This window comes from Streptomyces mexicanus, from assembly GCF_902506575.1.
In the GTDB taxonomy this organism is placed as follows: domain Bacteria; phylum Actinomycetota; class Actinomycetes; order Streptomycetales; family Streptomycetaceae; genus Streptomyces; species Streptomyces mexicanus.
In genome coordinates this window covers 1,108,378-1,156,404 of sequence record NZ_LR732544.1, presented here as the reverse complement: position 1 = coordinate 1,156,404, position 48,027 = coordinate 1,108,378, and the positions used below count along the sequence as shown (strand labels likewise).

The window sequence follows — 48,027 nt, the reverse complement described above, 5'->3', positions numbered from 1 at the left end:
ATGTCAGGGCCTTCGAGAACGGGCCGGGCGGCGGGGGGTGACCGTGAGCGGTCCGCGGCACCTGCTACCGTGGATGGCGCAATTACGACGTCCTTTAAGGTCCGTCCCGTGAGGCGGAGAAGGAGGTCCCTTTCGTATGGACACGCACGCGCAGGCGGAGGCATCCGCCGCCCGGCCCGTTCTCGAAGGCCCTGACATCGCGCGGGTGCTCACCCGCATCGCCCACGAGATCGTCGAGCGCGCCAAGGGCGCCGACGACGTGGTGCTCCTCGGCATCCCCACCCGCGGCGTGTTCCTCGCCCAGCGGCTGGCCGCCAAGCTGGAGCAGATCACCGAGCGCAGGATCCCCTGCGGCTCCCTCGACATCACCATGTACCGCGACGACCTGCGCATGCACCCGCCGCGTGCGCTGGCGCGCACCGAGATCCCCGGGGACGGCATCGACGGCAGGCTCGTCGTCCTGGTCGACGACGTGCTCTTCTCCGGCCGTACCATCCGCGCCGCCCTCGACGCCCTGAACGACATCGGGCGCCCGCGCGCGGTGCAGCTCGCGGTCCTGGTCGACCGCGGCCACCGCGAACTGCCGATCCGCGCCGACTACGTCGGCAAGAACCTCCCCACGTCGCTGCGGGAGACGGTCAAGGTCCAGCTCGCCGAGGAGGACGGCCGCGACACCGTGCTGCTCGGCGCCAAGCCGGCCGCCCAGGGCGGGCACCAGCACTAGCGCACGCGCGCGCGTACGGCCCGCCGTACGCCCCCGCGCAGGCCCGCCGTGCCCTCGCCTGCCCGGAATCTCCCTTTCCTGAACTGCCTTACGGAGCCTGACAGATGCAGCGTCATCTCATCTCGGCCGCCGACCTCACCCGCGACGACGCCGTCCTGATCCTCGACACCGCCGAGGAGATGGCCCGGGTCGCCGACCGGCCGATCAAGAAGCTGCCGACCCTGCGCGGCCGCACCGTCGTGAACCTCTTCTTCGAGGACTCCACCCGCACCCGGATCTCCTTCGAGGCCGCCGAGAAGCGCCTGTCCGCGGACGTCATCAACTTCAGCGCCAAGGGGTCCAGCGTCTCCAAGGGCGAGTCCCTGAAGGACACCGCCCAGACCCTGGAGGCCATGGGCGTCGACGCCGTCGTCATCCGGCACAGCGCCTCGGGGGCGCCCTACCGGCTGGCGACCTCCGGCTGGATCGACGCCGTCGTCATCAACGCCGGCGACGGCACCCACCAGCACCCCACCCAGTCCCTGCTGGACGCCTTCACCCTGCGCCGCCGGCTGATCGGCCCCGACGCCGGACTCGGCCAGGACCTGTCCGGCAAGCGCGTCACCATCGTCGGCGACGTCCTGCACAGCCGCGTCGCCCGCTCCAACGTCGACCTGCTGCACACCCTCGGCGCCGAGGTCACCCTGGTCGCCCCGCCCACCCTGCTGCCGGTCGGCGTCGAGACCTGGCCCTGCGAGGTGTCCTACGACCTGGACGCGGCCCTGCCCAAGTGCGACGCGGTGATGATGCTCCGCGTCCAGCGCGAGCGCATGAACGCCGCCTTCTTCCCCACCGAGCGCGAGTACTCCCGCCGCTACGGCCTGGACGCCGACCGCATGGCCAAGCTGCCCGAGCACGCCATCGTCATGCACCCCGGCCCGATGGTCCGCGGCATGGAGATCACCGCCGAGGTCGCCGACTCCGGCCGCTGCACCGCCGTCGAGCAGGTCGCCAACGGCGTGTCCATCCGGATGGCCGTCCTGTACCTGCTGCTGGGCGGCAACGAGCCCGCCGTCACCCACTCTCGTACCGAGGAGAAGTAAGAGAAGATGAGCAAGATCCTGATCCGTGGTGCGAAGGTGCTCGGCGGCGAGCCGCAGGACGTGCTCATCGACGGCGAGACCATCGCCGAGGTGGGCACGGGCCTGAGCGCCGAGGGCGCCGAGGTCGTGGAGGCCGGCGGCAAGGTGCTGCTGCCGGGCCTGGTGGACCTGCACACCCACCTGCGCGAGCCGGGCCGCGAGGACTCCGAGACGGTCCTGACCGGCACCCGCGCGGCGGCCTCGGGCGGCTACACCGCCGTCTTCGCCATGGCCAACACCTTCCCCGTCGCCGACACCGCCGGCGTCGTCGAGCAGGTCTGGCGGCTCGGCCGCGAGCACGGCTACTGCGACGTGCGGCCCATCGGGGCCGTCACCGTCGGCCTTCAGGGCCGCAAGCTCGCCGAGCTGGGCGCCATGCACGAGTCGGCGGCCGGCGTGACCGTCTTCTCCGACGACGGCAAGTGCGTGGACGACGCGGTGATCATGCGCCGGGCGCTGGAGTACGTGAAGGCCTTCGGCGGCGTCGTCGCCCAGCACGCCCAGGAGCCCCGCCTCACCGAGGGCGCCCAGATGAACGAGGGCGTCGTCTCCGCCGAGCTGGGCCTGGGCGGCTGGCCGGCCGTCGCCGAGGAGTCGATCATCGCCCGGGACGTGCTGCTCGCCGACCACGTCGGCTCCCGCGTGCACATCTGCCACCTGTCCACCGCCGGATCCGTCGAGATCGTCCGGTGGGCCAAGTCCCGCGGCATCCAGGTCACCGCCGAGGTCACCCCGCACCACCTGCTGCTCACCGACGAGCTGGTGCGCACCTACAACCCGGTCTACAAGGTCAACCCGCCGCTGCGCACCGAGCGGGACGTGCACGCCCTGCGCGAGGCGCTCGCCGACGGCACGATCGACATCGTCGCCACCGACCACGCCCCGCACCCGCACGAGGACAAGGACTGCGAGTGGGCCGCGGCCGCCATGGGCATGGTCGGCCTGGAGACCGCGTTGTCGGTCGTGCAGGAGACCATGGTCGACACGGGCCTGCTGGACTGGGCCGGCGTCGCCGACCGCATGTCCTTCAAGCCCGCGCAGATCGGACAGGCCACCGGGCACGGCCGTCCCGTCTCGGCAGGTGAGCCCGCCAACCTCACCCTCGTCGACACGGCATACCGTGGCCCGGTGGACCCCGCGGGCTTCGCCTCGCGCAGCCGCAACACCCCGTACGAGGGACGCGAGCTGCCGGGCCGTGTCACCCACACGTGGCTGCGGGGCAAGGCCACCCTCGTCGACGGGAAGCTCACGTGACACCTGCACCCCAGCTCGCGGCCCGGCTCGCGACCTCACTCGCCGCCGAGGAGAAGTCGGCGACCGTCACCGACTGGAGCGCCCGCATCGGCTGGCTCGTGGGCCTGGCGCTCTTCGTCGCCCTCGTCTACTGGCTGATGCGCGAGGGCTGGAAGTGGCGCGGCACCCTCCAGAGCGACCTGCCGGAGCTGCCCGAGGCCCCGCAGGAGCCCGGCGCGGCGAAACTGACCATGACCGGCCGCTACCACGGCTCCACCACCGCGGGCCAGTGGCTGGACCGCATCGTGGCGCACGGCCTGGGCACCCGGAGCCGGGCCGAGCTGACCCTGACGGACGCGGGAGTGGACGTCGTACGCCCCGGCGCGAGCGACTTCTTCGTCCCCGCGGACCGGCTGCGCGGCGCCCGGCTCGACAAGGGCATCGCCGGCAAGGTCCTCACCGAGGGCGGCCTGCTGATCGTCACCTGGGAGCACGGCGGCAAGCTGCTCGACTCCGGGTTCCGCTCCGACCGGGCGGCCGAGCACACCGACTGGGTCGAGGCCCTCAACTCCATGATCACAACACAGCGCGACACGCACACCAAGGAAGGCGCCGAACGATGACCACCTCCACCAGGGGAACTGCACGGGTTCCCGCCGTACTCGTCCTGGAGGACGGCCGGATCTTCCGGGGCCGCGCCTACGGGGCCGTGGGGGAGACGTTCGGCGAGGCCGTGTTCTCCACCGGCATGACCGGCTACCAGGAGACCCTCACCGACCCCTCCTACCACCGCCAGGTCGTCGTCATGACGGCCCCGCACGTCGGCAACACCGGCGTCAACGACGAGGACCCCGAGTCCCGGCGCATCTGGGTGGCCGGCTACGTCGTGCGCGACCCCGCGCGCGTGCCCTCCAGCTGGCGCGCCAAGCGCACCCTCGACGAGGAACTGGCCGCCCAGGGCGTCGTCGGCATCAGCGGCATCGACACCCGCGCCCTGACCCGCCATCTGCGCGAGCGCGGCGCCATGCGCGTCGGCATCTTCTCCGGGGACGCCGTCCAGGACGACGCCACGCTGCTGGCGCGCGTCAAGGAGGCCCCCGAGATGCTCGGTGCGGACCTGTCCGCCGAGGTCGCCACCCAGGAGGCCTACGTCGTCCCCGCGATCGGCGAGAAGAAGTTCACCGTCGCCGCCGTCGACCTCGGCATCAAGGGCATGACCCCGCACCGCATGGCCGAGCGCGGCATCGAGGTGCACGTCCTGCCCGCCACCGCCACCCTGGAGGACGTCTACGCGGTCGGCCCCGACGGCGTGTTCTTCTCCAACGGCCCGGGCGACCCGGCCACCGCCGACCACCCGGTCTCCGTGATGCGGGGCGTCCTGGAGCGCGGCACGCCGCTGTTCGGCATCTGCTTCGGCAACCAGATCCTGGGCCGCGCGCTCGGCTTCGGCACCTACAAGCTGAAGTACGGCCACCGCGGCATCAACCAGCCCGTGCAGGACCGTACGACCGGCAAGGTCGAGGTCACCGCGCACAACCACGGCTTCGCCGTGGACGCCCCGACCGACAAGGTCTCCGACACCCCCTTCGGCCGTGTCGAGGTCTCCCACGTCTGCCTGAACGACAACGTGGTGGAGGGCCTCCAGCTTCTCGACAAGCCGGCCTTCAGCGTCCAGTACCACCCCGAAGCGGCCGCCGGCCCGCACGACGCCGCCTACCTGTTCGACCGCTTCGTTTCCCTGATGGAGGGCCAGCGTGCCTAAGCGCACCGATATCCAGTCCGTCCTGGTCATCGGCTCCGGCCCGATCGTCATCGGCCAGGCCGCCGAGTTCGACTACTCCGGCACCCAGGCGTGCCGGGTGCTGAAGTCCGAGGGCCTTCGGGTCATCCTCGTGAACTCCAACCCGGCGACGATCATGACCGACCCCGAGATCGCCGACGCCACCTACGTCGAGCCGATCACCCCCGAGTTCGTCGAGAAGATCATCGCCAAGGAGCGCCCCGACGCCCTCCTGCCGACGCTGGGCGGCCAGACGGCCCTGAACACGGCCATCAAGCTGCACGAGAACGGCGTGCTGGAGAAGTACGGCGTCGAGCTGATCGGCGCGAAGGTGGAGGCGATCCACAAGGGCGAGGACCGCGACCAGTTCAAGGAGGTCGTGGAGGCCGTCCGCAGGAAGATCGGACACGGCGAGTCCGCCCGCTCGGTCATCTGCCACTCCATGGACGACGTCCTCAAGGGCGTGGAGACCCTCGGCGGCTACCCGGTCGTCGTCCGCCCCTCCTTCACCATGGGCGGCGCCGGCTCCGGCTTCGCGCACGACGAGGAGGAACTGCGCCGCATCGCGGGCACCGGCCTCGCGCTCTCCCCGACCACCGAGGTGCTCCTGGAGGAGTCCATCCTCGGCTGGAAGGAGTACGAGCTGGAGCTGATGCGCGACAAGAACGACAACGTCGTGGTCGTCTGCTCCATCGAGAACTTCGACCCGATGGGCGTGCACACCGGTGACTCGATCACCGTCGCCCCCGCGATGACGCTCACCGACCGCGAGTACCAGATCCTGCGGGACATGGGCATCGCCATCATCCGCGAGGTCGGCGTCGACACCGGCGGCTGCAACATCCAGTTCGCGATCAACCCGGCCGACGGCCGTGTGATCGTCATCGAGATGAACCCGCGCGTCTCGCGCTCCTCCGCGCTGGCCTCCAAGGCGACCGGTTTTCCGATCGCGAAGATCGCCGCCAAGCTCGCCGTGGGCTACACCCTGGACGAGATCCCCAACGACATCACCCAGGAGACCCCGGCCTCCTTCGAGCCGACCCTGGACTACGTCGTCGTCAAGGCGCCGCGGTTCGCCTTCGAGAAGTTCCCGCAGGCCGACTCCACGCTGACCACCACCATGAAGTCGGTCGGTGAGGCCATGGCCATCGGCCGCAACTTCACCGAGGCCTTCCAGAAGGCGCTGCGCTCGCTGGAGAAGAAGAACAGCCAGTTCACCTTCGTCGGCGACCCCGGCGACAAGCAGGCACTGCTGGAGGCGTCCGTCCGTCCCACCGACGGCCGGATCAACACGGTCATGCAGGCCATCCGCGCGGGCGCCACCCCCGAGGAGATCTTCCAGTACACGAAGATCGACCCGTGGTTCGTGGACCAGCTCTTCCTGATCAAGGAGATCGCCGACGAGCTGGCCGAGGCGCCCGAGCTGACCGCCGACCTGCTCGCCGAGGCCAAGCGGCACGGCTTCTCCGACCAGCAGATCGCGGAGATCCGCGGCCTGCGCGAGGACGTCGTGCGCGAGGTGCGGCACGCGCTGGGCATCCGCCCGGTCTACAAGACGGTGGACACCTGCGCCGCCGAGTTCGCCGCGAAGACGCCGTACTTCTACTCCTCCTACGACGAGGAGAGCGAGGTCGCGCCGCGCGAGAAGCCGGCCGTGATCATCCTGGGCTCCGGCCCGAACCGCATCGGGCAGGGCATCGAGTTCGACTACTCCTGCGTGCACGCCTCCTTCGCGCTGAGCGAGGCCGGCTACGAGACGGTGATGGTCAACTGCAACCCGGAGACCGTCTCCACCGACTACGACACCTCCGACCGGCTGTACTTCGAGCCGCTCACCCTGGAGGACGTGCTGGAGGTCGTCCACGCCGAGCGGCAGGCCGGCCCCGTCGCGGGCGTGGTCGTGCAGCTGGGCGGCCAGACCCCGCTGGGCCTGGCCCAGGCCCTGAAGGACAACGGCGTGCCGATCGTGGGCACCTCCCCGGAGGCCATCCACGCCGCCGAGGACCGCGGCGCCTTCGGTCGGGTCCTCGCGGAGGCGGGCCTGCCCGCCCCCAAGCACGGCACGGCCACCACCTTCGCCGAGGCCAAGGCCATCGCCGACGAGATCGGCTACCCGGTCCTCGTCCGGCCGTCCTATGTGCTCGGCGGGCGCGGCATGGAGATCGTGTACGACGAGGCGCGCCTGGAGGCGTACATCGCCGAGTCGACCGAGATCAGCCCCACCCGGCCGGTGCTGGTCGACCGGTTCCTCGACGACGCGATCGAGATCGACGTCGACGCCCTCTACGACGGCGAGGAGCTCTACCTCGGCGGCGTGATGGAGCACATCGAGGAGGCCGGCATCCACTCCGGCGACTCCGCCTGCGCCCTGCCCCCGATCACGCTCGGCGGGTTCGACATCAAGCGGCTGCGCGCCTCCACCGAGGCCATCGCCAAGGGTGTCGGCGTGCGCGGTCTGATCAACATCCAGTTCGCGCTGGCCGGTGACATCCTCTACGTCCTGGAAGCCAACCCGCGCGCCTCCCGCACCGTGCCCTTCACCTCCAAGGCGACCGCGGTGCCGCTGGCGAAGGCCGCCGCCCGGATCTCCCTGGGCGCCACCATCGCCGAGCTGCGCGCGGAGGGCCTGCTGCCGAAGAACGGCGACGGCGGCACCATCCCGCTGGACGCGCCGATCTCCGTCAAGGAGGCCGTCATGCCGTGGAGCCGCTTCCGCGACATCCACGGCCGCGGCGTGGACACCGTCCTCGGCCCGGAGATGCGCTCCACCGGCGAGGTCATGGGCATCGACTCCGTCTTCGGCACCGCCTACGCCAAGTCGCAGGCCGGCGCCTACGGCCCGCTGCCCACCAAGGGCCGGGCGTTCATCTCGGTCGCCAACCGCGACAAGCGCTCGATGATCTTCCCGGCCCGTGAGCTGGTCGCCCACGGCTTCGAACTGCTCGCCACCTCCGGCACCGCCGAAGTCCTCAAGCGCAACGGCATCCACGCCACCGTGGTGCGCAAGCAGTCCGAGGGCACCGGCCCGAACGGCGAGAAGACCATCGTCCAGCTCATCCACGACGGCGAGGTCGACCTCATCGTCAACACCCCCTACGGCACCGGCAGCCGCCTCGACGGCTACGAGATCCGTACGGCGGCCGTGGCACGCTCCGTGCCCTGCCTGACCACGGTCCAGGCGCTCGCCGCCGCGGTCCAGGGCATCGACGCCCTCAACCGGGGCGAGGTGGGGGTCCGCTCCCTGCAGGAACACGCCGAGTTCCTGACCGCGGCCCGCGACTAGCAGCGACGAGGGGGACACCGGAAACGGTGTCCCCCTCGTCATGAGGACCCCCTGTCGTGAGGGGCCCATGGGACATGGGACATGGCCCCATGAGGTCTCCACGAGGACCCCGAGGACTTATCCCGAGATGTACAAGCTCTTCTTCCGCCTGGTCTTCCGGCGGATGGACCCGGAGCAGGCCCACCACCTCGCCTTCCGCTGGATCCGTCTCGCCGTCCGCATCCCCGTCCTGCGCACCTTCCTCGCCGCCGTCCTCGCGCCCCGCTACAAGGAACTGCGCACCGAGGCCCTGGGGCTGCGCATGCACGGCCCCTTCGGGCTGGCCGCCGGCTTCGACAAGAACGCCGTCGCGATCGACGGCATGTCCATGTTGGGCTTCGACCACGTCGAGATCGGCACCGTCACCGGTGAGCCGCAGCCCGGCAACCCCACCAAGCGTCTGTTCCGGCTCGTCGCGGACCGGGCCCTGATCAACCGCATGGGCTTCAACAACGACGGCTCGCTGGCCGTCGCCGCCCGCCTGGCCTCCCGCACGCAGGTGTTCAAGACGGTCGTCGGCGTCAACATCGGCAAGACCAAGGTCGTCCCGGAGGAGGAGGCCGTCGCCGACTATGTGAAGTCCGCCGAGCGCCTCGCGCCCCACGCCGACTACCTCGTCGTCAACGTCTCCTCCCCGAACACCCCCGGCCTGCGCAACCTGCAGGCCACCGAGGCGCTGCGCCCGCTGCTGACCGCCGTGCGCGAGGCCGCCGACCGGGTCGTGCCCGCCCGCCGCGTGCCGCTGTTGGTCAAGATCGCGCCCGACCTCGCCGACGAGGACGTGGACGCGGTCGCCGACCTGGCCGTGGAACTGGGCTTGGACGGCATCATCGCCACCAACACCACCATCGCGCGCGAGGGCCTGGGGCTGCGCTCGCAGCCCGCCCTGGTGAAGGAGACCGGTGGCCTGTCCGGCGCGCCGCTCAAGGCACGCTCCCTGGAGGTGCTGCGCCGCCTGTACGCGCGCGTGGGCGACCGCATCACCCTGATCGGCGTGGGCGGCATCGAGAACGCCGAGGACGCCTGGCAGCGCATCCTGGCGGGCGCCACGCTGGTCCAGGGCTACAGCGCCTTCATCTACGAGGGCCCCTTCTGGGCCCGCGCGATCCACAAGGGGCTCGCCGCGCGGCTGCGCACCAGCCCGTACGCCACGCTCGCCGACGCGGTCGGCGCCGACGTGAGGAACCACGCATGAGCCCTCTGGAGCCCTTCGGCACCCGCCTGCGCCACGCCATGGACGAGCGCGGCCCGCTGTGCGTCGGCATCGACCCGCACGCCTCCCTGCTCGCCGAGTGGGGCCTGAACGACGACGTCACCGGCCTGGAGCGGTTCAGCCGCACGGTGGTGGAGGCGGTGGCCGACCGGGTCGCCGTCCTCAAGCCGCAGAGCGCCTTCTTCGAGCGGTTCGGCTCGCGGGGCGTGGCCGTGCTGGAGCGGACGGTGCGCGAGGCGCGGGCGGCGGGCGCGCTGGTCGTCATGGATGCCAAGCGCGGTGACATCGGCTCGACCATGGCCGCCTACGCCGAGTCGTTCCTGCACAAGGACGCGCCGCTGTTCTCGGACGCGCTGACCGTCTCGCCGTACCTGGGCTACGGCTCGCTGAAGCCGGCGGTGGAGCTGGCCCGGGACAACGGCGCGGGCCTGTTCGTGCTGGCGCTGACGTCCAACCCGGAGGGCGCCGAGGTGCAGCACGCCCTGCGGCCCGACGGCCGCAGCGTCGGGGCGACCGTGCTCGCGCACCTCGCCGCCGAGAACGCCGGGCAGCGCCCGCTCGGCTCCTTCGGCGCCGTGGTGGGCGCCACGCTCGGCGACCTGTCGTCCTACGACCTGGACATCAACGGGCCGCTCCTCGCGCCCGGGATCGGCGCCCAGGGCGCGAGCGCCGCGGACCTTCCGGCGGTGTTCGGCGGCGCGGTGCGCAACGTCGTGCCGAACGTCAGCCGGGGTGTTCTTCGTCACGGTCCCGACATCGCCGCGCTGCGGGAGTCTGCACGCCGGTTCGCGGACGAGATCCGCGCCGCCGTGGGGTCCGGCTGAGCCTTGCGCGGGCGGTCCGGGGCGCTTCGGAGTCTGGATACATTCTCAAATACAGGGCAATATGTCCTAAATGTCCGGCCCTGACTGAGGCTGACCAGGACTTTTCCGCTGTTCTCGCTGACTCCGACGCCCTTGACCGCTAGTCTCCGTCGAGTGGGGCCGCCTCCCACGCCCCGCAGGCAGTGGGGGAGAACGGGCGAGCGTGTTGCTCGTGGCTCCCCAGGTGTGGGACGGCTAGGTTCCTCACCGGTCCGTATCCGACAGTTCGACATCCGAGGTGACGTAGGCGTGGCTCTTCCGCCCCTTACCCCTGAACAGCGCGCAGCCGCGCTCGAAAAGGCCGCCGCGGCTCGCCGGGAGCGGGCCGAGGTCAAGAATCGACTCAAGCACTCCGGCGCCTCCCTGCACGAGGTCATCAAGCAGGGCCAGGAGAACGACGTCATCGGCAAGATGAAGGTGTCCGCCCTTCTTGAGTCCCTGCCGGGCGTGGGCAAGGTCCGCGCCAAGCAGATCATGGAGCGACTCGGCATCTCCGAGAGCCGTCGCGTGCGCGGCCTCGGCTCCAACCAGATCGCCTCCCTGGAGCGCGAGTTCGGCAGCACCGGTTCCTGAACCCCAGGTGCCCGGGACGTGGAGTCCCGGGCACCCCGGGATTGCTGGAATAATCGCTGCATGGCTGTAACACCCCGGGGGACGTCCCCCGTGCCCCCGGACGCACGTCCGCGGCTGACCGTGCTCTCCGGCCCCTCCGGGGTCGGCAAGAGCACGGTCGTCGCCCATATGCGCAAGGAACACCCCGAGGTCTGGCTCTCGGTGTCGGCGACGACCCGCAAGCCCCGTCCCGGCGAGGAGCACGGCGTCCACTACTTCTTCGTCACCGACGAGGAGATGGACAAGATGATCGCCAACGGCGAGCTGCTGGAGTGGGCCGAGTTCGCCGGCAACCGCTACGGCACGCCGCGTGCCGCGGTCCTGGAGCATCTGGAGGCCGGCGTACCGGTCCTGCTGGAGATCGACCTCCAGGGCGCCCGGCAGGTGCGCGAGTCCATGCCGGAAGGGCAGCTGGTCTTCCTCGCTCCGCCGTCCTGGGAGGAGCTGGTGCGCCGGCTCACCGGCCGGGGGACCGAGCCGCCCGAGGTGATCGAACGCCGGCTGCAGGCGGCCCGCACCGAGCTGGCGGCCGAACCCGAGTTCGACCGCACCCTGGTCAACACCTCCGTCGAGGACGTGGCGCGTGAGCTGCTAGCCTTGATGGGTGTTGTGTGATCGTGACGGTCGCCGTGACGGCCGCACCGACCACACCGACTGATTCTTTCCCATCCATCGGAAGGTAGAGCGTGTCCTCTTCCATCTCCGCGCCCGAGGGCATCATCAACCCGCCGATCGACGAGCTTCTCGAGGCCACCGACTCGAAGTACAGCCTCGTGATCTACGCGGCCAAGCGTGCCCGTCAGATCAACGCGTACTACTCGCAGCTCGGCGAGGGCCTCCTGGAGTACGTCGGTCCGCTCGTCGACACCCACGTCCACGAGAAGCCGCTCTCCATCGCCCTGCGCGAGATCAACGCGGGTCTGCTGACGTCCGAGGCCGTCGAGGGCCCCGGTCAGTGAGTCGGTAGGGACGCGTCGGCGCGCCGCGAGGCGTGCGCGACCCGCCCCCTGATTCGTCGTACCAACAGACCGCAGCAGGTTTTTCCACAGGCCCGGCACCACGACTGCCGGGCCTGTGGTGTGTCATAGAAGGCGTGCGCCGCACCGGGCGCACCGGGGCCGAATCCGGGAGAGACGGTGGACAAGCCGAAGGTCGTTCTGGGAGTCAGCGGCGGCATCGCCGCGTACAAGGCGTGCGAGCTGCTGCGCCGGCTGACCGAGTCCGGGCACGACGTGCGCGTCGTCCCCACGGCCTCCGCGCTGCACTTCGTCGGCGCCGCCACCTGGTCCGCCCTGTCCGGCCACCCCGTCGCCACCGAGGTCTGGGACGACGTCCACGAGGTGCTGCACGTCCGCATCGGCCAGCACGCCGACCTGGTCGTCGTGGCCCCCGCCACGGCCGACATGCTCGCCAAGGCGGCCCACGGCCTCGCCGACGACCTGCTCACCAACACCCTGCTCACCGCGCGCTGCCCGGTGGTCTTCGCTCCGGCCATGCACACCGAGATGTGGGAGCACCCGGCCACCCAGGAGAACGTGGCGACGCTGCGCCGCCGCGGCGCCGTCGTCATCGAACCGGCCGTCGGCCGCCTCACCGGCGTCGACACCGGCAAGGGACGCCTGCCCGACCCGGTGGAGATCTTCGAGGTCTGCCGCCGCGTCCTGGCCAGGGGCGTGCGCGAACCCGACCTCGCCGGCCGGCACGTCGTGATCAGCGCCGGCGGCACCCGCGAACCCCTCGACCCCGTCCGCTTCCTCGGAAACCGCTCCTCCGGCAAGCAGGGCTACGCCCTGGCGCGCACCGCGGCAGCCCGCGGCGCCCGCGTCACGCTGGTCGCCGCGAACACCTCCGGCCTGGCCGACCCGGCCGGCGTGGACGTCGTCCCCGTCGGTACGGCCGTCCAGCTGCGCGAGGCCGTGCTGAAGGCGGCCGCCGACGCCGACGCGGTGGTCATGGCCGCCGCCGTCGCCGACTTCCGCCCCGCGGCCTACGCCCCCGGGAAGATCAAGAAGAAGGACGACCAGGACCCCGACCCCATCGCCCTGGTGCGCAATCCGGACATCCTCGCGGAGATATCGGCCGACCGGGCGAGGCCCGGACAGGTGATCGTCGGCTTCGCCGCCGAGACCGACGACGTCCTCGCCAACGGCCGCAAGAAGCTCGCCCGCAAGGGCTGCGACCTGCTGGTGGTCAACGAGGTCGGGGAGCGCAAAACCTTTGGCTCGGAGGAGAACGAGGCCGTGGTCCTGGCCGCCGACGGCAGCGAGATCCCCGTGCCGCACGGGCCGAAGGAGGCGCTGGCCGACACCGTCTGGGACCTGGTCGCCGCCCGGCTGAGCTGACGTCGCGACGTGTCGGGCGTTCACTCGGGCGGCGCGTCCCGGAGGTGTTCAGCTAGCCGGGCATCGGGCAGAATGCCCGTGCCGCAGGTCACAGCGCTCCCGAGAGGCGAGACAGGTGGGCCGGCGGCCGAGCGCGACCGATAAACTGTCCTAGGACGGCGCCGGGTGCAGCCCCGTGCCGTCCGCCAATGATCAGCCAGCAGCCGCTGCAACCCCAGGGAGCGTTGTGTCCCGTCGCCTGTTCACCTCGGAGTCCGTGACCGAGGGTCACCCCGACAAGATCGCTGACCAGATCAGCGACACCATTCTCGACGCGCTTCTGCGCGAGGACCCCACCTCGCGGGTCGCCGTGGAGACGCTGATCACCACCGGCCTGGTGCACGTGGCCGGCGAGGTGACGACCAAGGCCTACGCGGACATCGCGACCCTGGTCCGCAGCAAGATCCTCGAGATCGGCTACGACTCCTCCAAGAAGGGCTTCGACGGCGCCTCCTGCGGTGTGTCGGTGTCCATCGGCGCGCAGTCCCCGGACATCGCGCAGGGTGTGGACGCGGCCTACGAGGCCCGGGTCGAGGGCGACGACGACGAGCTGGACCGGCAGGGCGCCGGCGACCAGGGCCTGATGTTCGGCTACGCCTCGGACGAGACGCCCACCCTCATGCCGCTGCCGATCTTCCTGGCGCACCGGCTGTCCAAGCGCCTGTCGGACGTGCGCAAGAACGGCACGATCCCCTACCTGCGCCCGGACGGCAAGACCCAGGTCACCATCGAGTACGACGGCGACAAGGCGGTCCGCCTGGACACGGTCGTCGTCTCCTCGCAGCACGCCAGCGACATCGACCTGGAGTCGCTGCTGGCCCCCGACATCCGCGAGTTCGTCGTCGAGCCCGAGCTGAAGGCCCTCCTCGACGAGGGCATCAAGCTGGACACCGAGGACTACCGTCTGCTGGTCAACCCCACCGGCCGGTTCGAGATCGGCGGCCCGATGGGCGACGCGGGCCTGACCGGCCGCAAGATCATCATCGACACCTACGGCGGCATGGCCCGCCACGGCGGCGGCGCCTTCTCCGGCAAGGACCCCTCCAAGGTGGACCGCTCGGCCGCCTACGCGATGCGCTGGGTCGCCAAGAACGTCGTCGCCGCGGGCCTGGCCTCCCGCTGCGAGGTCCAGGTCGCCTACGCCATCGGCAAGGCCGAGCCGGTCGGCCTGTTCGTGGAGACCTTCGGCACGGCCAAGGTCGACCACGAGAAGATCGAGCAGGCCATCGAGGAGGTCTTCGACCTCCGCCCGGCCGCCATCATCCGCGACCTCGACCTGCTCCGCCCGATCTACGCCCAGACCGCCGCCTACGGCCACTTCGGCCGCGAGCTGCCCGACTTCACCTGGGAACGCACCGACCGCGTGGACGCACTGCGCAAGGCGGCGGGGCTGTAAAGCTCACGTAGCACTCCGCAGTGGGCCCGGCTTCCGGTCTTCGGAGGCCGGGCCTCGGCGTGTCGGATTCCGGTCGGCCGGGGTCGGTCGGCTCCGGCCCCGCGAGCGGCCGACCTCAGGCGGCCCGCCCCGGAGGTCCTCCCCTCCTCGGTGCTGCCGTGCCCCAGGACAGCAGGTGCCGCGGGCCCCGGCCCAGGAGCGCGGGACCCGGCCGTCGGCACGAGCCGACTGTCAGTGCCGTTTGGTAAGAATGCAAGCGTGAGCAGCAAGGACGGGGTGCCCCGGGTGGACGGGGACGGGCGTAGCGGGTCCAGGAGCCCCCGCCGCCCGCCGCGGGCTCCTGGACCCGCTACGCCCAGGGGGCCGCCTTCATCGAGGCGCTGGCCGCCGGTGGCTCCCCGCGCGCTGTGTGGAACGCGCTGCCCGGACCCGAGTGGAGCGAGGAACTGGCCCGCGCCGTCGCCGCGACCCTCGCCTCCGGCCGCGGCGCGCTCGTCGTCGTACCCGACGGCCGGGCCGCCGCCCGGGTCGACGCCGCGCTCACCGCCCAGCTCGGCGAGGGACGGCACGCCCTGCTCCCCGCGGACGCCGGCCCCGAGAAGCGGTACCGGCAGTGGCTCGCGGTGCGCCGGGGCTCCGTACGGGCCGTCGTCGGCACCCGGGCCGCCATGTTCGCACCGGTGCGCGACCTGGGCCTGGTCGCCCTCTGGGACGACGGCGACGACAGCCTCGGCGAGCAGCACGCGCCGCAGCCGCACGCCCGCGAGGTGCTGCTGCTGCGCGCCGCCCAGGACAAGTGCGCGTTCCTGCTCGGCAGCCGCAGCTGCACCGTGGAGGCCGCGCAGCTCGTCGACAGCGGCTGGGCCCGGCCCCTGGCGGCGCACCGGGACCAGGTCCGCCGGACGGCCCCCCTGGTGCGCACCGTCGGCGACGCCGATCTCGCACGGGACGAGGCCGCCCGGGCGGCCCGGCTGCCCTCGCTCGCCTGGCAGGTGGCCCGCGACGGGCTGCGGCACGGGCCCGTGCTCGTCCAGGTGCCCCGCCGCGGGTACGTCCCGCGGATGGCGTGCGCCCAGTGCCGGGCACCGGCCCGCTGCCGCCACTGCGCCGGCCCCCTGCAGGGGCAGGACGCCTCGGTGCTGCGCTGCGGCTGGTGCGGCCGGGAGGAGTCCGCCTGGCACTGCCCGGAGTGCGGCGCGTTCCGGCTGCGCGCCCAGGTCGTCGGCGCCCGGCGCACGGCCGAGGAGCTGGGGCGGGCCCTCCCCGCCGTACCGGTGCGCACCTCCGGACGCGAACACGTCCTGGACACGGTGCCGGCCGCGCCCGCGCTCGTGGTGAGCACGCCCGGCGCCGAGCCGGTCGCGGAGGGCGGGTATGCGGCGGCCCTGCTCCTGGACGGCTGGGCCATGCTGAGCCGGCCCGACCTGCGGGCGGGCGAGGACGCGCTGCGCCGGTGGATCGCGGCCGCCGCGCTGGTGCGGCCGCAGTCGGCGGGCGGCACGGTCGTCGTCGTGGCCGAGCCGACGCTGCGGCCCGTGCAGGCCCTGGTCCGCTGGGACCCGGTCGGGCACGCGGTGCGCGAACTCGCCGAGCGGGCCGAACTCGGGTTCCCGCCGGTGTCCCGGATGGCGGCCGTCGCCGGCCCGCCCGAGGCGGTCGCGCAGTTCCTGCACGCCGTCGAACTGCCCGCGCAGGCCGAGGTCCTGGGCCCCGTGCCGCTGCCGGTCACCCCGCCCGGGCGGCCCCGGCGGCCGGGGGCGCCCCCGCCCGGCGAGCACTGGGAGCGCGCGCTGATCCGCGTGCCGCCCGGCCGCGGGGCGGCGCTCGCCGCCGCGCTGAAGGCCGCGCAGGCGGCACGGATGGCGCGGGGGAGCGGCGAGCCGGTGTGGGTGCGGATCGATCCGCCGGACATCGGGTGACCGCCGCCGGGGAATCCGTCCCGTAGCCCGTAGCCCGTAGCCCGTAGCCCGTAGCCCGGAGTCCGTCGTTCGCCGTCCACGGCCCGCCACCTGCCTCCGCCCGCAGACGTCGGCGCCCTTCCGGTCCGGCCGGAAGGGCGCCGGGTGGTGGGGGCGCGCGCGGGACGACGGCCTACGGACGGGTGGCACCTGATCGTGCGGGCGAGCGGCAGGGGAGCAGGCGAGGGGGCCGTGCTGGACGGTGACCGGACCCGGTGTCGGTGCCGGGGGTCAGCCGTTGCGCGGACCGGGGAAGGGCGTCGGCCGCGGGTCGTCGCGCAGCACCGGGCTGCCCGCCGTCGGCTGCGTCGGCATGGAGCGGGCCGCGGGCACCACCGGCAGGCCGCCGCCGACGTTGACCGTCCGGGTGCCCGAGGGCTCCGGGCCGCGCTCGGCCTCCGCGGCCGCCTGCGCGGCAGCGCGCCGTGCACCGTAGCGGCGGTGCACCGCTTGTTTGGTGACCCCGAGCGCGGAGCCCACGGCGTCCCAGGAGAAGCCGAGCGAGCGGTCGAAGTCCACGGCGGCCGTGACCAGGGTCTCGACACTGTCCCGCAGCTCCTGCGCGAGGCGGACCGTCGGGGCGGGGGCGCGTCCGTAGACGACGAAGCCCGTGGAGGGGCCGGAGCGGCGCGGGCGGTAGACGTTGCCCAGCTGGGCGGTGAGCGTGCGCAAAGCGTCCACCTGCCGGCGGACCCGCTCGATGTCCCGCACCAGCAAGTGCAGGCTGGCCCGGGCCTGGGCGTCGTGGGTTGCGTGGTCGGCCATGAACAAGCCTCTCGAACCGGCGTTGAAAGGAAGCGGACCGCGCGAGCGGCCCACGGTGGTCAACTCTGTCTTGACCAACGCCTTTTCGCGCCACGGGTCACGGTGTGGGGCGTAAGCGCATGTGCGTACGCCCCCGCCGGCCGGGCGTGCGCTGCGTCCCGAGGGGCGGGGCATGCGTCCCCGAGAGACGGACGTGGGCTGCCGTCCGCGACCCGGGCGCGCGCCTCTGCCCCGGGGCGGCGGCCACCGCCGCTCCGTCCGCACGTCCCGGAGGGCGGCTCAGGAGCCCGCGTGGATCGGCTGCCGCCGCCCGCCGTTCAAGGTCATAGACTGGTGGGCCGCCCGCGTACCCGTCCCCGACCGAGAGGCCCGCACCCGCCCATGAAGCTCGTCTTCGCCGGTACCCCCGAGGTCGCCGTTCCCGCCCTGGACGCCCTGCTCGCCTCCGGGCGGCACGAGGTCGCCGCCGTCGTCACGCGCCCCGACGCGCCGGCCGGGCGCGGACGCAGGCTGGTCGCCAGCCCGGTCGCCGAGCGGGCCGAGGAGGCCGGCATCGAGGTGCTCAAGCCGGGCCGGCCGCGCGACCCCGAGTTCGTGGAGCGGCTGACCCGGATCGCGCCCGACTGCTGCCCCGTCGTCGCCTACGGCGCCCTGCTGCCCCGTACCGTCCTGGACATCCCCCGGCACGGCTGGGTCAACCTGCACTTCTCCCTGCTGCCCGCCTGGCGCGGCGCCGCGCCCGTGCAGCACAGCATCATGGCGGGCGACGAGATCACCGGCGCCTCGACCTTCCTCATCGAGGAGGGCCTGGACTCCGGGCCCGTCTACGGCACGATCACCGAGCCGATCCGGCCCACCGACACCAGCGGCGACCTGCTCACCCGGCTCGCCCTGGCCGGCGCCGGGCTGCTCGCCGCGACCATGGACGGCATCGAGGACGGCACCCTGAAGGCCGTGCCGCAGCCGGCCGAGGGCGTCACCCTGGCGCCGAAGATCACCGTCGAGGACGCCCGGGTCGACTGGCACGCCCCCGCGCTGCGCGTCGACCGCGTCGTGCGCGGCTGCACGCCCGCACCCGGCGCCTGGACCACGTTCCGCGGCGAGCGGCTGAAGCTGATCCAGGTCGTGCCCGTCCCCGAGCGCACGGACCTCGCCCCGGGCGCGCTCGCCGCGGGCAAGAACAACGTGTACGTGGGCACCGGTTCGTACGCCGTCGAGCTGCTGTGGGTGCAGGCGCAGGGCAAGAAGCCGATGCGGGCGGCGGACTGGGCCCGCGGAGCGCGCATCGCGCAGGGCGAGACCCTCGGCGGCTGACCGGCGCGTCGGCCGGGGAGCGGGGCGACGTAGGCTGGGGGCGACGCAGGCCGGTGTGCGGCGGGCGGCCGCGCGCAGGCGCGCGGGCGGGGCGCCCGGTGGGCCGCCCCCGGCGTGACCGCCACGTCCGCCACACCTCTGACGACGGCACACGGGCGTCACGACGCACCGGACCGGCGCACCCGTCCCCGACCCCACCGGAACGGCACGCCCGCCCGCGCCACCGACCCCGGGGGACGCGCGCGAACGCCCCCTCGGCGCACCGGGCGAACCGTCCCCCGCCGGACGCCCGGCGCACCGCCCGCGCACCCGACCGGCGCACGGCAACCCGACCGGCGCACCCACACACCCGGAGCACCTTTTCGTGAGCGACACCCCCCGTCGGCCCCGCAGGCCCGCCAAGCCCTACCGCCGGCCCCAGAAGGACCCCGTCCGCATCCTCGCCTTCGAGGCGCTGCGCGCCGTGGACGAGCGGGACGCCTACGCCAACCTCGTCCTGCCGCCGCTGCTGCGCAAGGCGCGCGAGAAGGAGGGGCCCGAGAAGTTCGACGCGCGGGACGCCGCGCTCGCCACCGAGCTGGTGTACGGCACGCTGCGCCGCCAGGGGACCTACGACGCGATCCTCGCCGCCTGCGTGGACCGTCCGCTGCGGGAGGTGGACCCGCCCGTCCTGGACGTGCTCAGCCTGGGCGTCCACCAGCTGCTCGGCACCCGCATCCCCAGCCACGCCGCCGTCTCCGCCACCGTGGAACTGGCGCGGGTCGTGCTCGGCGACGGGCGGGCCAAGTTCGTCAACGCCGTGCTGCGCAAGGTGGCCCGGGACGACCTCGACGGCTGGCTGGAGCAGGTCGCCCCGCCCTACGACGAGGACCCCGAGGACCACCTCGCCGTCGTCCACTCCCACCCGCGCTGGGTCGTCTCCGCCCTGTGGGACTCCCTGGGCGGCGGGCGCGCCGGCATCGAGGAACTGCTCGAGGCCGACAACGAGCGCCCCGAGGTCACGCTGGTCGCCCGGCCCGGACGCGCGGCCCCCGAGGAACTGCTGCGCGAGGAGGCCGCGGTGCCCGGCCGCTGGTCGCCGTACGCCGTGCGGCTCACCGAGGGCGGCGAGCCGGGCGCCGTGGAGGCCGTACGGGAGGGCCGTGCCGGCGTTCAGGACGAGGGCAGCCAGCTCGTCGCGCTCGCCCTGGCGAACGCACCCCTGGACGGCCCCGACGAACGCTGGCTCGACGGATGCGCCGGGCCGGGCGGCAAGGCGGCCCTGCTCGCCGCGCTCGCCGCCGAGCGCGGAGCCGTGCTGCTCGCCTCGGAGAAGCAGCCGCACCGCGCCGGGCTGGTCGCCAAGGCGCTCGCCGGGAACCCCGGCCCCTACCAGGTCGTCGCCGCCGACGGCACGCGCCCGGCCTGGCAACCCGGCAGCTTCGACCGGGTGCTCGTCGACGTGCCGTGCACCGGGCTCGGCGCCCTGCGCCGGCGCCCCGAGGCCCGGTGGCGCCGCCGCCCGGAGGACCTGGACGGCTTCGCGCCGCTCCAGCGCGGCCTGCTGCGCACGGCGCTGGAGTCGGTCCGCGTCGGCGGCGTCGTCGGCTACGCCACCTGCTCGCCGCACCTCGCCGAGACCCGCGCGGTCGTCTCCGACGTGCTCAAGCAGGTGCCCGCGGCCGAACCGATCGACGCCCGCCCGCTCCTCCCGGGCGTGCCGGCGCTCGGTGACGGCCCCGACGTGCAGCTGTGGCCGCACCTGCACGGGACGGACGCGATGTACCTGGCGTTGATCCGCAGGACCGGCTGAGACCCGGCGGGAGCACGGCGCGTGCGCGTGGCGCGTACGCACGTCCGCGTCCAGGGGCGCCCGGCCCCGCGCTCGCCGACGAGGGCCACCCCTCACTCGCCGGTGAAGGCGACCCCGCGGTCGCGGGCAAAGGCGGCGAAGAGGGCGAAGACGTCGAAGACGGCGAAGACCACGGCGGGCCCGTCGCCCGCAGGCCTCCCGCGCACCGCCGGACCGCGTTCCGGCCGGGCACGGCGGCATGGCAGGCTTGGGAGCATGGCCGTGCAGATCAACCCCCGCCTCCCGTCCGCGGGCTTCGCCCGCCTCGCCGAGGAGGCGAAGGCGGTCGAAGGCGCCGACTGGCTCCACGTCGACGTGATGGACAACCACTTCGTCCCCAACCTCACGCTCGGCGTGCCCGTCGTGGAGTCCCTGGCCCGGGCCACGGACACCCCGCTGGACTGCCACCTCATGATCGAGGACCCCGACCGCTGGGCCCCGCAGTACGTCGAGGCGGGCGCCTCCTCGGTCACCTTCCACGTCGAGGCCGCCGCCGCCCCGGTCCGGCTGGCCCGCGAGATCCGCGCCAGGGGCGCGAGGGCCTCCATGGCGCTCAAGCCCGCCACGCCCATCGAGCCCTACGAGGACCTGCTCCCGGAGCTGGACATGGTCCTGATCATGACGGTCGAGCCCGGCTTCGGCGGCCAGGCGTTCCTCGACATCATGCTGCCCAAGATCCGCCGCACCCGGGAGCTGATCGGCAAGCACGGCCTGAACCTGTGGCTCCAGGTCGACGGCGGCGTCTCCGCCTCCACCATCGAGCGCTGCGCCGAGGCCGGCGCGGACGTCTTCGTCGCCGGCTCGGCCGTCTACGGGGCGGACGACCCGGCCGAGGCGGTCCGCGCGCTGCGTCAGAGCGCCGAGACGGCCACCGCCCAGGCGTCCTGGGCCTGCACCCATTAGGGTCCGCCCGGCGGACCCTGGGCATCAGCTACGTGAACGGCTCCCTTCAGGGCTGATCGAGTGCGCCGGATCTGCAAGGATGAACGGCGAATCCAGAGTGTGAACAGCAGTGCAGGGAGGAGAGCGCCGTGTCGGGTATGTCAGCGGGCCGGTCAGCAGTGCGGATGGGACCCGCTGAGCTGGTTCAGGCGGCGGCCATGGCCCGCCGTTTCTACCTCGAGGGCAAGTCCAAGATCCAGATCGCCGAGGAGTTCGGGGTCAGCCGGTTCAAGGTGGCCCGGGTCCTGGAGACCGCTCTCGAACGGGACCTCGTACGCATCGAGATCCGTGTGCCGGCCGAGCTGGACGCCGAGCGCTCCGACGCGCTGCGCGCCCGCTACGGCCTCAGGCACGCCGTCGTCGTCGAGTCCCCGGCCGACGCCGAGGAGACCCCCGACCCGGAGAACCTCGGCGAAGTCGCCGCCGACCTGCTCGGCGAACTCGTGAACGAAGGGGACGTGCTCGGGCTGGCCTGGGGCCGGTCCACCATCCACATGGCGGCGGCGCTCGACCGGCTGCCGCCGTGCACGGTCGTGCAGCTGACGGGCGTGTACGACGCCGGGACGGCCGAGCGCGGCTCGGTGGAGGCGGTCCGCCGCGCCGCCCAGGTCTCCGGCGGCGACGCGCACCCCATCTACGCGCCCATGCTGCTGCCGGACGCGGCCACCGCCGCGGCACTGCGCAACCAGACCGGGATCGCCCGCGCCTTCGAGTACTTCGACAAGGTCACGGTGGCCTGCGTGTCCATCGGCTCCTGGGAGCCGGGCATCTCCACCGTGCACGACATGCTCAGCGACGACGAGCGCGCCCACTACGCCTCGCTGGGCGTGGCGGCCGAGATGTCCGCGCACCTCTTCGACGCCGAGGGCCGCCGCATCGGGCGGGACCTGGGGGAGCGGTGCATCACGGTCAAGGCCGACCAGCTGCGCCGTATCCCGGAGGTGGTGGCGATCGCGGGCGGGCAGCGCAAGGCGCCGGCGATCGACGCGGTGCTGCGCTCCGGCCTGGTCACCAGCCTGGTCACGGACACCTCGGCCGCCGACTACCTGATGACGGCCGGACCCATTCCGAAGCCCGCGCTGAACCGGGCGGACCCCGACGGGTGCTGACCGGTCCCGACGGACCCCGGCAGGGGGGCGCCCGCACCCGGGGCGCCCCCGAGGCACGAGCGGAGGCGGTGCCGAGATGAGCGAGGAAGACCTCGCGGACAGGCTCCTGGTGACCCTGGACCTCGACGGTGTCACGGACAAGGCCGCCCTCATGGACCGCGCCGCCCGCGCGCTGCGGCTGCCCGACTGGTTCGGCCGCAACTGGGACGCGCTCGCCGACTGCCTCGGCGACCGCACGGTGTGGCCCGCGGCGGCCGCCGAGCGCGGACTGCTGCTCGTCGTACGGGGCTGGCGGGGGTACGCCGAGGCCGACCCCGAGGAGTGGCGGATCGCCCAGGAGGTGTTCGCCCAGGCCGCGGAGCGCACCCGGGCCATCGCCGTCGCCCTGCTCCTTGGAGGTTCCTCCTAGACACCGGCTGACCAGCCTGGACGTTGCGACAGGGCATGCGGCGCCGTCCGGCATGGGACAATGAAGTACGTGCTCTTTCCCCCTGGCTGTCCTGTCGGGGGGCCACCTTTGATCGACTGGGATGTGCAGCACGTGCGTTTCCTCAACGACCTCCAGCCCCCGTACGACCTGACGTACGACGACGTCTTCATGGTGCCGAGCCGCAGCGCGGTCGGCTCGCGTCAGGGCGTGGACCTCAGCTCCCCGGACGGCACGGGCACCACCATCCCGATCGTCGTCGCCAACATGACCGCCATCGCCGGCCGCCGCATGGCCGAGACCGTGGCCCGCCGCGGCGGCCTCGTGGTCATCCCCCAGGACATCCCGATCGACGTCGTCACCGACGTCATCTCCTGGGTCAAGAGCCGTCACCTCGTGCTGGACACCCCGATCGTGCTGGCCCCGCACCAGACGGTCGCCGACGCCCTCTCCCTGCTGCCCAAGCGCGCGCACAACGCCGGCGTGGTCGTCGACGGCGACCGCCGGCCCCTGGGCGTCGTCACCGACCAGGACCTGACCGGCGTGGACCGCTTCACCCAGCTCGAAGTGGTCATGTCCAAGGACCTGCTGCTGCTCGACGCGGACATCGACCCGCGCGAGGCCTTCAACACCCTCGACGCCGCCAACCGACGTTACGCGCCCGCCGTCGACAAGGACGGCCGCCTGGCCGGCATCCTCACCCGCAAGGGCGCCCTGCGCGCCACCCTGTACACCCCGGCCACCGACGCCGCCGGCAAGCTGCGCGTCGCCGCCGCCGTGGGCATCAACGGCGACGTGGCCGGCAAGGCCGAGCAGCTGCTGGACGCGGGCGTGGACACGCTCGTCATCGACACCGCGCACGGCCACCAGGAGTCGATGATCGGCGCCATCAAGCTGGTCCGCGACCTCGACCCGCAGGTGCCGATCGTCGCCGGCAACATCGTCTCCGCCGAGGGTGTGAGGGATCTCATCGAGGCGGGCGCGGACATCATCAAGGTCGGTGTCGGCCCCGGCGCCATGTGCACCACCCGCATGATGACCGGCGTGGGCCGGCCGCAGTTCTCCGCCGTGCTGGAGTGCGCCGCCGAGGCGAAGAAGTACGGCAAGCACGTGTGGGCCGACGGTGGCGTCCGTCACCCCCGCGACGTGGCCATGGCCCTCGCGGCGGGCGCGTCCAACGTGATGATCGGCTCCTGGTTCGCGGGCACCTACGAGTCGCCGGGCGACCTCCAGCAGGACGCCAACGGCCGCCTGTACAAGGAGTCCTTCGGCATGGCCTCCGCGCGTGCCGTGCGCAACCGCACCTCGGAGGAGTCGTCGTACGACCGCGCCCGCAAGGCGCTGTTCGAGGAGGGCATCTCCACCTCCCGCATGTTCCTCGACCCGGCCCGCCCGGGCGTGGAGGACCTGATCGACTCGATCATCGCGGGCGTCCGCTCCTCGTGCACCTACGCCGGTGCCGCCACCCTGGAGGAGTTCGCCGACAAGGCCATCGTCGGCATCCAGAGCGCGGCCGGGTACGCCGAGGGCAAGCCGCTGCACGCCAGCTGGACCTGATCCCGGCCCCTGTTCCCGTTCGTACGGCCCCTGTCCGCCCGTCCCCCGGGAGGACAGGGGCCGTACGCATGCCCGCACACCGGGACACATCGCCCGTGCACCGTGCAATGGTCTGAACCTCCCGCGCAACGAAGATCCGCGCAGCCCGCCAGAACGCAATGATCGTGCGGCAGCACGCAAGGTTGCTGCGTTACGCTCGTGAAGCACGGCCTCGTAAGGTCTGCGCAGTACACGGCGTGGCGGGGACCCCGCTCGGTGGTCCCCGGGGACGGGGTGCCACCGGTCCCCGCCGCCCCCACCACCCCAGCGACAAGGAGCCGCGCGTGCTCGACCAGGGCGCACCCCCGCAGCACAGCAGAACCACCGTCCCCCTCTCCGCCGGGGCGCGCCTGATGCGTCGCAAGCCCGTGGAACGCCTGGTCGCCGAGGGTGGCCAGGGCGAAGGCGGCTCACTGCGCCGCTCCCTGGGTCTGTGGCAGCTCACCATGATCAGCATCGGCGCCACCCTGGGCACCGGCATCTTCGTGGTGCTCGGCGAGGCCGTCCCCAAGGCCGGTCCCGCCGTCACGCTGTCGTTCGTGATAGCCGGCCTGACGGCCCTGTTCTCGGCCCTGTCCTACGCCGAGCTGGCCGGCACCATCCCGGTCTCCGGCTCCTCCTACTCGTACGCATACGCAACGATGGGCGAGCTGATCGCCTGGGTGTGCGGCTGGTGCCTGATCCTGGAGTACGGCGTGTCGGTGGCCGCCGTGGCCGTCGGCTGGGGCGAGTACCTCAACGAACTGCTGAAGGGCACCATCGGCGTCACCCTCCCGACCGCGCTGTCGGCGCCGCCCGGCGACGGCGGCGTGTTCAACCTGCCGGCGCTGATCGTCGTGCTGCTGGCGATGGTCTTCCTGCTGGGCGGCGCCAAGGAGTCCGCCCGCGCCAACACGATCATGGTCTGTGTGAAGATCGCCGCGCTGGTGATGTTCTGCGCGATCGGCGTGCAGGGCTTCCGCTCCGGCAACTACTCCCACTTCATGCCGCTGGGCATGAGCGGTGTCAGCGCGGCGGGCGCGACGCTGTTCTTCTCCTACATCGGCTTCGACGCCGCCTCCACCGCCGGCGAGGAGGCGAAGGACGCGCAGCGCGACCTGCCCCGCGCGATCATGCTGTCGCTGGTGATCGTCACCGCCCTGTACGTGCTCGTCGCCGCCGTCGCCGTGGGTGCCAAGCCCTGGCGGCAGTTCAACGACTCCGAGGCGGCCCTCGCCCAGATCATGCGCGAGGTCACCGGTCAGAGCTTCTGGGGCACCCTGCTGGCCTTCTGCGCGGTCATCGCCATCGCCAGCGTCGTGCTGACCGTGCTGTACGGCCAGACCCGCATCCTGTTCGCGATGTCCCGCGACGGCCTCGTGCCCAAGGTGTTCTCCAAGGTCCACCCGAAGAGCGGGGCGCCCCGCGCCAACACGCTGATCGTCTCCCTGTTCTGCGGTGTGCTGGCCGCCGCGATCCCGCTGGGCCAGCTCGCCGACGCCACCAGCATCGGCACCCTGTTCGCGTTCGCGCTGGTCAACGTGGCCGTCGTGGTGCTGCGCCGGACCCGCCCGACGATGCACCGCACCTTCCGGGTGCCGCTGTCGCCCGTCCTGCCCGCGCTGGGCTTCTTCTTCTGCATCTGGATGATGGGCAGCCTGTCCACGGTCACCTGGGTGGTCTTCGGGGTCTGGATGGCCGTCGGGCTCGTGTTCTACTTCGTATACGGCTACCGCCGTTCCCGTCTCGCGGCTCCGCCGAGCCCCGCGACGGCGCAGAAGTAGTACCCGCCCGAGCCCGAAGAAGTGACCCACACCCCGTGCTGAACGATCTCGACGAACGCATCGTGCACGCCCTCGCCGAGGACGCCCGCCGCTCCTACGCGGACATCGGGCAGCTCGTCGGCCTCTCCGCGCCCGCCGTGAAGCGGCGCGTGGACCGGCTGCGCGCCACCGGAGCCATCACCGGTTTCACCGTCCGCGTGGACCCCACCGCGCTCGGCTGGGCGACCGAGGGGTACGTCGAGATCTACTGCCGGCGCAACACCTCGCCGGAGACCATCCAGCGGGGCCTGGAGCGCTACCAGGAGGTCGTGTCCGCGTCCACCGTCACCGGTGACGCGGACGCGATCGCCCAGGTCTTCGCCGCGGACATGCGCCACTTCGAACGCGTCCTGGAACGCATCGCCGGCGAGCCGTTCGTGGAGCGGACGAAGTCCGTCCTGGTCCTCTCCCCACTGCTGCGCCGCTTCTCCTCGGGCTCGCCGACCTAGGGCACGAGCCCTGCCTGCCGCACAGTGCCCCTGCGCCCCCTGGAGGGGGCCGGGGGCACACTTGTGTCCCCGGACCCGACCACCCGCCGCCGCACCGGCCCCCCCCCCCCCGTCCGTCCGCGCTCCCCACCGCTCCCCGAACCCCTCCGTTCTTTCGTGCAAGGAGTCCGCACCCCATGACGTCCACGGTGCCCAACGCCGTCGAGCACGCAGACGAGCAGCAGCCGCCGATCACCATGTTCGGCCCGGACTTCCCGTACGCGTACGACGACTTCCTCGCCCACCCGGCGGGCCTCGGCCAGGTACCCGCCACCGAGCACGGCACCGAGGTGGCGATCATCGGCGGTGGCCTGTCGGGCATCGTGGCCGCCTACGAGCTGATGAAGATGGGCCTCAAGCCCGTCGTCTACGAGGCGGACCGGATCGGCGGGCGGCTGCGCACCGTCGGCTTCGAGGGCTGCGACGACGCGCTGACCGCGGAGATGGGCGCGATGCGCTTCCCGCCGTCCTCCACCGCCCTGCAGCACTACATCGACCTGGTCGGCCTGGAGACCAAGCCGTTCCCCAACCCGCTGGCCGAGGCCACCCCCTCCACCGTCGTCGATCTCAAGGGCGAGTCGCACTACGCGAAGACCATCGACGACCTGCCGCAGGTCTACCGGGACGTCGCCGAGGCCTGGAACCGGTGCCTGGAGGAGGGCGCCGACTTCTCCGACATGAACCGGGCCATCCGGCACCGGGACGTCCAGCGCATCCGCGAGATCTGGTCCAAGCTGGTCGAGAAGCTCGACAACCAGACCTTCTACGGGTTCCTCTGCGACTCCGAGGCGTTCAAGTCCTTCCGGCACCGCGAGATCTTCGGCCAGGTCGGTTTCGGCACCGGCGGCTGGGACACCGACTTCCCCAACTCCATCCTGGAGATCCTGCGCGTCGTCTACACCGAGGCCGACGACCACCACCGCGGCATCGTCGGCGGCTCCCAGCAGCTGCCGCTGCGCCTGTGGGAGCGCGAGCCGGAGAAGATCGTCCACTGGCCGTACGGCACCTCGCTGAAGTCCCTGCACGTCAACGGCGAGCCGCGCCCGGCCGTGACCCGCCTGCACCGCAGCGCGGGCAACCGGATCACCGTCACCGACGCCAACGGCGACATCCGCACCTACCGGGCGGCCGTGTTCACCGCCCAGTCCTGGATGCTGCTGTCCAAGATCCAGTGCGACGACGAGCTGTTCCCGATCGACCACTGGACCGCGATCGAGCGGACCCACTACATGGAGTCCTCCAAGCTCTTCGTGCCCGTGGACCGGCCGTTCTGGCTGGACAAGGACGAGGAGACCGGCCGGGACGTGATGTCGATGACGCTCACCGACCGGATGACCCGCGGCACCTACCTGCTCGACAACGGGCCGGACAGGCCCGCCGTCATCTGCCTGTCCTACACCTGGTGCGACGACAGCCTGAAGTGGCTGCCGCTGTCCGCGAACGAGCGGATGGAGGTCATGCTGAAGTCGCTGTCGGAGATCTATCCGAAGGTCGACATCAGGAAGCACATCATCGGCAACCCGGTGACGGTCTCCTGGGAGAACGAGCCCTACTTCATGGGCGCGTTCAAGGCCAACCTGCCCGGCCACTACCGCTACCAGCGGCGCCTGTTCACCCACTTCATGCAGGAGCGCCTGCCCGAGGACAAGCGCGGCATCTTCCTGGCCGGCGACGACATCTCCTGGACGGCCGGCTGGGCCGAGGGCGCCGTTCAGACCGCGCTGAACGCGGTCTGGGGCGTCATGCACCACTTCGGTGGCCGGACCGACCCCTCCAACCCCGGCCCGGGCGACGTCTACGACGAGATCGCGCCCGTCGAGCTGCCCGAGGACTGAGCCGAAGACCCGGTGCGGGCGGTCAGAGCCCGGCCGCCCGCGCCTTCTCGTACACCTCCGCGGCGACGTCCTTCAGCTCCTCGGCGTCCCGGACGCTGCTCTGCAGGTCGATCAGGATCTCCTCCATGCCGATGGCCGCGTGGGCGAGCAGGTCCTCGACGATCTGGTCGGCGCTGCCGTGGAAGGGCTGACGGCCCTCTCCCTGGTGGCCCTTGGCCGTGTAACGCGTGTTCGCTCGGAGCACCGTCTGGATCGGCTGCTGCCGTCCGCGCTCGGCGGCCAGGTCCCGCAGCGCGTCCCACTGGGAGGCGATCTGCTCCACGCCCATGCCGACGGGCAGCCAGCCGTCGGCGTGCTCCACGAGCCGTTCGCGCGCCTTGCGGGAGCCGGCGGCCAGCAGGATCGGGATGGGCCGGGCCGGCTTGGGGCCGATCGCGGCCGAGTCGATCTCCGTGATCCGCCCGTGGTAGCGCACGGGGTCCGGGCCCCAGACCGCCCGGCACACGTCGATCACCTCGTCGAGCACCTGCCCGCGCTCCTTGATCGGCCGGATGCCGCTGGCCGCGTACTCGTCCAGGGACCAGCCGGTGCCGAAGCCGGCGATCACCCGGCCGCCGCTGGCCGCGTCCAGCGAGGCGAGGGTCTTGGCGAGCTGGAACGGCAGGTGCAGCGGCGCCACCAGCACACTGCTGCCCAGCCGGACCCGTTCGGTGGCCGCGGCGGCCAGGGCGAGCGTGACCAGCGGGTCGGCCACGTGCCGGTAGGAGTCCGGCCAGGGCAAGCCCTCGATGCCGTACAGCCCCTGGGTGGCGGGCTCGGGGAACAGGGCCCGCTCGTACACCCACACGCTGTCGTAGCCGATGCGCTCCGCGGTGCGGGCCACCTCGGGCACGTCCCTGCCCAGGTCGTACTGGTGGTTCTGGGGGAGGCCGAGGCCCAGCCGGGTCGCCATGGTGTCCTCCTTCGTGATCAACCGTGTCCACCGAGCAACGTACAGTGATCGCGTCGGAGTTCCCCGCAGTACGCGGTGTCGTGGCTGAATCGCGCGGGTGTTCCCCGGACGCCCGGATGCCTGGACGCCCGCACGGTCGGACCCGGACGCCCGGACCGGCGGACGCTCCGTGAGGGCCGGACCGGGCCGGCGGCGGCGCGTTTCCCCGGTCGGCCGGGCGGGGGCGGGTTCCCTGCCGGTACGGCCGGGTCCGCCCGTCCGGTCAGTCCGGCAGCGGGGTCAGCATCATGCGCCCGGCGAAGCCGACCGCCGCGTCCAGCCGCTGGGTGAACTCCTCGGCCACCTCGGGCAGCCGGCGCAGCGCCCACAGCGCCCGGGCGGCCGACCAGGCGGCCTCGCGGGCCTGCTCCAGGCTCCACGCGCCCAGCAGATGGGTGAGCGGGTCGGCGATCTGCAGCAGGTCGGGGCCGGGCATCAGGTCCTCGCGGACCCGTTCCTCCAGGGCGACGAGCAGGTCGCCGACGCGCTCGAAGTCGCTCTCCAGATCGGCCGGTTCGCACTCCAGCGTGCGGCACGCGTCCACGACGGCGAGCGCCAGGTCGTGGCCGATGTGCGCGTTCACCCCGGCGAGCGCGAACTGCAGCGGACGGATCCCCGGATGCCGGCGGAACTGGATCAGCGGCCGCCAGCAGGCGGGCACGCGCCGCCCGTCGGCCGCCGCGTCCACGGCGGTCAGGTACCGCTCGGCGAACCGCACGTCCAGGGTCGCGGTGGCCGGCGGATCGGTGAACCGCCCCGCCGTCAGACGCCGCGCCACCTCCTCGGTGACGGCGAGGTAGACCCGGTTGAACACCGCGATCCCGTCCCGCTCCGGCAGTGCGGCGGCCAGGTCGCGCATCCGGGCGACCACCGCGTCCACTGTGTCCGGGCGACGGGTGAGTTGTGCCGATTGCCCCATGCGGGCAGGGTCCCAGCCCCGGCCCGCGACCGGCGCCGACCGGCCTCGCACTTCCCCAGAACGGGGGAATGTGCGCGTGTCGCGGAGCGGGTGGGGCGGGCGCCGGGGTTACGGCGGTTACGGCCGGGGCTACGACTGGGCCTGCTGGAGGCAGGGTCTACGACTCGGCCCGCTGGGGATCGCGGCTAGGACTCGGCCCGCTGGGGGCCGGCCTGGCCGGCCGCGTCGTACGACGAGGTGCCCTCGTCCAGCAGCGGCTGCTGCTGCTTCAGGTGCGCGGGCGCGAAGGCGCGCAGCGCGTGGTAGCCGGTGATCACGACGAGGGTGCCCAGCGCGATGCCGCTGAGCGAGAAGGTGCCGGTGAACTTCAGGCTGACGTTGCCGACGCCGATGATGATGCCCGCCGCGGCCGGCACCAGGTTCAGCGGGTTGCGCAGGTCGACCTTGGCGTTGATCCAGATCTGCGCGCCGAGCAGGCCGATCATGCCGTACAGGATGACGGTGATGCCGCCGAGGACCCCGCCGGGGATCGCCGCCACGACGGCGCCGAACTTCGGGCAGACGCCGAACAGCAGCGCGAAGCAGGCGGCCGCCCAGTACGCGGCGGTGGAGTAGACCCGGGTGGCGGCCATCACGCCGATGTTCTCGGAGTACGTGGTGTTGGGCGGGCCGCCCACGGCCGTGGACAGCATGGAGGCCACGCCGTCCGCCGAGATCGCGGTGCCCAGCTTGTCGTCGAGCGGGTCGCCGGTCATCTCGCCGACCGCCTTGACGTGCCCGGCGTTCTCCGCGACCAGCGCGATCACCACGGGCAGCGCCACGAGGATCGCCGACCAGTGGAAGGAGGGCCCGTGGAAGGACGGCAGTCCGATCCAGTCGGCCTTGGAGACGCCGGACAGGTCCAGGCGCCAGTGGTCGGTGAGCTTGCCGCTGCCGTCCACCGAGTGGATCTTGCCGAAGACCCGGTCGAAGACCCAGGAGATGCCGTAGCCGAAGACCAGGCCCAGGAAGATCGCGATACGGGACCAGAAGCCGCGCAGGCAGACCACGGCCAGCCCGGTGAACAGCATCACCAGCAGGGCCGTCCACTGGTCCTGCGGCCAGTAGGTGGAGGCGGTCACCGGGGCGAGGTTGAAGCCGATCAGCATCACCACCGCGCCGGTGACGATCGGCGGCATCGCGGCGTGGATGATCCGCGCCCCGAAGCGCTGCACGGCGAGACCGACGAGGAACAGCACCACGCCGACGGCGAAGACCGCGCCGGTCACGGTGGCGCTCGTGCCGCCCTGCGCCCGGATGACCGCCGCGACCCCCACGAAGGACAGCGAGCACCCCAGGTAGCTCGGCACCCGGCCGCGGGTGGCCAGCAGGAACAGCACGGTCGCGACGCCCGACATCATGATCGCGAGGTTGGGGTCGAGACCCATGAGCACCGGGGCCACGAAGGAGGCGCCGAACATGGCCACGACGTGCTGGGCGCCGAGCCCGACCGTGCGGGGCCAGGAGAGCCGTTCGTCGGGCCGTACCACCGCACCGGGCGCGGGCGTGCGCCCGTCACCGTGCAGTTTCCAGCGCACGCCGAGGTCCATGGTGGGGTTTCGCTTTCTGTGGTTCGGAAGACTGTCCGAAAACCATTGTCGGGGGTCTTCGGCAGTGCTCCGTCCGGCCGCATGCTGAGCGGCTGCTTAGGATGGCCGCGTACCACCCTCCCACCAGCACGTCCAGGAGCCTTTGTGACCACCGAAGCACCCGTCGCCCCCGCCCTGTCGTACGGCCGGCTGATCCCCGTCACCGTCCACTTCGACGACCTGGACGCGCTCGGGCTGCTGCACAACGCGCGGTACCCGCTGCTCGTGGAGCGGGCCTGGTCCCGGCTGTGGCAGGAGCGCGGCCTGCGCTACGAGGGCGACTGGGCGGCGGCCGGGGACGCCTGCAACGCGGTCAAGGAGCTGCGGATCACCTACGAGGCGCCGGTCACCCGGCCCGGGGAGTACGCCGTCCACCTGTGGCTGGAACGGCTCGGTACCACCGGGCTGACGTACGGATTCCGCTTCTGCTCCGCCGACGGCGCGCTGACGTACGCGCACGGCACCCGCGTCCTGGTCCGGCTGGACGCCGACACCCTGCGCCCCGCGCCGTGGAGCGAGGAGTTCAGGGCCGCGGGTCGGGAACTGCTGCGGAGCGCGGACTGACCCGCGGCCGGCCCCGGTCACCGGCCCGCAGCACCCCGGCGAACGCGGCCAGACCGCACGCCAGCAGCGTCACCAGGCCGAACGACACCACCAGGCCGGCGGCCTGGGCGAGCCCGCCGATCGCGCCCGGTGCGATCAGCCCCGAGGTGTAGGTGATGGTCGCCACACCCGCGATGGCCTGGCTCGGGTTCGGGCCGCTGCGCCCGGCCGCCGCGAAGCACAGCGGGACGACGACGGCGATCCCGAGGCCCATCAGCGCGAATCCGCCCATCGCCACCGCGGGATGGCCCGCCACCACCACGAGCAGCCCGCCGAGGACGGCCAGGACACCGCTCGCCCGTACCGTGCGCACCGAGCCGAACCGGTCCACCACGCGGTCGCCCGCGATCCGGGCCACCGCCATGGTGAGCGTGAACCCCGTGGTGCAGGCCGCCGCGAGCCCGGCCGACGTCTCCAGCCGGTCGCGCAGGTACACCGCCGACCAGTCCAGGCTCGCGCCCTCCGCGAACACCGCGCAGAACCCGATCGCGCCGATCAGCAGCGCCGACTTCGGCGGCAGCGCGAACCGCGGCGGCGGCTCCTCGTCCGCGCCCGGTTGCAGATCCAGCACCCAGGTGCAGGCGAGCAGGCCCAGCACGGTCAGGACACCGGCCGCCAGGGCGTGGTGCAGACGGGCGTCCGAGCCGAGGTGTGCGGCGAGCGTGCCGGCCGCCGAGCCGACGAGGGCCCCCGCGCTCCACATGCCGTGCAGACCGGACATGATCGAGCGGCCCAGCCGGTTCTCCACCTCCACGCCCAGGGCGTTCATCGCCACGTCCGCCATGCCCGCCGAGGCGCCGTAGACGAACAGGGCCAGGCACAGGGTGAGCAGGTTGGGGCAGAGGGAGGGCAGGGCCAGGGAGAGCGTCCACAGGGCTAGCAGACCGCGCAGGGCCGTGCGGGCGCCGAAGCGGTGGCTGACGCCGCCGGCGAGCGGCATCGCCACGGACGCGCCGAGCGCGGGGAAGGCCAGCGCGAGGCCGAGCTGCCCGGCGCCGACCGAGGCGTGGTCCTGGATCCACGGCACCCGTGTGGCGAACGACCCGGTCACAGCGCCGTGCACGGCGAAGACGGCGGCCACGGCGTACCGGGCGCGCCGCACCTCGCGCTGCTGATGGACCACTGCGCTCATTCTCCGCCCCTCCCGGCTGCGTCCCGTCTGCTGCGCGGCGACGCGGCCCGTCCGGTCGAAACCGTGCGGGTGCCCACGCCGTCACCCGCCGTAAACTATCAGGAACCCTGCCTGATAGATAGGGCACCTGGTCGCCACGGCGCGGCCCCGCAGATCTGGGAGGATTCCCGGCATGCCCGCATCCCCGAGCACCGCCCGGGCCATCAACGACCGGCTCGCCCTGCGCCTGCTGCAGCAGCGAGGACCGCTCACGGCCGGGCAACTCAAACAGTTCACCGGCCTGTCCCGGCCGACGGTCGCCGACCTGGTCGAACGCCTGACGGCGGCCGGCCTGATCACCGTGGTCGGGGAGTCGGGAGAACAGCGGCGCGGCCCCAACGCGCGCCTGTACGGCATCGTCGCCGACCGCGCCCACCTCGCCGCCCTCGACGTGCGCACCGACAGCGTCTCCGTGGCCGTGGCCGACCTGCTCGGCCGGGAGCTGGCCCGGGCCTGCGCGCCGATCGGCACCGACACCGGGACCGGTCCCGCCGTCGAGCAGGCCGTCGCTCTGGTGGAGAAGGCGGTGGGGCAGGCCGGAGCCGAGCGGCTGCACACCGTCGGGGTCGGCGCGCCCGGCCTGATCGACCCGGGCAGCGGCGAGCTGCGGGACTCCACCGGGCTGCCCGCGTGGCACCGCCGGCTGGTGACCGCGCTGCAGGAACGGCTGCCCGGCGCCCGGGTGATCGTGGAGAACGAGACCAACCTCGCCGCGCTCGCCGAGCAGCGCGACGGGGCGGCGCGGGAGCACGACACCTTCGTCCTGCTGTGGCTCGGCCGGGGCACGGGTGCGGCCGTGGTCCTGGACGGCGCTCTGCGCCGGGGCGCCTCCGGCGGGGCCGGCGAGATCGGCTTCCTGCCGGTCCCGGGCACCGGGGGACTGCCGTCCGCCACGGGCTGCGACGGCGGCTTCCACCACCTGGCCGCGGCGGCCGCGGTCGTGCGCCTGGCGGCCGACCACGGGCTGGGCGAACCGGGGCCGGGCGAACGGCGACCGGGCGAGCCGTCGGCCGGCGGCGCCGCGGACGCCGCCGCCCTCGTACGCCGCGCGGTGGACCTCGCGACGGCGCGCCCGGCGGACGCTCCCGCGGCGGGCGCGGCGCGTATCCCGGGGGCGGGCGGGGCAGAGGAATCCGGGCCGCAAGCCGCGGGCCGCGGGCCGGAGTCGGCTGAGGCGACCCACGAGGCGAGGGAGCCCCTGGCGGCCGATGCGGCGAAAGAGCCCATGGCGGCCGACGCGACCGACGTGCCTGTCGTGACGTACTCGGCGGAGCAACCTGTGGCGGCGGACGCGACGGACGGCGTCGCTCGCGCGGGGCGCTTCCTGGACGCGCTCGCGGACCGGATCGCCCTCGGTGTCGCCTCCGTCGCGGCCGTCCTGGACCCCGGGTGCGTGGTCCTGGGCGGGGAGATCGGGCAGGCGGGCGGGGACGTGCTCGCGGCCCGGGTGGAACAGCGGGTGGCGCGGCTGTCCCCGCTGCGCACCGAGGTGCGGGCGGGCGCCCTCGGCGGCGCCGCCGTGCTGCGCGGCGCGCTGCTCACGGCCCGCGACAGCGCCCAGGAGGACTTGTTCACGCCGCCCGGCGCGATGCGCGACTCTCCGCGGGCCCGCACCTGTTGACCAGTTGGTCTAGTCCTCTTAGGGTCTGACTCCCGGCGCAGACCGGCCCGGCGGCGGTGACGACGGCCCTTGCCCGCCGCCGGGCCTTCACCCGCAGCGCGGGCACGGCCCGGGCTGTGGCAGCCGCACACGCACCGGAAGGCGCGCGCTGCGCTCTGTGAGCGAGCCCACATCGATCACCCGTCTGGACGCCGTGCAGGCGTGGCACACTGGCCGTGTACCTAAAGCAGCGCACTCCGGGGTCGGTGAAAGTCCGAACCGGCGGTTAAAGTCCGCGACCCGGCCGCTTCCAGCGGCCGGTTGACCAGGTGGAATTCCTGGACCGACGGTTAAAGTCCGGATGGGAGGCAGTGCGCGGCGAGCGGGCACGCACGCGTGCGCACGCCGCCGTATCCGGGTTCGCCCTCGCGGGCGGATCCGTCGACGGCGCCGTCGCCCCGAGTGTCCTCGCTCGTGTTCTCTGTCGTCATCGACAGCCCCGGAGTCCGTGCCCGAAGAGGCAGGAGGACCCGGGAAGTGTTCACCGGAATCGTCGAAGAGCTGGGCGAGGTCACCGCCGTCGAGGACCTCGGCGACGCCGCCCGCTTCCGGCTCCGCGGCCCCGTCGTGACCCAGGGCGCCCGGCACGGCGACTCCATCGCCGTCAACGGGGTCTGTCTCACCGTCGTGGAGCACGAGGGCGAGGAGTTCCCCGCCGACGTCATGGCGGAGACCCTCAAGCGCTCCAGCCTCGGCGTCCTCGCCGTCGGCTCCCGCGTCAACCTCGAACGCCCCACCGCCGTCGGCGCCCGCCTGGGCGGCCACATCGTGCAGGGACATGTCGACGGCACCGGCACGATCCTCGAACGCACCCCCTCCGAGCACTGGGAGATCGTGAAGATCTCGCTGCCCGCCGACCTCGCGCGCTACGTCGTCGAGAAGGGGTCCATCACCGTCGACGGCATCAGCCTCACCGTCGTCGAGGCCGGCGAGGACTTCTTCACCGTCAGCCTCATCCCCACCACCCTCGCCCTGACCACCCTCGGTCTGAAGCAGCCCGGCGACCCCGTCAACCTCGAGGTGGACGTCGTCGCCAAGTACGTCGAGCGGCTGCTCGGCGACCGCGCCGGCGCCCGGGAGGCCGCCCAGTGAACTGGCTCAACTCGGAGGCCTTCACCCTCCTCGGCCAGCACATCAAATGGTCGGACATGATCGGCAACGTCATCGGCCTGCTCGGCCTGGCGTTCGGCTGGCGCCGGTCCCTGTGGAGCTGGCCCACCCAGTTCCTCTCCGGCCTGATCCTCTTCGCCGCCTTCGCCACCGCCCACCTGTCCGGCAGCGCCGGCAAGCAGATCGTCGTCATGGTCGTCGCCGTCTACGGCTGGTGGCAGTGGAACCGGGGCAAGGGCCAGGGCGGGGACGGCCACATCGCCGTACGGTTCGCCACCTGGCGGGAGCGGGCGGTGCTGCTGGTGGCCGCCGCCCTCGGCACCGTCGCCGTCGCCGCCCTGTTCCACGCCTACCCGTCCCTGTCCTGGGACCCCTGGCCCGACGCCTACATCTTCGTCGGCACCATCGTCGCGATGTACGCCCAGGCGCGCGGCATGGTCGAGTTCTGGTTCGCCTGGCTGCTCGTCGACGCCGTCGGCGTCCCGCTCAACTTCGCCAACGGCTTCGCCTTCTCCGGCTTCGTCTACGTCGTCTACGGCGCGCTCGTCCTGTGGGGCATGCGCGACTGGTGGCTGCGCTCGCGCCGGAGCGCCGAGCCCGTCCCGGAAGGAGCGCCCGCATGACTGCCCGCCCGTCTCCCACCACCACCCCGACTCCCCCAGGGCAGCAGGCCTGGGGGGACCCCCATCGCGCCGCCCCTTCGATGCCACCCGTCCTGTACAGCAGCGACGACCTGGAGGACTTCACCCTCGACCCGGTCGAACAGGCCGTCGCGGACATCGCCGCCGGCCGCCCGGTCGTGGTCGTCGACGACGAGAACCGCGAGAACGAGGGCGACCTCGTCGTCGCCGCCGAGAAGGCCACCCCCGAGATCGTCGCGTTCATGATGAGCGAGTGCCGCGGCCTGATCTGCGCCCCCATGGAGGGCGACGAACTCGACCGGCTGAAGCTCCCTCAGATGGTGGAGGACAACACCGAGTCGATGAAGACCGCGTTCACGGTCTCCGTCGACGCCACCGCCGAGCACGGCGTCACCACCGGCATCTCCGCCGCCGACCGCGCCACCACCCTCCAGCTGCTGGCGAACGGCACCGCGCAGCCCCCCGACTTCGTGCGCCCCGGGCCCGTCTTCCCGCTGCGTGCCCGGCCCGGCGGGGTGCTGGTGCGCAACGGCCACACCGAGGCCGCCGTCGACCTCGCCCGGCTCGCCGGGCTGCGCCCGGCCGGCGCGATCGTGGAGATCGCCGGCGAGGACGGCCGCATGCTGCGCCTGCCCGAGCTGATCGTCTTCGCCCGCAAGCACGGCCTGACGATCATCTCCATCGAGGACCTGATCGCCTACCGCCGCAGCTCCGAGCCCACCGTCCGCCGCGAGGCCGAGGTCCTCCTGCCCACCCGGCACGGCACCTTCACCGCGTACGGCTACCGCTCCACCGTCGACGGCGTCGAGCACGTCGCCCTCGTCCACGGCGAGATCGGCGACGGCGAGGACGTCCTGGTCCGCGTGCACTCCGAGTGCCTGACCGGCGACGTGTTCGGCTCGCTGCGCTGCGACTGCGGCCCCCAGCTCGACGCCTCCCTGGAACGCATCCAGCAGGAGGGCAGGGGAGTGGTGGTCTACCTGCGCGGCCACGAGGGCCGCGGCATCGGCCTGATGTCCAAGCTGCGCGCCTACGAGCTGCAGGAACGCGGTCGCGACACCCTGGACGCCAACCTCGAACTCGGCCTGCCCGCCGACGCCCGCGACTACGGCGCCGGCGCCCAGATCCTCAAGGACCTCGGGGTCGCCGGCGTGCGCCTGATGACGAACAACCCCGACAAGACCGAGGCGCTGCTGCGCCACGGCATCAAGGTCACCGGACGGGAACCGATGCCCGTCCAGGCCGGCGAGCACAACGTCCGCTACCTGCGCACCAAGCGGGACCGGATGGGCCACGACCTGCCCTGGCTGGACGCGGGCCCCGCGTCGACCTGCGGCAACCAGTAACGACACAGCACTGAGGAGACACGTGAGCGGCAAGGGTGCACCGGAGCTGTCCGTGCGGAACGTCGGGGACCTGAGGGTCGCCGTCATCGCGGCGCAGTGGCACGAGAAGGTGATGGACGGCCTGGTGGACGGCGCCCTGCGCGCCCTGCACGAGCTGGGCATCGACGAACCGACCCTGCTCAGGGTCCCGGGCAGCTTCGAGCTGCCGGTGGTCGCCAAGGTGCTGGCCGGCCGCGGCTACGACGCGATCGTCGCCCTCGGGGTCGTCATCCGCGGCGGCACGCCGCACTTCGACTACGTCTGCCAGGGCGTCACCCAGGGCCTCACCCAGGTGGCCGTCGACACCGGTGTCCCCGTCGGCTTCGGCGTGCTCACCTGCGACACCGAGGAGCAGGCCCTGGACCGGGCGGGTCTGGAGGGATCCAGTGAGGACAAGGGCCACGAGGCGGTCACCGCGGCGGTGGCGACGGCCGCCACGCTGCGTTCGGTCTCCGAGCCCTGGCGGTGACCAGTGGCCCGGACCGCGTAGGGTTAGCACCACCATGTCCAAGAAGACGTTCGAGGAGCTGTTCACCGAGCTCCAGCACAAGGCCGCGCACGGCGACCCCGCCAGCTCCCGCACCGCCGAACTGGTCGGCAAGGGAGTCCATGCCATCGGCAAGAAGGTCGTCGAGGAGGCCGCCGAGGTCTGGATGGCCGCCGAGTACGAGGGCAAGGAGGCGGCCGCCGAGGAGATCTCCCAGCTGCTGTACCACGTCCAGGTGATGATGGTCGCCCGCGGCATCTCCCTCGACGACGTCTACGCCCATCTGTAAGCCGCCTGCTGTACAAAGCCATAGAAACCCCCTTCACGCAAAGGAAGCCGACCTCATGCTGCGCATCGCCGTCCCCAACAAGGGTTCACTCTCCGGCCCTGCGGCGGACATGCTGCATGAGGCCGGCTACCAGCAGCGACGCGAGTCCAAGGAACTGCGGATCGTCGATCCGGTGAACGAGGTCGAGTTCTTCTACCTCCGCCCCCGCGACATCGCCATCTACGTCGCCTCCGGCCGCCTCGACCTGGGCATCACCGGCCGCGACCTGCTGATCGACTCCGGCGCCGACGCCGAGGAGATCCTGCCGCTCGGCTTCGCTCGTTCCACCTTCCGCTTCGCCGCCAAGCCGGGCACCGCGAACGGCGTCGAGGACCTCAAGGGCAAGACGGTCGCCACCTCCTACGAGGGCATCGTCGCGGGTCACCTGGAGGACAAGGGCGTCGACGCCTCCGTCGTCCACCTGGACGGCGCCGTGGAGACCGCGATCGAGCTCGGCGTCGCCGAGGTCATCGCCGACGTCGTCGAGACCGGCACCAGCCTGCGCAACGCCGGCCTGGAGGTCTTCGGCGAGCCGATCATGAAGTCCGAGGCGATCGTCATCCGCCGCACCGGCGCGGACGCCGAGGAACCCAAGGTGCAGCAGTTCCTGCGCCGCCTGCAGGGCGTCCTGGTGGCCCGGACGTACGTGATGATGGACTACGACTGCCGGGTCGAGCAGCTGGAGAAGGCCGTCGCGCTCACCCCGGGCCTGGAGTCCCCGACCGTCTCCCCGCTGCACAACGAGGGCTGGGTCGCCGTGCGCGCCATGGTCCCGGCCAAGGACGCCCAGCGGATCATGGACGACCTGTACGCCATCGGCGCCCGCGCCATCCTGACCACGGCCATCCACGCCTGCCGCCTGTAGAGGACGAGCGATGTCCGACCTGCCCGCCCTGCCCGTCACGTTCCGGCCGGGACACGTCCGCGCGGTGCTGCTGACGGCCTCGGTCGCGCTCTTCGCCGTGATCACGGCCGTCGCCGTGCTGCTGGAGCCGCTCACGCCCGGCGAGCGGATCAGCTTCGTCTTCACCGGCGCGCTGATCTCCGGCGTGCTGGTGCTGCTGGCCCGGCCCAAGGTGGTCGCCGACGACTCCGGCGTCACCGTCGTCAACATCGCCAGCCGCCGCCGGCTGGCGTGGCCGGAGATCCTCCAGGTGAACCTCCGCACGGGTGACCCGTGGGTGTTCCTCGACCTCAGCGACGGCACCACCCTGCCCGCGCTGGGCATCCAGCCCGGCATCGCCCGCAAGCGCGCCCTCGCCGACGCCCGCGCCCTGCGCGCGCTCGTCGAGGCCCGCTCCCTGCACGACCCCGAGCTGTCCCGGGGAGAGCCTCAGGGCTGAGTCGGGCTGTCCCGGGGAGCGCCTCGGGGTCGAGTCGGGGCCGGCCTCAGGGCGGACTCCGGGACGTCCACCCTGACGCATCCGCCCCGGTCTTGATTAATCTGGAGGCGAGGGCGCGTCCACCGCGCCCCGCCCCTGAGCCCCGCCCGGTGCCAGGGGCTCCTGCTACCCGAGGAGTGACTCCCTCCGGCGATGGACGGATCGTCCTGTAGTACCTGCGCCGCCCCCAGCCGACATAGCGCGGACCCCATCGCGGTCCGCGCCCGCGCCCGGGCGGCGACATCATGACCATCCCCCTGCTGCTCCTGGGAGCGGCCTTCCTGCTGATCCTCGCCAACGGCTTCTTCGTCGCCGCCGAGTTCGGCCTGGTCACGGTCGAGCGGCCGGACGCCGAGCAGGCCGCCGCCGACGGCGACCGGCGCGCCCGCCGGGTCGGCGAGCCGCCCGGCGAGCTGTCCTTCCAGCTGTCCGGCACCCAGCTCGGCATCCCCATCACCTCCCTGGTGGTCGGCATGCTGGCCGAGCCGGCGCTGGCCGACCTGCTGCGCGGGCCCTTCTCGGCCGTCGGCGTCCCCGACGGCGCGGTCTCCGGGGCCGCCGTCGTCGTGGGCATGCTGCTGGCCTCCGCGCTGCAGATGGTGATCGGCGAGCTGGTGCCCAAGAACTGGGCGGTGTCCCGGCCCCTGCAGGTCGCGCGGTTCGTCGCCGGCCCGCAGCACGTCTTCGCGCGCCTGTTCCGCCCGGTGATCTCCGCGCTGAACACGGTGGCCAACCGGCTGGTCCGCGCGCTCGGCGTCGAACCCGCCGACGAGCTGGCCTCCGCCCGCACCCCCGGCGAGCTGGTCTCCCTGGCCCGCCACTCGGCGCAGGCCGGCGCCCTGGAGCAGGACACCGCCGACCTGTTCGTGCGCACCCTGTCCCTGGGCGAGCTGACCGCACAGCACGTCATGACGCCGCGCGTGAAGGTCAGCGCCCTGCAGTCCTCGGCGACCGCCGAGGACGTGGTGAACCTCACCCGCGCCACCGGCCTGTCCCGCTTCCCCGTCTACCACGAGCGGATCGACGAGGTCGTCGGCATGGTCCACCTCAAGGACGCCCTCGCGGTCCCCTCCCACGAGCGGCTGCGCACCCCGGTGGGCCGGATCGCCCGACCCGCGCTGCTGGTGCCCGAGACGCTGCCCGTGCAGCCGCTGCTCGCCCAGCTGCGCAACGAGCAGCCCATCGCGGTCGTCGTCGACGAGTACGGCGGCACGGCGGGCGCGGTCACCCCGGAGGACATCGGCGAGGAACTGGGCGGCGAGGTCCGCGACGAGCACGACGCCAAGGACGTGCCGGAGCTGGCCCCCGCCCCGCCCGAGGACGGCCGGCCCGCCTGGGACGTCGACGGCGGCCGCCGCGTCGACCTGCCCAAGCGCATCGGCCCGGACGCCCCCGAGGGCCCGTACGAGACCGTGGCCGGCCTGGGGGCCGACCTGCTCGGCCGTATCCCGGCCCCCGGCGACAAGGCGGAGCTGCCCGGCTGGCGGCTGTCCGTGCGCCAGGTCGGCCACTACCGCGCCGAGCGGGTCCGCCTGGTGCGCACGGCCCCTGTGGCCGAGACCGCCGCCTCCCTGGCGGAGGCCGCCCGATGAGCGTGCTCCAACTGGTCTTCGCCGCGCTGCTCGTGCTCGTCAACGGCTTCTTCGTGGGCGCCGAGTTCGCGCTGGTCTCCGTCCGCCGCAGCCAGATCGAACCGCTCGGCACCGCCCGCGCCCGCCAGGTGCTGTACGGCCTGGAGAGGCTGCCGCAGATGATGGCCGCCGCCCAGTTCGGCATCACCGTCTGCTCGCTGACGCTCGGCGCCGTCGCCGAACCCACGGTGGCGCACCTGCTGGAGCCGGTGTTCACCTGGCTGCACCTGCCCGACGGCATGGTCCACCCGCTGGGCTACGTCATCGCGCTCGCCGCCGTGGTCTTCTGCCACCTGGTGGTCGGCGAAATGGTGCCGAAGAACCTCGCGATGGCCGCCCCGGAGAAGGCCGCGCTGTGGCTCAGCCCCGGCCTGGTCGCCTTCGCTCGCCTGTGCAAGCCGGTCACCGTGGCGCTCGGCGCGTGCGCCCAGGGCATCCTGCGGCTCTTCCGCGTCGAGCCGAAGGACGAGGTCGAGGCGGTCTTCACCAGCGAACAGCTCAACCGCCTGGTGGAGGACTCCGGCCAGGCCGGCCTGCTGGACCCCGAGGAGCAGGAGCGCCTGGAGGACGCGCTGGAGCTGGGCTCGCGCCCGGTCCTCGACGTGCTGCTGGGCCGCGAGGCACTGGTGACGGTCAGCCCCTCGGTCACCCCCGGCGAGATCGTCGAGCTGACCGCCCGCACCGGGTACTCCCGCTTCCCCGTCTGCGCCGGCAACGGCGCCTTCATGGGCTACCTGCACGTCAAGGACGTCCTCGACCTGGAGGACTCCGATCGGGCCGTCCCGCAGCGGATATGGCGCCCGATGACGACGCTGAGGTCCGAGCTGCCGCTGGACGACGCCCTGACGGTGATGCGCCGCGCGGCCACCCACCTGGCGCAGGTGGCGGACGCCTCCGGGCGGGTGCTGGGCGTGGTGGCCCTGGAGGACGTACTGGAGCTGCTGGTCGGCGAGGTACGGGACCCGGCGCACCGCCTGGAGCCGGAGATCCGCCTGACCGGACCCCGCGAGACCGGAGAGCCGGAGCAGGTGCTGGCGACGTAGCCCGCGCCCCGCGGCGGCGGTCGGCGCGCCCCTCGGTCCGCCGCCCGCCGTTTGCCACCTGCCGTCCGCCGCCCGTGGCCGGCGGCGGCTCGGCGATCGGGAGGTCCGCTGCCCGGCACAGTGAGCGGGCGGTCTGCGCTCGGGCCCACGGGCGCCCGGCGGTCCGGCCGCCCGGCTCACAGGCCGGGCGGGTCCTGCGGCCCCCGGCCCGAGAGCACCTCCCCGTAGGCCTGCATCAGGTCCGGCAGGCGCAGTGTGGCCAGGTCGTCGCGGGACAGCGGTCCCGGATAGGCGGACAGCCGCAGATCCCGGTAGGCGCAGCTCTTCTCGTACAGCGTGCGCAGGAACCGGCCGTTGCCCAGTTCGTCGATCCACCCCTGGTCGACCACGTGCGCGGCGATCGAGGACAGTTCGTCCAGCGCCTCCTCGTCCCACAGGTCGCCGTTCTCGGCGGCGAGCACCTTGCCGATCTCGGTCAGTTCGTGCGGGCGGTACGACGGGAAGTCCACCCGGGTGGTGAACCGGGACGACAGCCCCGGGTTGGCGGCCAGCAGCCGGTCCATGCCCTCCGGGTAGCCGGCCAGGATCACCACCAGGTGGTCGCGGTTGTCCTCGGCGCGCTTGAGCAGCACCTGCAGTGCCTCGTCGCCGTACGCGTCGCCCTTGCCGTACCCGGTGTTCGACAGGGAGTACGCCTCGTCCACGAAGAGGACGCCGCCGATCGCTGAGTCGATCAGCTCGTTGGCCTTGACGGCGGTCTGCCCCAGGTACTCGCCGACCAGATCGGCCCGCTGCGCCTCCACCAGATGGTCCCCGCCGAGCAGTCCGAGGGCGTAGAAGACGCGGCCGAGGATGCGGGCGACCGTGGTCTTGCCGGTGCCGGAGGGGCCGGAGAAGACGAAGTGCCGCTTCGGCGGCTGCACCGGCAGCCCCTGCCCGGCCCGCAGCCGCGCCATGTTCAACTGCGCGGACAACGCCTTGACCTGCCGTTTGACCGGTTCCAGGCCCACCATGCGCTCCAGCTCGGCGAGTGCCTGGTCGAGTAAGGCCGGATCGGTCGGGCCGCTGGGCAGGGGTCCGGCGGGAGCCGCGGTGCGTGCGCGCACGGCCCGGTCGGCCACCGGGGGCAGCACCGCGGAGGCCGCGAAGTCGCCGTCGCCGAGTTTCAGTTCGCGGCCCTCGGTGCCGAACAGCGGATCGAGGACGTCCGGGCCGTCCACGGTGTCCTGGCCGGCACCGGCCAGGGTGACCGCCGCGAGGTCGCCCCCGTCGTCGTACCCGTCGGCCTCGGTGATCGCCGCCAGTCGCGCGGAGGTGTCCATGAACGCCGGGTCCACCCGGTGCACCGCCCGGTACAGGGGGAGCGCGGCGGCGCTGCGGCCGGTGCCCTCGTGCGCCCGGGCCAGCCAGTACCGCAGTTCCTTGCGCGGCGGCTGCTCGCTGCGGCACCGCATCAGTGCCGCCGACAGCAGCGGCTCGGCCTGCCCGTACATCTCCAGCCGGACCCGGGCCATGCCGCCGAACAGGCCCGCCTCGATGCCCAGCACCGGATCGTCGACCAGCGGGTCGGTGTGCCGGACGAGCTGCTCCCAGTCCTTGACGAGATAGGCGCGGCAGGCGTGCAGGAACCGCACCTGGGGATCGGTGTCCACGGGCGGCAGCCCGGCCAGCGCCCGGTCCAGCTCGGGCACGTGGCGCCCGTCCAGCCAGTGGGAGGCGTGCGCCAGCAGCAAATCGCGGGGGCTCTCCAGGACGGGCTGCACCCACCAGCCCAGCCAGTACCAGGAGTTGAGGGTGCGGCGGTGCCGGGCGCGCTGTTCGCCGAAGCGCTCCCGGTGCCGGTACATCTTCAGCAGCGCGGTCGTCGTGTCGACGCGCAGCGCGTGCAGCCCGAGCCAGGCGTCGGCCATCCCGGGGTCCATCCGCACCGCGGCCCGGAACTCCTCCTCCGCCTGCGGATAGGCGCCCATGGTGTAGGCGTCCACGCCGCGCAGCCAGGCGAGGTCGGCCGGGGCCTTGGGGCCCTGCGTGCCGAAGTCCATCACGTCCCCCACAAACCGTGCCCCCGTTGGTCCGCCACCGGGCGGTCGCCCGGTGGCTGCCGTCGGCCGAACCGCTGTGCCGCGGACCGGAGTTGCAGGTGCGCGAAGCAGCCGTTCGAAGGTCGCACCGAGGGCATCGTACCCGTGGGGTGCCCGCCCGCCGAAGGGTGCGGCACGGGGCGTTCGGGGAGGTGGGAGCAGACATGAGCGCCCCGCGCTCGGTGACCGTGGGTGATCGGACGGCGCCGTGCGGCGCCCGGAAAACGGCGCCTGGGCAGAACGAAGCCCCCGATCACGGGGGAACAACCGGGGGCTTCGTGTCTGCGGGGCGGTCCGCGATGACCGCACATTGAGAACGTAAGACCTGTACGGCCCCCCGGTCAAGCGAAGTTGAGGTACTTGGCCAAGTTCCCCCGCAAGGGCCTTCACACGTTCAGCACATTGCCGACGGCCCCTCACGGTGGGTGACGAACCGGTCCGGTCCAAGCCGTCCCGACGGTCCCGCCAGCACCTCATAACCCTGCTTCAACTGCCGCACCAGAAGATCGGCGAACGGCCGGGAGGGATCGCCCGCGAAGTGCCGCCGCTCCGCCTCGACCCAGCCGGCCCAGAACGCGCGCTGTGCCTCGCCGTCCCGGGCCCGCCCGCGCGCCCAGGCCTCCTCGCGCGGCAGGTCCATCCACAGCAACGCGGCAAGATGCGGCCGCAGGGCCCGGCGCCCGGCCCCCACGCCTTCGACGAGGACGACCGGCGCCGGCGGCAGCGCCCGGGCGTGCCCGAAGCGCCGGGCGACCCAGTCGTAGGGGCGGTAGTGCGCCGTCGTGCCCCGGGCCAGCGGCGCGATCACCTCGGTGAGCAGCCGCCCGTCCCACCCGAACAGCTCCTCGTGGCAGGCGATGTCGTCCAGGTGCAGCACGGGGGCGTCGTCCAGGGCGGCCGCCAGCAGCCCGGCGAAGGTCGACTTCCCCGAGCCCGCGTGGCCGTCGACGCCGACGAGCCGCACGGGACCGCAGGACGGCGCGAGACGGCGCAGGCGGCGGACGAGGGCGTGAATGGCGGTTCCCGGAGGGATGGAGGCCCGGTGGGGCGGACGGCACGGATCCGGGAGACATTCTAGGGGCCGGGCGCACCGGACGATCGGCGCCCTAAACGGTCCCGGATTGAACCATCGAGTGAGCGTCCGTCAATCTCTCCCGATTGTTCGGCCCTGCCGGGCGGAAACATGTCGAAAACAGCGTTCCGGTTGTCCCCGGGGGTGAGTAAAGTGCCCCGAGCGCAGACGTGAGGCGTCATACGGGGACGGGAAGATGGCCGCTGGATTATTCGAAGGGCAGTACGTCTGGCATCCGGCGGCGGACGACCGCGTGCTCGCGAGCGTGTGCGTGGACGTCAGGGCCGGCCGCTGGGCCACTGCCCGGGCCGCGCTCGCCGAGACCCGCGGCGACTTCGCCCTGCGGGCCCACCGCTCCCTCGTCCTGGCCTCCGAGGCGGCCGACTCCGACCTCGCCGAACGCTGGCTGGCCGAGGAACCCTCACCCGAGGCCGCGCTGCTGTGGGCGCGGGTGGCGGTGCTCCGGGCGCTGCGCGCCGCCGACGCCGGCGACGAGCGGGCCGAACCGCTGGAGCGGATAGCGCTGTCGGCCTGTGCCCGGGCCGCCGCCCTGGACCCCGCCGACCCCACCCCCGAGGTCGCCAAGCTGGCCATGGCCCGGCTGCACCGGCTCGGCGACCCGGCACCGCGCGGACTGCTCACCGCGCCGCCGGGCCCCTGGCGGCTGTTCGCGCACGTGCTCTCCCTCGATCCCTGGCACCGCGAGGCCCACCACCGCTTCCTCGCCTGCTTCTTCACCCGGCACGGCGGCTCGGTCAACGCCGCCTGGGACGTCGCCGCCTTCCTCAGCCAGCGTTCACCCGCCGACTCGCCCCTGCGCCTGCTGCCGCTGGTCGCCCTGGTGGAGAGCTACGACCCGACCCGGCTGCTCGCCGACCGGGTCTGGGAGCAGCCCCAGTGGCGCTCCACCGCGCTGGCGATCTACCACAACTGGCTGCCCACGGTGGCCGGTTACCGCTTCACTCCGGTCCTCGACCTGGCCTACCTCGCCCACGCGCTGGTCCAGGCCGGCTGCGAGTTCGAGGGCCGCGCGGTGCTCACCGCCATGGGCCCCTACGCCTCGCGGATGCCGTGGTGCGTCTTCGGGGACCCCGTCGAACAGCTCTCCCGGGCCCGGCGCGCCTGCGGCCTGCCCGTCCCCCCGTCCTGCTGACCCCTACCCGATTCCCCTGTCCCGCTGACC

The 48,027-nt window shown here is 72.8% G+C and carries 41 protein-coding genes, 1 pseudogene and 1 riboswitch; of the genes and pseudogenes, 35 read left to right on the top strand and 7 right to left on the bottom strand.

Annotated elements, in window-relative coordinates:
• Positions 1-136: 136 nt before the first annotated feature.
• From pyrR to GV126_RS05185, 14 genes and pseudogenes are all read left to right on the top strand, one after another.
• On the top strand, positions 137-724 hold the full coding sequence (pyrR, locus tag GV126_RS05250) for a bifunctional pyr operon transcriptional regulator/uracil phosphoribosyltransferase PyrR (protein WP_159663120.1): 588 nt from the start codon (positions 137-139) through the stop codon (positions 722-724).
• 104 nt (positions 725-828) lie between these two features.
• Positions 829-1,806 (top strand): aspartate carbamoyltransferase catalytic subunit, encoded by a 978-nt coding sequence (locus GV126_RS05245; RefSeq protein WP_159663118.1) that lies wholly within the window; start codon positions 829-831, stop codon positions 1,804-1,806.
• Positions 1,807-1,812: 6 nt separating this feature from the next.
• Complete coding sequence (locus GV126_RS05240; RefSeq protein ID WP_159663116.1) at positions 1,813-3,099, top strand: dihydroorotase; 1,287 nt, start codon at positions 1,813-1,815, stop codon at positions 3,097-3,099.
• On the top strand, positions 3,096-3,701 hold the full coding sequence (locus GV126_RS05235; RefSeq protein WP_028423062.1) for a PH-like domain-containing protein: 606 nt from the start codon (positions 3,096-3,098) through the stop codon (positions 3,699-3,701). Before GV126_RS05240 ends, GV126_RS05235 begins: the two co-directional genes overlap by 4 nt.
• Positions 3,698-4,840 carry a glutamine-hydrolyzing carbamoyl-phosphate synthase small subunit gene (gene carA / locus GV126_RS05230; protein ID WP_159663114.1) on the top strand — a complete coding sequence of 381 codons (1,143 nt, stop codon included), beginning with the start codon at positions 3,698-3,700 and terminating at the stop codon, positions 4,838-4,840. Before GV126_RS05235 ends, carA begins: the two co-directional genes overlap by 4 nt.
• Positions 4,833-8,141, top strand: a complete 3,309-nt coding sequence (gene carB / locus GV126_RS05225) for a carbamoyl-phosphate synthase large subunit (RefSeq protein WP_159663112.1) — start codon at positions 4,833-4,835, stop codon at positions 8,139-8,141. The genes carA and carB overlap by 8 nt, the downstream gene beginning before the upstream one ends.
• A 127-nt stretch (positions 8,142-8,268) precedes the next feature.
• Complete coding sequence (locus GV126_RS05220) at positions 8,269-9,375, top strand: quinone-dependent dihydroorotate dehydrogenase (protein WP_159663110.1); 1,107 nt, start codon at positions 8,269-8,271, stop codon at positions 9,373-9,375.
• Positions 9,372-10,217, top strand: coding sequence for an orotidine-5'-phosphate decarboxylase (gene pyrF / locus GV126_RS05215; protein WP_185948213.1), 846 nt, complete (start codon positions 9,372-9,374; stop codon positions 10,215-10,217). The genes GV126_RS05220 and pyrF overlap by 4 nt, the downstream gene beginning before the upstream one ends.
• 288 nt (positions 10,218-10,505) lie before the next feature.
• A complete protein-coding gene (locus tag GV126_RS05210) occupies positions 10,506-10,829 on the top strand; it encodes an integration host factor (protein ID WP_003977346.1) in 324 nt (107 codons plus the stop codon).
• A gap of 60 nt (positions 10,830-10,889) precedes the next feature.
• A complete protein-coding gene (gmk, locus tag GV126_RS05205; RefSeq protein WP_159663108.1) occupies positions 10,890-11,483 on the top strand; it encodes a guanylate kinase in 594 nt (197 codons plus the stop codon).
• A gap of 71 nt (positions 11,484-11,554) precedes the next feature.
• Positions 11,555-11,827, top strand: coding sequence for a DNA-directed RNA polymerase subunit omega (gene rpoZ / locus GV126_RS05200; RefSeq protein ID WP_004933985.1), 273 nt, complete (start codon positions 11,555-11,557; stop codon positions 11,825-11,827).
• A gap of 177 nt (positions 11,828-12,004) precedes the next feature.
• Entirely contained in the window at positions 12,005-13,210 is a 1,206-nt protein-coding gene (gene coaBC / locus GV126_RS05195; RefSeq protein ID WP_159663106.1) for a bifunctional phosphopantothenoylcysteine decarboxylase/phosphopantothenate--cysteine ligase CoaBC, read from the top strand.
• A 226-nt stretch (positions 13,211-13,436) separates the two neighbouring features.
• A complete protein-coding gene (gene metK, locus GV126_RS05190) occupies positions 13,437-14,645 on the top strand; it encodes a methionine adenosyltransferase (RefSeq protein ID WP_028423069.1) in 1,209 nt (402 codons plus the stop codon).
• 317 nt (positions 14,646-14,962) lie between these two features.
• Positions 14,963-16,564, top strand: a pseudogene (locus GV126_RS05185) (primosomal protein N'); the annotation flags it as partial.
• 270 nt (positions 16,565-16,834) lie between these two features.
• Here GV126_RS05185 and GV126_RS05180 read toward each other — a convergent pair.
• A complete protein-coding gene (locus GV126_RS05180; RefSeq protein ID WP_028423074.1) occupies positions 16,835-17,368 on the bottom strand; it encodes a hypothetical protein in 534 nt (177 codons plus the stop codon).
• A gap of 381 nt (positions 17,369-17,749) precedes the next feature.
• Between GV126_RS05180 and fmt the strand changes: the two genes are divergently transcribed.
• From fmt to GV126_RS05135, 9 genes are all read left to right on the top strand, one after another.
• A complete protein-coding gene (fmt, locus tag GV126_RS05175) occupies positions 17,750-18,682 on the top strand; it encodes a methionyl-tRNA formyltransferase (protein ID WP_159663104.1) in 933 nt (310 codons plus the stop codon).
• Between the two features lie 364 nt (positions 18,683-19,046).
• The gene (locus tag GV126_RS05170) at positions 19,047-20,474 is read left to right on the top strand and encodes an RsmB/NOP family class I SAM-dependent RNA methyltransferase (RefSeq protein ID WP_159663102.1); all 1,428 of its coding nucleotides are present in this window, start codon (positions 19,047-19,049) and stop codon (positions 20,472-20,474) included.
• Between the two features lie 255 nt (positions 20,475-20,729).
• Positions 20,730-21,416, top strand: coding sequence for a ribulose-phosphate 3-epimerase (gene rpe, locus GV126_RS05165; RefSeq protein ID WP_159663100.1), 687 nt, complete (start codon positions 20,730-20,732; stop codon positions 21,414-21,416).
• A 164-nt stretch (positions 21,417-21,580) separates the two neighbouring features.
• Positions 21,581-22,564, top strand: a complete 984-nt coding sequence (locus tag GV126_RS05160; protein WP_236569886.1) for a sugar-binding transcriptional regulator — start codon at positions 21,581-21,583, stop codon at positions 22,562-22,564.
• A gap of 76 nt (positions 22,565-22,640) precedes the next feature.
• Complete coding sequence (locus GV126_RS05155) at positions 22,641-22,973, top strand: barstar family protein (RefSeq protein ID WP_159663098.1); 333 nt, start codon at positions 22,641-22,643, stop codon at positions 22,971-22,973.
• Between the two features lie 132 nt (positions 22,974-23,105).
• Positions 23,106-24,548 (top strand): GuaB1 family IMP dehydrogenase-related protein, encoded by a 1,443-nt coding sequence (locus tag GV126_RS05150; RefSeq protein ID WP_185948235.1) that lies wholly within the window; start codon positions 23,106-23,108, stop codon positions 24,546-24,548.
• Positions 24,549-24,871: 323 nt separating this feature from the next.
• Positions 24,872-26,350 (top strand): amino acid permease, encoded by a 1,479-nt coding sequence (locus tag GV126_RS05145; RefSeq protein ID WP_159663094.1) that lies wholly within the window; start codon positions 24,872-24,874, stop codon positions 26,348-26,350.
• A 35-nt stretch (positions 26,351-26,385) separates the two neighbouring features.
• A complete protein-coding gene (locus GV126_RS05140) occupies positions 26,386-26,838 on the top strand; it encodes an Lrp/AsnC family transcriptional regulator (protein WP_028423081.1) in 453 nt (150 codons plus the stop codon).
• A gap of 176 nt (positions 26,839-27,014) precedes the next feature.
• A complete protein-coding gene (locus tag GV126_RS05135; protein WP_159663092.1) occupies positions 27,015-28,712 on the top strand; it encodes a flavin monoamine oxidase family protein in 1,698 nt (565 codons plus the stop codon).
• A 22-nt stretch (positions 28,713-28,734) separates the two neighbouring features.
• Here the strand turns inward: GV126_RS05135 and GV126_RS05130 are convergent, their stop codons facing one another.
• The 3 genes from GV126_RS05130 to GV126_RS05120 form a co-directional block, all read right to left on the bottom strand.
• Positions 28,735-29,664, bottom strand: a complete 930-nt coding sequence (locus GV126_RS05130; RefSeq protein WP_159663090.1) for an LLM class F420-dependent oxidoreductase — start codon at positions 29,662-29,664, stop codon at positions 28,735-28,737.
• Positions 29,665-29,926: 262 nt separating this feature from the next.
• Positions 29,927-30,622 carry a DUF5995 family protein gene (locus GV126_RS05125; protein ID WP_159663088.1) on the bottom strand — a complete coding sequence of 232 codons (696 nt, stop codon included), beginning with the start codon at positions 30,620-30,622 and terminating at the stop codon, positions 29,927-29,929.
• 185 nt (positions 30,623-30,807) lie between these two features.
• The gene (locus tag GV126_RS05120) at positions 30,808-32,211 is read right to left on the bottom strand and encodes a uracil-xanthine permease family protein (protein WP_159663086.1); all 1,404 of its coding nucleotides are present in this window, start codon (positions 32,209-32,211) and stop codon (positions 30,808-30,810) included.
• Positions 32,212-32,355: 144 nt separating this feature from the next.
• Between GV126_RS05120 and GV126_RS05115 the strand changes: the two genes are divergently transcribed.
• Entirely contained in the window at positions 32,356-32,814 is a 459-nt protein-coding gene (locus GV126_RS05115; RefSeq protein ID WP_159663084.1) for an acyl-CoA thioesterase, read from the top strand.
• Here the strand turns inward: GV126_RS05115 and GV126_RS05110 are convergent.
• Positions 32,774-33,985, bottom strand: a complete 1,212-nt coding sequence (locus GV126_RS05110) for an MFS transporter (RefSeq protein WP_159663082.1) — start codon at positions 33,983-33,985, stop codon at positions 32,774-32,776. The genes GV126_RS05115 and GV126_RS05110 overlap by 41 nt on opposite strands.
• Before the next feature lie 172 nt (positions 33,986-34,157).
• Between GV126_RS05110 and GV126_RS05105 the strand changes: the two genes are divergently transcribed.
• From GV126_RS05105 to GV126_RS05060, 10 genes are all read left to right on the top strand, one after another.
• Positions 34,158-35,645 carry an ROK family transcriptional regulator gene (locus GV126_RS05105; RefSeq protein ID WP_159663080.1) on the top strand — a complete coding sequence of 496 codons (1,488 nt, stop codon included), beginning with the start codon at positions 34,158-34,160 and terminating at the stop codon, positions 35,643-35,645.
• Between the two features lie 227 nt (positions 35,646-35,872).
• Positions 35,873-36,003: riboswitch (FMN riboswitch) on the top strand.
• A gap of 158 nt (positions 36,004-36,161) precedes the next feature.
• The gene (locus tag GV126_RS05100) at positions 36,162-36,776 is read left to right on the top strand and encodes a riboflavin synthase (protein WP_159663078.1); all 615 of its coding nucleotides are present in this window, start codon (positions 36,162-36,164) and stop codon (positions 36,774-36,776) included.
• A complete protein-coding gene (locus tag GV126_RS05095) occupies positions 36,773-37,417 on the top strand; it encodes a nicotinamide mononucleotide transporter family protein (protein ID WP_159663077.1) in 645 nt (214 codons plus the stop codon). Before GV126_RS05100 ends, GV126_RS05095 begins: the two co-directional genes overlap by 4 nt.
• An 80-nt stretch (positions 37,418-37,497) precedes the next feature.
• Positions 37,498-38,781, top strand: a complete 1,284-nt coding sequence (locus tag GV126_RS05090; protein ID WP_159673334.1) for a bifunctional 3,4-dihydroxy-2-butanone-4-phosphate synthase/GTP cyclohydrolase II — start codon at positions 37,498-37,500, stop codon at positions 38,779-38,781.
• A gap of 22 nt (positions 38,782-38,803) precedes the next feature.
• A complete protein-coding gene (gene ribH / locus GV126_RS05085) occupies positions 38,804-39,289 on the top strand; it encodes a 6,7-dimethyl-8-ribityllumazine synthase (protein ID WP_159663075.1) in 486 nt (161 codons plus the stop codon).
• A gap of 34 nt (positions 39,290-39,323) precedes the next feature.
• Positions 39,324-39,596 (top strand): phosphoribosyl-ATP diphosphatase, encoded by a 273-nt coding sequence (locus tag GV126_RS05080; protein ID WP_028423093.1) that lies wholly within the window; start codon positions 39,324-39,326, stop codon positions 39,594-39,596.
• Between the two features lie 55 nt (positions 39,597-39,651).
• Entirely contained in the window at positions 39,652-40,500 is an 849-nt protein-coding gene (gene hisG / locus GV126_RS05075; protein ID WP_159663073.1) for an ATP phosphoribosyltransferase, read from the top strand.
• A 10-nt stretch (positions 40,501-40,510) separates the two neighbouring features.
• Entirely contained in the window at positions 40,511-40,978 is a 468-nt protein-coding gene (locus GV126_RS05070; RefSeq protein WP_159663071.1) for a PH domain-containing protein, read from the top strand.
• Positions 40,979-41,262: 284 nt separating this feature from the next.
• Complete coding sequence (locus tag GV126_RS05065; RefSeq protein ID WP_159663069.1) at positions 41,263-42,609, top strand: hemolysin family protein; 1,347 nt, start codon at positions 41,263-41,265, stop codon at positions 42,607-42,609.
• A complete protein-coding gene (locus GV126_RS05060; protein ID WP_159663067.1) occupies positions 42,606-43,691 on the top strand; it encodes a hemolysin family protein in 1,086 nt (361 codons plus the stop codon). The genes GV126_RS05065 and GV126_RS05060 overlap by 4 nt, the downstream gene beginning before the upstream one ends.
• 176 nt (positions 43,692-43,867) lie before the next feature.
• On the opposite strand, the gene GV126_RS05055 is transcribed toward GV126_RS05060, so the two are convergent.
• Positions 43,868-45,733, bottom strand: coding sequence for an AAA family ATPase (locus GV126_RS05055; protein ID WP_159663065.1), 1,866 nt, complete (start codon positions 45,731-45,733; stop codon positions 43,868-43,870).
• A 433-nt stretch (positions 45,734-46,166) separates the two neighbouring features.
• On the bottom strand, positions 46,167-46,787 hold the full coding sequence (locus GV126_RS05050; protein ID WP_159673332.1) for a uridine kinase family protein: 621 nt from the start codon (positions 46,785-46,787) through the stop codon (positions 46,167-46,169).
• Positions 46,788-47,040: 253 nt separating this feature from the next.
• Here GV126_RS05050 and GV126_RS05045 point away from each other — a divergent pair, with 253 nt between their 5' ends.
• Entirely contained in the window at positions 47,041-47,997 is a 957-nt protein-coding gene (locus GV126_RS05045; protein ID WP_159663063.1) for a hypothetical protein, read from the top strand.
• Positions 47,998-48,027 lie beyond the last annotated feature (30 nt).

Bases quoted from the DNA above. Each gene is read 5' to 3' on its own strand.
- pyrR (WP_159663120.1), top strand. From the start codon at position 137: ATGGACACGCACGCGCAGGCGGAGGCATCCGCCGCCCGGCCCGTTCTC.
- GV126_RS05245 (WP_159663118.1), top strand. From the start codon at position 829: ATGCAGCGTCATCTCATCTCGGCCGCCGACCTCACCCGCGACGACGCC.
- GV126_RS05240 (WP_159663116.1), top strand. From the start codon at position 1,813: ATGAGCAAGATCCTGATCCGTGGTGCGAAGGTGCTCGGCGGCGAGCCG.
- carA (WP_159663114.1), top strand. From the start codon at position 3,698: ATGACCACCTCCACCAGGGGAACTGCACGGGTTCCCGCCGTACTCGTC.
- GV126_RS05220 (WP_159663110.1), top strand. From the start codon at position 8,269: ATGTACAAGCTCTTCTTCCGCCTGGTCTTCCGGCGGATGGACCCGGAG.
- pyrF (WP_185948213.1), top strand. From the start codon at position 9,372: ATGAGCCCTCTGGAGCCCTTCGGCACCCGCCTGCGCCACGCCATGGAC.
- gmk (WP_159663108.1), top strand. From the start codon at position 10,890: ATGGCTGTAACACCCCGGGGGACGTCCCCCGTGCCCCCGGACGCACGT.
- GV126_RS05180 (WP_028423074.1), bottom strand. From the start codon at position 17,368: ATGGCCGACCACGCAACCCACGACGCCCAGGCCCGGGCCAGCCTGCAC.
- fmt (WP_159663104.1), top strand. From the start codon at position 17,750: ATGAAGCTCGTCTTCGCCGGTACCCCCGAGGTCGCCGTTCCCGCCCTG.
- rpe (WP_159663100.1), top strand. From the start codon at position 20,730: ATGGCCGTGCAGATCAACCCCCGCCTCCCGTCCGCGGGCTTCGCCCGC.
- GV126_RS05160 (WP_236569886.1), top strand. From the start codon at position 21,581: ATGGGACCCGCTGAGCTGGTTCAGGCGGCGGCCATGGCCCGCCGTTTC.
- GV126_RS05155 (WP_159663098.1), top strand. From the start codon at position 22,641: ATGAGCGAGGAAGACCTCGCGGACAGGCTCCTGGTGACCCTGGACCTC.
- GV126_RS05135 (WP_159663092.1), top strand. From the start codon at position 27,015: ATGACGTCCACGGTGCCCAACGCCGTCGAGCACGCAGACGAGCAGCAG.
- GV126_RS05130 (WP_159663090.1), bottom strand. From the start codon at position 29,664: ATGGCGACCCGGCTGGGCCTCGGCCTCCCCCAGAACCACCAGTACGAC.
- GV126_RS05125 (WP_159663088.1), bottom strand. From the start codon at position 30,622: ATGGGGCAATCGGCACAACTCACCCGTCGCCCGGACACAGTGGACGCG.
- GV126_RS05120 (WP_159663086.1), bottom strand. From the start codon at position 32,211: ATGGACCTCGGCGTGCGCTGGAAACTGCACGGTGACGGGCGCACGCCC.
- GV126_RS05110 (WP_159663082.1), bottom strand. From the start codon at position 33,985: ATGAGCGCAGTGGTCCATCAGCAGCGCGAGGTGCGGCGCGCCCGGTAC.
- GV126_RS05105 (WP_159663080.1), top strand. From the start codon at position 34,158: ATGCCCGCATCCCCGAGCACCGCCCGGGCCATCAACGACCGGCTCGCC.
- GV126_RS05090 (WP_159673334.1), top strand. From the start codon at position 37,498: ATGCCACCCGTCCTGTACAGCAGCGACGACCTGGAGGACTTCACCCTC.
- GV126_RS05080 (WP_028423093.1), top strand. From the start codon at position 39,324: ATGTCCAAGAAGACGTTCGAGGAGCTGTTCACCGAGCTCCAGCACAAG.
- hisG (WP_159663073.1), top strand. From the start codon at position 39,652: ATGCTGCGCATCGCCGTCCCCAACAAGGGTTCACTCTCCGGCCCTGCG.
- GV126_RS05070 (WP_159663071.1), top strand. From the start codon at position 40,511: ATGTCCGACCTGCCCGCCCTGCCCGTCACGTTCCGGCCGGGACACGTC.
- GV126_RS05065 (WP_159663069.1), top strand. From the start codon at position 41,263: ATGACCATCCCCCTGCTGCTCCTGGGAGCGGCCTTCCTGCTGATCCTC.
- GV126_RS05060 (WP_159663067.1), top strand. From the start codon at position 42,606: ATGAGCGTGCTCCAACTGGTCTTCGCCGCGCTGCTCGTGCTCGTCAAC.
- GV126_RS05055 (WP_159663065.1), bottom strand. From the start codon at position 45,733: ATGGACTTCGGCACGCAGGGCCCCAAGGCCCCGGCCGACCTCGCCTGG.
- GV126_RS05045 (WP_159663063.1), top strand. From the start codon at position 47,041: ATGGCCGCTGGATTATTCGAAGGGCAGTACGTCTGGCATCCGGCGGCG.